Consider the following 46,913-nt stretch of genomic DNA (forward strand, 5'->3'; position numbering starts at 1 on the left):
TTGCCGCAACCCCGCGGCCGTCCCCTGAAGACCGGCGGCATCGACCCGCCCAGCCCAGTAATCCTCCGTCGCCCGCTTCAACTCGCGACGATCCCCGATACGGGGGTAACCCAAAACAGTCGTGGTGACCTTGCTCATGGCGTCCTTCCCTCGGCTCATGCCATGCCGACCCACGGCCGCGAGCGAGGACATGCGAAAGACGCATCCCAGGCCCTCCCACGAGGCCACGGATCACCGCACACCGGACGGCGCACGGGCGACTGGCAGGTCTTCGGACTCGCGGGCACCACACACAACCCCTACTGACCGTCGCTTCCCAGATGCGCACACACCCAGTGCCAATGACGGCGTTCGTTCCCACTCACCGCTGCGGGGCAGCCCCGGAATCACACCGGGTTCCCTCTTACGACTCCCGGCACCGCAACGGCGCCGGGAGAACCAACCGCGCCACGAGCATATGCCAGACACGCCCCCTCCAGCAGACCGGCCGGGCGGTCAGGGGATCCCGCCAATGGCAAGCCGGCAACACAGGCAGTCTCCTCGGCCTGCCCAATCCTGCCGAAGAGACCGCATTCCCCTGTCCGAGCGGCGCTACGCCGGAAGTGGCCACCTACTCACTGCGTCATCCACCCCGGCGGTTCAGTTGAGGTCGCCTTGCGCCACGTCTTCGCGACCTCCGCAGGGTTCTGCTGATGGAGGTTGCGGAGGAGCATTGTTGCCACGCGGACGAGATCGAGGAAATCCCGCCCTATAGGGATCCGGAGACCTTCCACAATTAATGCAAGGCCCTCCTCAAGTCGTTCTGATTCACTTATCGATTGGCCATTGACAACGCGGCCGGTGGCCAAGTCCACACGGGCAAGCATGCGCCTGACGTCCTTCGAACGCCGCCTGTCGGTGACCGGGCTCGCACTCGACGTGCGGCCGAGGGTCTGTCTCCCCTTGCGGTAAGCGGCGTGACCGGTTGCCGCGCTCCATCATCGTGGCCGCGACCGTCGACGGCCCACGCCGGTGTCGGGATGAACCGTCGATTCGACATACTCGAATTCCCGATGAGGAATCCGCCGATCAGCCAGGAAAGTCCATGAATCGAAACCCTTGACAAGATGTCTCGCATTTATCAAGGCTGTGATCAGGTACCAAATCGAAGAGGATTCGAGTTATTCGAATGGTGACGACAGAAATGGCGACGACGAGGAAGTCGTCGAGTACGACCAAGGCGTTCGAGCTGCTGTAGACGGTGGCGTCCGAGTGAACCGAACCAGCGCACATCGGCACCCGTGACGGGGGACGCGCCTCGCGCGCGGCCCCGAGGCCCGGAGCGGCACGAACGGACGCCTTGCTCAACGAAGAAGGAAGCGCAATGAGAGCAACAACTCGCAATCGCAGACGTCGCTCGGCCGTGGCGGCCCTGAGCATGGTCACCCTGGGGGCGTCTCTGCTCCTCGCCGCGACGCCGACCAGCGCGACGTCGGCCGCCGCGACGTCGGCCGCCGCGGACGGGCCCAACGCCTCGATCATCTTGGGCGAGGTCAACGAGGAGAACGGTCTCCGCCAGATCGAGGAGGGTGACGGCGCGACCGCACCCGTGACGGTCGGCGGGCGGAGCGCACGCAAGACCGTGCAGACCTCGGCACCGGCGCAGCACATGTACTTCCAGGTCGACGACGCGGTCGCCTTCGACGGCGCCTTCGTCGCGTGCCTGCAGGTCGAGTACTTCGACGAGGGCGGGGCCACGTTCCGCGTCCAGTACGACTCGACCAGCAGCGCGTACGCCGGGACGGGTTCGGTGAACCGCACCGGGTCGAACACGTGGAAGACGGCGGGCTTCGAGCTGATGGACGCCCGGTTCGCCAACCGCGAGAACGGCGGCGCCGACTTCCGCGTCGAGGCGGGCACGACCGGGGTGACCTTCCACAGCGTGAAGTTGACGATCATCCAGGAAGACGACGGCGTCACCCCGCCGTGCGCGGCCGCCGATCCCGAGCCGGAACCCACCCCCATCCGCTGGCGGCTCAAGTACGACGAGCCGTTCGACAAGAAGATCCGCACCGAGGCGAGCCCGTGGGTGCTCGACGACTACAGCGAGCCGGTCGACGACTTCAACGACGACAACGGCGACCTCTACCGCCTTCAGCTCGGTCCGAAGTTCGACGCGGCGATGGCGACCATGCGGACCTACCGGCAGGAGACCGAGTTCGGCAAGGACGGCTGGCTCACGGCGTCCCTCTCCACGCGTGAGAGCGGCGGGCGGGTCGACGACAGCTACACCGACACCGCCGAACGTCCGTCGATCAAGACGGAGAAGCTGGAGACCGCAGGCGCCGTCGCCAAGATCGCCGTGCCTCACTACACGGGTGGCGCGATCATCCGCAACACCGAGCCGCTGCCGAAGTACTACCGCATCGAGTACGACCTCAAGACGCTCGACTTCGGCGGCTTGCGTAACGGCTCGCTGTTCTACGACGGCAAGTACAACGGGTACAGCCTCGGGGAGTGCAAGACGTTCTACCCCTGGGTCGGCGACCCGAACGACATCGACCCGGCCGACCCCTGCGCCACCCGCTCCGTGCGGGAGGACAGCAACGAGGCGTACAACGCGTTCCACTTCATGTCGATCCTGGACTTCCCGGCGATGCCCCGGAACCTGGCGATGTACCACTGGCACCGCAAGGTGCTCATGGACCAGTTCAGCCCGGCCCCGTCCCGGAACACGAACGGCTACGACGTCTGCAACTCGCTGACCGGTGAGAAGTACCCCTGGGACCAGAGCAACCGCACCACGGTGAACATGCTCTACTTCACGGGTTCGCTCGGTCAGTCGCAGACGTTCGTGACGAGCTGCGACCGTCGGCCGGTTTCCGGCGTGCAGAAGTCGGCCGTGGAGCTGCAGCCCGAGCTGATGCCCCACAAGGACTACGCGTTCGCCATCGAGCGCACCGAGGCGGGTTACACGCTCGAGGTGAGCGGCGTCTTCAAGAACGTCGGCAAGCAGACCTACCGGTTCACCCGGGGCTTCATCGACGACGACGCCGGCGTGATCGGGGCGAACGTCCCGATCTTCCACTACAACGTGGACGCCGAGGAGTACAACGGCCAGTTCAACACGTCGCACACCGCGCAGGGCGCGTTCGGCTCCAAGACGTGGGACAACCAGTGGCCGGCCGGCTCGGCCTACCCCGACTACTTCGTCATCGGTGAGCCGTACACGAACGTCGGTGAGGGCCAGGCCCGCATCGACAACATCCGGCTGTACGTGCCGAAGAAGTAGGCACGGGAAGCTCGCGGTCGAACTGACGCGGCCGCGCCCCTGGGACCTCAGACCGCACCCGGGGGCGCGGCCCGCGCTCCGAATTCACGCGATCCTTCGTTTCGAGTCTTCGATCAGAGGGAACCTGCCCGGCCCACGGACGCGGACGACGCTCCCTCCCGACTTCGCATGGAAGCGTTCCAGTCATCCGCACCGGATTCGGGATTCGGGATTCGGGGAGGTGATCCCGGCCTGGCCGCATGACCGACCGCCCTCGGCGTCTTGCCGCCGTTCTCTGGGTCTGACATTTTGTTCGGCGTGTCCACCGACCTACCGACCGAAACACCGAGCGCGTTCCGGGAGCCTCCGCGGCCCCTCCCGCCCTTTCCGCCGGTTCCCGTCCGGTCGCGCCGAGCGGCCGGTCGCGTGTCCCGGACCGGCGGCTACGTCCTCGCCTCGGTCGTCCACCTTCTGGCACCGGTCTTCCTGGTCATCGGCGTGTACCTGGTCACCCGTCTGACGGTGGCCGGCATCCTGTTCGGCCTCGTGGTCCTGGACCTCGCCTGGCTGCTGCGTCCCCGCCCTGCCCCCTTCCCCGCCTCGGCCATACCCCTCACCCGCTCGGACGCTCCCCACCTGTACGCCCTCGTCGACCGCATCGGCGAGGAACTGCGGGCCCCCCGAGCGGACCTGATCGCCATCAGCGGTGCGGTCAACGCCTCGTTCCGTACCTACGGCCGGCGACGCAGCCGTCTGGTGGAGATCGGCTACCCGCTCTGGCTGATCCTCACCCCGCAGGAACGCGTCGCCCTCCTGGCTCACGAGATGGCCCACTCCAGGAACGGCGACGCCAGACACGGCCTCGTCGTCGGCGGTGCCCTGTACTCGCTCCACGAGCTCCGCGTCGTCACCGGCTTCGGGTGGCAACCCGGTGACGGCCTGTCCGCTCTCGTCACCCAGTGCCTGCTCGCGATCCTGGGCGTTCCCGTCCGCGTCTTGATCTTCCTGCTGGAACTCCTGCTGAACCGCTCCTCCCAGCACGCCGAATACCGTGCCGACGAGATGCAGGCCCAGGTGGCCGGCTCCACGGCCGCTGCCTCGCTTCTGGACGTCTTGATCACCCGGACGCAGTCGGTCGGCGGCTTCCTCACATCCAGCGCGGTGGCCGTCGGAACCGGGAACCTGTGGACGGCTCTCCGGTCCCATGTGGACGCCGTTGCCGAAACCGAGCTCGAACGACACCGCGAGTTCGCCCGCGTCGAGAAGACAGGGGTCGACACGACTCATCCGCCGACGTACCTGCGCATGCAACGTGTGCTGGCACTGCCGTACCTGGAACCGAGGGTGTCCGCCGCAAGCTCGGAGCAGATCGAGGCAGAACTCGACAAGGCGGCCGGACGCGTGGCGCGGCGTCTGAGAGAGGACGCCCAGTCCGCCCGCTATCGGTGAGCCTTACGGATGGGAATCCGCCGACCGCCGTCACGCGATCAGCCCGGGACTGTTCGCCGACAACGCGGTGGGCCGGCCCGACCAGCCTCCGCTCCGATCGTGGATGGAGCGACACCCGGCAGAACTGACAGCGAAGGGGCCGCAGGGCTGGCGCGAAGCCACGGTGGCCATGGGGCCGCGCTCGGGCTGATCATCATCGCCGCCGGGAGGCCGGGCAACCTTGGGGCGAATGTCAGCGCTTGGGAGGACAACAAACGTCACCGGATGCGTACGAACTGGGCAACCTCGGTCGTTTGGTCAACGACGCGTTGAACCGGTTACGACAGGTTGGGGACACCCGATGGTGGCGGTGAGCGTAGGCCGGCAGCTCGCGGGGCCAAGGTCACGCCCGTCGAGGACCTCGATGTCGGTGATGGTCGTCGCGCTCGGATCCAAGTTCAGCCAGATGACGTCCTCACCATTACGCTCCAATCGCACCACCCAGGATCCCGCCGAACCCGGCGGAGCGGTCAAGAGGTTGGTGCAGGTAGCGCTACAGGTGCACACGCCATGGAACAGCAGAGTTTCGACTGTGTCCGCCAGAGGATCGTCCTCGTCCTCGGCATGTAGCAGAGCGACGATATCAGCGACAAGGTCGGGAAACACGTCCACCAGGCGCGGATACCGACCAGCAGTCATAACGCGCACGATATACAAGTACGAGGCAGTCGCGGGTCAGTGGCGTTCGGTCGTGTGAGGCGGCGTTGCTGTACGGCTGAGCCGATCTCGCACTGCCAGACAGGCCGAATGTTCGTAGACCCGAGGTGATGCTCATACGTACTGGCCTGCTTCCCTTCGGCGCCCACCAGGTCCGCGCTCAGAGCGCTACAAGCAGAAGCAGGATCCACATTATGAGCGAACTGATGGGGACGACCCTGGACATGATCCAAAGCTTGGAGAGCGCTTGTTTGGGCCGAGTGTCTCGAACACGGCGATAGTAAGGAATCGTTTCGCGTGCACTCATCGCCAGGAAGAGTATGTACCGATGCTGTGTGATCGCTACATAGGTCCATGCAGCAGCAAGGACCAGCCCGAACATGGCGACGAGCGTCGCCGCGGTGGTCTCAGGCTGCGCACCCGACGAGAGGAGCGAGTATCCGACGACCAGCATGGAATGGGTTACCAGAAAGAAGTTGCCCATCTGAAGAAACATATTGTCTTCATGCAACGCATGAGACCAAAGAAGGTCGCGACTCTCGCCCTGTTCTTCTAATTCGTCATTCACCTGTCTGTCCTCTCCTGCTCGGTTCAACTCCTCATTACTCGGCTTAGTTCCAGTCGATCAAGCCACCTTTCCGAGCTACATGCTTGACCACAGCGCTGATCTTCCCGTTCGCTGTCGACCAGCCCCAGAGGGGCGGCAGGCCAGTGACGGAAGGTAAAGCTCGGCTTCGCGTGCATATGCTCCTGGCGACCTTCCTCGCCTGCTGGTTGCTCCACCTGGACAGCCGGGCGTGAAATGAAGGAGCTGGTCCGCCGGACTTTTCCGAGTTGGTGGCCGGCGGGACGATCAGGGCTCATCAGCCAACTGGTGTCCAGCACGACAGCCGTATCAAGGAAAGCGGCCAGGGTCGGCCGGGTTGTGAGGCCGGGCTCTTCGGTCGGGACGATCGCCAGCGTGGTGTCCCCGACGGGAACCGGCCGTATCGAGAGCCGCATCCCCCGGTGCTCCTCCCGCTCCGCTCGGGCCGCCCGCGTGGCGGACCTGGTGGAACGGGGCCGCGATACGGTTCGGCGGCCGGTCGGCCATGTCGTGGAATTCGGTCCGGGCGGGAAGAGTTCGCAATCGTTTCGTCACCCGGTGGATCACCGGAACGGGCTGTCCAGGTTTACAGTGCGTCCAGTCAAGGGGGCACGATGAGATTTGGGATATTAGGTCCGCTGACGGTGTGGCGAGAGGGTGAGCAGCTCGATCTCGGCACGCCCAAGGCGCGGGTGCTGCTGGCGGTTCTGCTGTGCCAGGCGGGCAATCCTGTCTCGGAAGATCAACTGGCTGCGGCACTGTGGGGGGAGACCCCTCCGAAGAGCGCCACCAAGAACATGCAGACCTATGTCCACCGGCTCCGGCGACACCTGGGCGACCCGGCTCGCGTCGTGCGGCACGGTTCCGGCTATCTGGTGCCGGTGGTCCGGGACGAGCTGGACGCGGCGCGGTTCGAGAACCTGGCCGGCTCAGGGCAGGCGGTGGAGGCCGCCGGTGAGCCGGAGGAGGCGACCCACCGCCTGCACGAGGCGCTGAGTCTCTGGCGCGGGCCCGCGTTCGCCGGCATGACCGATGTCCCGATGCTGGCCGCGGAGGCCGCGCGGCTGGACGAGGTCCGCCTGTCGGTCCTGCAGTCGCGGATCGCCGTGGACCTGAGGTTGGGACGCCACGCCGGGCTGCTGGGCGAGCTGACCGCGCTCACCGGCGAGTACCCCCTGCGGGAGCGGCTTCGCGCGCAGCTGATGCTGGCGCTGTACCGCTGTGGCCGGCGGGCGGACGCGCTCGCCGAATACGCGCGTACCCGCAGCACCCTGATCGAGGAGACCGGCCTGGATCCGGCCGAAGAGCTGCACGACATGCACCAGAGAATCCTCACTCAGGACCCCTCACTCGACCTCGCTCCTCGCGTCGTGGCGACGATCACGGGCTCACCTGTGGGGCCGGGCCCGTACAGGCCGGCCTACCGTGACACCGCCGCGCGCCTGCCGGACGAACCGGGCATCGAGCCGGGCGAGCACACGCGTGCCCTGTCCGCCGGCCGTCCCGTCCATGCCCCGGCCCCGGCGCCCGAACCTCAGGCGGCCCCCACCCCCGCCGAGTTGCCGCCGGACATCGCGGATTTCACGGGCAGGGACGGCGAGGTGGCGGACCTCACCGAGGTCCTCACCAAGCCGCGGCCGGGCACCGTCGCCATGGCCAGCATCGCGGGCCTGGGGGGCCTGGGCAAGACCACGCTCGCCGTGCACGTCGCGCACCGGATCGCGGATCGCTTTCCCGGCGGCCAGCTCTACGCGGACCTGCGCGGCGCCTCCGCCGACCCGGCCCGCCCGGAGGACGTGCTCAGCCGGTTCCTGTTCGCACTGGGCATCAGCGCCACCGGCATACCCGAATCCCTGGAGGAACGCGCGGCGTTCTACCGGAGCTGCCTGGCCGGACGCAGAATTCTCGTCCTGCTCGACAATGTCGCCGGAGAGGAGCAGGTGCGGCCGCTCCTGCCCGGGGCCCCCGGCACGGCCGTGCTCCTCACCGGACGTGTCCGGCTGGTCGGTCTCGAGGGCGCGAGCCTGCTGGAACTCGACGTCCTGCCACCGGCCCAGGCCATGGACCTGTTGAGAAGGATCGTCGGCGACGAACGCGTCCAGGACGACCCGGACGCGGCTTTGGAGATCACCCGGCTGTGCGGCCGGGTCCCGCTGGCGGTCCGCATCTCGGCGGCCAGGCTCCTCGGCAGAAGGCAGTGGAGCCTGTCCCACCTCGCCGGCGTCCTCGGGGAGGAACGGCACCGGCTGGACGAACTCGTGGCGGGCGACCTCGACATCCGCGCGGGATTCGAGATGAGCTACCGGACGCTTCCCGCCGGTGCGCAGCGGGCCTTCCGGCTGGCCGGACTGCTCGACGCGCCCGATTTCGCCCCCTGGGCGGTGGCGGCCCTCCTGGACGTGCCGGTACGGCAGGCGGAACACGAGATCGAGACCCTGATCGACGCTCATCTGCTGAACCTCACCGGGACGGACGAGACGGGCGGGCTCAGGTACCGGTTCCACGACCTGATCCGGTTGTACGCGCGTGAGCGGGCGCAACGCGAGGATTCCGAGTCCGAGCGCCGGGCCGCGCTCGGACGGGCCCTGGGTGCGTGGCTGGCGCTGGCGGAGGTCGCGGCGGAGCACGTCCAGGGCCCCTGCTACGCGCTCATGCACAGCTCCGCGCCGCGCCGGCGGCTGCCCGCGGCGGTTTCCGGCCCGCTGCTGGCCGACCCGATGGCCTGGTTCGGCGCGGAGCACGCCGCGCTGATGGCGGGGGTCGCCCAAGCGTGCGAGGCGCGCCTGACCCAGCTCGCATGGGACCTCGCGGGGTCCACCGAGACGTACCTCAACGTGCGCGGCCTGTACGACGGCTGGCAGCGCATGCACGAGCAGGCGCTCGCCCTCTGCCGTGAGACCGGCGACAAGCGCGGCGAGGCCGTGCTGATGCGCGGCCTCCTGGAGGTCACCACCTGGAGCTCGCCGGCGGGCCCCGGACCGGCGATGACACGGATGCGGGCCGGCGCTTCGCAGCTCCTCGACCTGTTCACCACGCTGGGGGATCCGGTCGGAACGGCCGACGCCCTGGCGACCCTGGCCTGGAGCATGACGGCCGACGGGAACGGTGGTGCACAGGCGCTCGCCCTGGCGGAGCGCGCTCTGCGGACGGCCGCCGACGCGGACTACCTCGGCGGCCAGGCGCGGGCCTACCACGTGATGGCGATCATCCACGGCGAGGACGACCCTCAAGGGGCGCTCACGGTCCTGGAGCAGGCGACGAAGGTCGCCGAGGCGCTCGGCAACGCCCACTACACCACGACGATCACCCAGTTCCTCGGCGCGGCGAAATCGTTCTGCGGTGACATCACGGGCGGCCAGGAGCTGCTGGAGAGCTCCTTGGAAATGGCACGGCGGTTGCACTACCGCTATCTGGAGACGTTCTCGCTGCTCTACCTCTCGAAGCTGTTCGCCGCGGTCGGGGACGAGCGGGCCAGGGCGACCGCCGAACTGACGCTCTCCCACAGCGAGGACGGCAACTTCGGCCATTATCTCGCCGACGCGCTCAGCGTTCTCGGGCAGTTGAACCTGGCCGAAGGAGACCTGCCCGCCGCCATCGCCACCCTCGAACGCTCGGTCCAGGTGTGGCGGACCCGCGGCTCGATCCCCTACCTGGCGCGGACGCTCCGCGCCCTCGGCGACGCCCACGGCGCCGCCGGCGACCACCGCACGGCCAGGGCCGTCTGGGAGGAGGCCCGTGAACTGTTCCACGGGATCTCGCACGAGGACGGCGTGAGGACATTGGATTCCCGGCTCACGTGAGGGACGGCCGGGCTCTCGGCGACACCTCGCCGTGGACGACCGCCGTCAGACGGCCGGCGGTCATGCCCGAAGGTCACCGGCGCGGTGCCGGGCCCGATACCAGGTGCTCCGGAGGGCCGAGCCGGAGGAGCCGGTCGTCACGCTCTGGACGACCGGCTCGACACCGGCCGCGGGCGGGCCCCTGATCGAGCCGGCCGGAAGTACCGGAGGGCTGGTGCTCCCCGGTGCTCCGGCCATGCCGCCGCCCCCGACCGCGGCTCTTGCCGTGCTCGGAAAAGGTCAGGCCGAGGAGTGGCTCAGCGCTTCGCGATGTTGTACTGGACGGTGTACTGCCGCGCTCCGCAGCAGCCGGGGTGACTCGGGTTGGGAGTCCGGATCCAGAGCTGCCCGAGGGTGCCGCGGCTTACTCTGATCGTCCTCATGACCGAATACGCCTTGGAGCCGCCGTCGCAGATCTTGCCGTATCTACCCCGCTGAGCCTCCCAGTCGTTCGCGTTCGCGAAGTAGAGGTCCGGGAAGATGCATCCGCCCCTGGGGAAGCCGTTCTCGCGGATCACGATGGACCGCAGCTGCGCGGACTTGGAGGACTTGTAGGCCCAGGTGGTGGTCACCTTGATCGGGTACTTCCGGCCACGGTGGTCCTTGATCGCGACATGGGTGACCACGGACTGGACCGGCTTGACTCGCTTGACGTAGCTGACTTTCTGGTCGGGCGCGGCGTGCGCGGCGGGCGCCGTGAGCAGCCCGGCGCCGAGGGTGGCGGTGAGAGCCACTCCGATCGCGGGAAGCCGGAGTCGCGTGAGGGGTCGCACTGGTTCTCCTTCGTCATGCAAGGCGTTCCCGGTCAGATGATCATCTGACCGGTCAGGAAATCCTCTTGAGGAGCGCGGTCAAGCCGAAGAGTGGGCGTCGAACCGGGAAAGGTGAAATCGGCCGCCGCGCGGGCGCGGAGCACGTGGCCCTCGCACATCCGCATCTCGGTGCCGCCCCGACGACGACGCCGGCCGAAACTCCGAGCTCTTCCGCTCGGCGGTAATTGCAATTCCTTTCCTTGTAGGCGTTTCTCGGGTTCTGCGCTGACCAAATTTTATGTGACCTCGGTATATTCGGAGAATATGGTCGGCATACGAGCGCCGGATCCCGCCGAATGCCGCGCACCTGGTGACGATGGCGCGGCTCGCCGTTCTCCTTCTCCAACGCGCCGACCCGCCCGGCCAGAGCCCGCGCGAGAGCGACAGGAGAACGGGCGCTTTCCGGGTGATGCCGGTTTCCGCTCGTCGGTAAGGTGCGGGGATGACGACGAAGGCGTACGCGGCGCTCCTGCGGGGCGTCAATGTGAGCGGCCACAAGAAGGTCCCGATGGCCGAACTACGGGCGCTGCTCACCGAGCTCGGCCACGGCGACGTACGCACCTACCTGCAGAGCGGCAATGCCGTCTTCACCAGTGCACCGGGCGACGAGAAGGCCCTCGCGGCGCAGCTGGAGGAGGCCATCGAGAAGCACTTCGGCTTCGGCGTCGGTGTCCTGGTGCGTGATCACGCGTATCTGAGGGCGGTGGCCGACACCTGCCCGTTCCCCGCGGCCTCGCTCGAAGGCAGGCAACTGCACGTCACGTACTTCTCCGGGCCGGTCACCACGTCGCACCTCGCCTCCTTCGACGCGGCGAGGTATCTCCCCGAGGAGTTCCGGCTCGGCGACCGCGCGCTCTACCTCTACGTTCCGGACGGCCTGGGCCGCTCCAAACTCGCGGAAGCCCTGGCGAGATTCGCGCCTCCCGACGGCGTCGTCGCCACCAGCCGCAATTGGAACACCGTCACCAAGCTGGTGGAGCTGACTCAGGCCCGGCCCGCCTGACCGTCGCCGTGAGTGGTGCGGCCGGGCCGGGGACGATCGCCGGGCGGTTCGCCTTTCGACGTGCGAAGAAGGCGCGTTGTCCCGGCACGACCCCTCCGGCCGTCCGCGCTACCCGGACGGCCGGCGCGGCTGTCGCCCGGCGGCCTCGAACGCGGACTTGGCCGCCACGTGACGGCCCGCGCGCCCCAGGGCCGCCGCGGTCCGGCGCGGATCGGCGAGCGGGCCGGCGGCCCACAGGTGGTGGGCGACACGCTCGGCGACGTTGTCGCAGAAGGAGCAGGAGGAGCGAGAGGAGCAGGAGAAGCAGGAGGAACCGGTGCGCTCGAGCGCGTCGGCGACACGCAGGTGCAGCCGGATCGCCCGTCCCGAAGGCATGGTCCCGGCGATCGACTCGCGGACCAGATCGTGCGGGAAACGGAAAAAGAACGGGTCCCCGGGTGCGGGTTCGAGCAGGCCTCGCGCTTCCACGGGCTCCAGGCGATCAAGGCAGTCCTGTATGTCGAGGTCCGCGACGTCGGCGAGCAGGCCGAGGTCCACGTCCCGTCCGATCAGCGCGGCGGCCTGGAGCAGGTCCCTGGCACGGTCGTCGAGTCCGCCCATCCGGTCACGGACGACGTCTCGCACGGTGGAGGGCACCCCGGCTCGCGCCACGGCGTCCCCGGTGAGCACGCCTCCGTCGGCGAGCAGCCTGGCCAGCTCCCGGACGAGGAACGCGTTGCCGGCGGTACGCGCGTGGATGCCGCGGACGGCGACCGGGTCCGGGTCCCGGCCGCTCTCCTGACGGACGAGCTCGGCCACGCCGGCCATGCCGAGAGGACCGACCCGGATGCGGTGGTGACCGGGCATCCGGCTCGCCGCGGCCAGCGTCCGCGCCAGTGCCGATCCGGGTACGGGAGCGCGGTCCCGGAGTCCCCCGATGATCGCGGTGCCGCCCGGCAGCCGGGCCGCCAGGTGACGAAACAGGTCCAGCGACGCGACGTCCGCCCACTGGAGGTCGTCGATCACGAGCACGAGTGGCCGCTGTGCGGCGACCTGACCGACGACGGCGACGGCCGCCTCGAACAGGGAGAACCGGGCGCCGCCGCCGGGCGTCACCGACTCGCGGCGGACGTCGCCGTCGGGCCCGAGGAGACGGCCGAGTTCACCGGCGAGCCATTTCTCCCGCGCCGCGTCGAGCAGCTCGTCCAGCACCCCGCCGATCACTTGCCCCCACGGCCACATGGGCGGTGTTCCCTCGCATTCCAGGCAATGCCCCCAGACGACCGCGGCGTCGCGCCGATCCGCCTCGGCGGCGAGCTCCTGCAGCAGGCGGGTCTTGCCCGTCCCCGGCTCGCCCTCCAGGATGACGAGCCCCGTACCTCCGCCGAAGGCCGGGTCGATCGCCTGCCGCAGCCCGGCCAGTTCCCCGGCCCGGCCGACCAGGACGCCCCTGGACGACGCCCCGGATTCCGTGGCGGCTCGCGACGGCGCGGGCAGGTGTGCGAGCGGCTGTTCTGCCGGCCGCTGGACGGCCACCGCCCCGGCCGCCGTCAGGTCCCGGTCCAGCACCCGCCGGTGCGCGGCGGCCAGGGCGTGGCCGGGATCCATGCCGAGGTCGGCGAGGCGGATACGGACCGCGCGGAACACCGACAACGCCTCCGCCCGCTGACCGGCGGCGCCCAGGGCGGCGATGAGGCTCGACTGCACCGGCTCGTACAGCGGCGCCATCGTGGCGGCCAGGTGCAGGGGTGGCAGCACCCGCTCCGGCCGTCCCAGCGAGACCGCGAGCTCGGCCGCCGCCGTGCACACGTCGAAGAACCGGCCGTCCAGCCTCGCGAAGATCGACGTCGCGGCCGGTCCCTGCCTCAGCCCGGCGCCCGCGGAGCCCTGCCAGAGCCCCAGCGCCTCCGCGTAACGGTCGAGGGCCGCCTCGTGGCGCTCCTTCGCCAAGGCCGTCCCGGCGGCCTCGACGAGGTCTCGGAAGACGACGAGGTCCAGCGTCCCGGCATCCGCCGTGAACAGGTACCCGTTGCCACGCCGCCGCAGGTACGAGCCGGGATCTCGCGCCGGGAGGGCGGGCTCCAGCAGCCGGCGCAACGAACCGACGTACTTGTGGATGACGTTGAGGGCGCTGGCCGGCGGATCACCGGCCCAGATGAGATCGATCAACTCGTCGGTGTCGATCGGCCGGCCTTCCCCGGCCAGGAGGAGAGCCAGGAGAAAGGCCTGCTGCGGTGGGCCGGCGTGCAGCTCGACGCCGTCCCGCCAGAGCCGTAGCGGGCCGAGAATCCGGAGGTGGAGGGAGTCGCGGGCGGCCGGTCGGTCCTCGCCGCCGCCTCCGGCGGGAAGGATCGGCACAGCCACGCGTGCACCACCTTGATCGTCGAGAAGACCTGCGAACCGTCCGAGCTTGGCCAGTAAAGCGAACGGTGAAGCCGGCAGGTAGCGTGATCCTGCTCGATCAGTGCCCATTCCCGGCCGGTGACGTCGCGCCGTCCGGGGGCGCCCGGCCCGATCCCCGCGTGGGCGGCGCCGGACGGCGCGCTCCAGGCGGGCCGCCCGCCCGGCACGGAGATGCGGTCCGCCCGCCCGGCACGGAGATCTCGCCCGAACGCCCTACCCGGCGTCCGAACGCATCCTGCGCAACGCGGCTTCCACGTCGTGCGCGTCGACGTAGGCCCTCGGCGTGACGCCGAAGCGGCCGCGGAACTCCTTGATGAAGTGGGAGACGCTCGCGTAGCCGACGTGGCGGGACACCTCGGTGACGCTCCTCCGGCCGTCGACGAGCAGTTCGCGCGCCCGGTCGAGCCTGTACTCCTTCAGGAACTGATACGGCGTACGACCTGTGACCTCGCGGAACAAGGCAGAGAACGCCGACGGGCTCAAGGCCACCTGCCTGGCCAGGTCGTTGACCGTCAGGGGTTCCGCGTAGTGCGCCCGCGCGAACGTGAGCGCGGCGGAGATCGGGTTGCGCGAGGTCTGCCTGGCCGCGATGTGCAGCAGCCGGGAGAACTGCTCCCGGCGCAACACGCGGTAGACCATCTCCTCTACGCACATCGGCGCCATCACCCGTCGGTCGGCTCCGCTGTCGAGCGACCGCAGGAACCGCAGGACCGCCGCCAGGAGCTCCGGATCGAGCGGGGAGACGACGCACCGGTCGGCCTCGCCCCGCTCCGGAACCGGATCGAATCCGCCTGACCGCGGGCCGAGCATGCCGGTGGAGACCTTCCGTACCAGCGCCGGGTCGATCTCCAGCACGAGGGACAGGAACGGCTCGTGGGGACCGGCCCGCAGGACCTCGGCCTGGAAGTGCAGGTTGCTGCTGATCACAAGATAGTTGAACGGGTCGTAGACGTAGCGCTCGCCGTCCACGATCACCGCCTTGCTGCCCTGCGCGACGATCCCCAGGGAGAGTGACTCGATCTCCTCCCAGGCGGGTGCCGTCGGTTCGGTGAAGCGGTAGAGGGTCAGGCCGGGCCAGCCGCCGTCGTTGCCCCCGATCTCGGGTGTGCGCGCGGCCAGCGCCGAGACGAGGTCCGCCGAGCTCACGCGGTGCTCAAGCTCCGAGGTCGTCATGATGAACCTCCCTGCGGCCAAGGATGCCGGTTCTCACAGCTCGCGCTCTCCGGACTCCGCCCGAGCTTCTGAAGCCGTCCTGCTGCCAGCACCCCGGACCCCCCCGTCGCACCGAACGCGTACGGCGCTCTCGATGCTCGTCGTCGCGGCGGATCGGCCTCGAGTACGCCAGGATCGACGCCGGCGCACGGCCGGGACGCGGCGCGGACGGCTGGGACCGCTGGAATCGCCTCGCCGGTCGTTCAGGCCGGTGGCCGCACCCGGGAGGGCGCGACGCGTGCGGCGTCGCTTCTCGCTGTGACACCTCACGTGCCGGGCACGCCCGCCGGACAGGTCACACGCTGATCCAGGGCTTCGAGCCGGTCGGGAACCGGCCTGTTCGCCACCATACCAACGAGAGGTCTCTCGGGCCGAGGCCGAGGGGGAGGCCGAGGGGGGCCGGGGCGGTCGTCGGCGAGCCCGAACCAGCCATGATCGAACAGAGCGCCGTGACCGGGTCGTCGAAAGCATGATCTCGCCCGAGATGCCGGGCGGGCACTCCACCGTGGGCGAAGTGCCCTGCCACAGCATGCGACCTACCAACGGCCGCCCGTGCGGAGCTGGCCACGGACCGCGCCGTCGGGGAACTGGGCGGTGTGCAGGTTGGCGTACCAGTTCCCGGGGTTGTTCTTGATGCCCCTGAGCAGGCTGCTCTTGACTCGAACGGAACCGAAGCCGGTGTTGCCGCGAATGCGGCCGTTGGACAGCAGGTCGATGACGACGGGGCCGTTCACGCCCGCCTTGCCCCTGTGGATGTGGAAGGCGGTGGGCCTGCCGGTGTTCCTCCACTGGACGAAGTAGTAGAAGCGGTCGCCGCTGATGCGGAACTTGGCGGCGGCGATGCCGTTCCGGTCGTTGACCTTCTTGCCCGGTTCGGGCACCTCGTTCCTGCCCAGGAGCCTGGCGGCGAAGTAGTACTTCCTCCACGAGGCGACCGTGCCGGCCGTGTCTGCGGCACCGGCAGCGCTGGTCGTGTGGGTGTGGGCGTGGCCGTGCCCGGCGGGGACCTCGGTCACCCCGGCGGCCGCGGGGGTGGCGATCACCGTGCCGGCGGCCACCACCGCGGCCGCTCCTGCCGCCGCCGCTCCCCCAAGCACGCGCCGCCACGCGATCCGCCCGTTGCTCGACTGCCTGCTCATGTTCATCGTGACTCTTCTTCCTCGATCTTCCCTTGTGGCACTTTCGCCACACGCAAAACAACAGGGATGACCATAGTGCGCTTTGCGCACATGAATTCACATAAAACATGTGATCAATGACACATAACGCCTCAAGGCGAAGGATCGCCAGGAAATCAGCCGCCGGCCGGCCATGTCCGCGGAATCGATGAACAAATCCAGTGGTTATTCACTCACTGTCAACAAAAGCTCGGGCGGATTGTCGAACGCGCCCGATCTCCACTTTGTGTTCAGTGATCGTCAAGTACGCACCTCGCACGTTTCGGACGTGAGCGACGAGGTGACGCGCCCGGCCGACGCCGGACCGCACGGCGGCCACCGACATCGCCGTGCGTATCACCGCTTCAGGACGCCGGGCGGTGATCACCATTGTGGAAAAGGGTTTCCGGTGAGTGCGCCCAAGGCGACTCGGCCGTTCTCCGTTTCGAGCTTTCCGGCCGCTCGCATTTCGTTCATCTCGCGACGGGGGCCGTTGTCCGGGGTGCCGAAAGGCGTCAGGTCCTCCGTCCCGGCATCGTGTCGCACACCGATCGCTAGCCGGGCGTCCCGTCGCGCTCGGTTCCCCGGGCGAGGCGCTGGGCCTGCCCGTCGTGCACGTCGCTCACCCATTCCCAGCCGGGCTTGGCCGACGGGCCGATCCGCGGGTCGTCGGGAGCACGGCCCTCACGCAGGGCGAGCACGTACGCCCGGTCCCGCTCGATCCGCGCGTGCGCCTGACCGGCCCCGCCGACCGACCCGTGGCCGGGGACGACGACGTCGACGTCGCCCGCCACGCCCTCCAGCAGTCGCAGCGCCGCGAGGTAGTCCTCGACCGGCTCGGTGCCGTCCATGTCGAGCATCGGGACCAGGACGTCGGAGAGCATGTCGCCGGCGACGAGAACCCCGCGCTCCTCGACGAACAGCGCCGCGTGGCCCGGCGCGTGCGCCTGATGCTCGATGATCCGGACCTGAGGGCCGTCCCATGGAATCCGCGCCGTCCCGGCGGGCAGGGCGGCGATGAGGCCGAGCAGGTCCAGCGGGACCCGCTCGGCGATGCCCGTCTCGAGCAGGTGGTCGGCGATGTCGGTCTTCGCGTTCGGGTGGGACAGCTGTTCCTGGACGGCGGCCGCGCAGCGGGCCGTGCCGTAACGAGGGGCCTCGCCGAGCCGGGCGTGCCAGAGCAGGTGATCCCAGTCCGGATGCGTCGAGAAGCCCGCCACAACGCTCTGACCCGACTCGGACAGGTCGTTCGCGAGGCAGGTCATCTCGTGGTCCTGCACCCCGGGGTCGATGAGCAACACGCCATCGCGGCCGTGCACGACGACGGCGTTGCTCTGACAGAACTCGCTCTCGTGGACCAGCACACCCTCAGCGACCTGCCTCAGCACGGGCGGCTCCTTCCGCTTGTGATTTGCAACCGCTCGTCGAGACCGTAGTGCCTAGTGGTGGTAAATCGCAAGCACTCTGGACGAAGCGGGTGAGCCACGGCCGGGGTGCCCGATCGGCGCCACCGTCGAGGTGTTCGCGCGGCCCGGCAGCCGGGGACTTCGCCACCGCCCACGAGCCGCGCGCCGCGCGCCGCGCGTTCGCGTCGCGCCAGCAGCCGACCGGCCCAGGCCGGGCACCCCCGGGCACCGCCGCCCCAGGCGAAGATCAGCGCGGGACGCCGGCGGGCGGGCGGAGCCCCCGGTTCCCTCGCAAAGGAGTGTTAACCTGGGGAAACGCGCGGGGCGCGAGCGGGGGTGGTGTCGATGACGAGTGCCCGGCAGCTCAAAGACAAGATCATTGAAGCCTTCAACGAGCACGATGTGGAGGGCATCGTGCGCCACTTCGCCCGGGAGGCCATCATGGTCTCCCCCATGGGGATCGTGGAGGGGCGAGAGCAGGTCAGCTGGTACTACGCGCACCTGTTCGAGGGTTTTCCGGACATGATGTTCACCGCCTGGAACAAACCCGTGCTCGACGATCCCGCGGTCACCGAGTACATGCTCACCGGCACGCACGACGGGCCCTTCCTGCTCGCCAACGGCAACGTGCTGCGGGCCACGGGCCGGCACATCGCGGTGCGCGGCGTCGCGGTGGCCAGCATCGAGAACGGGCTGATCGTCACCGACCGTGACTACTACGACCAGCTGGAGTGGTACACCCAGCTCGGCCTGCCGGTCGCGGTGAACGCTCAGCTCTGACAGGCACCGCGGTTCCGGCTCCGGGCGCGGCGCGAGCACGTCCGGGCACGCCGCACGCATAGGCCCACCGCACGCATAGGCCCACCGCACGCGTAAGCCCACCGCACGCGTAAGCCCACGGCCGGGTCGCGGGACCCGCCTCAGCTGCCGAGGACCGCGTGGACCGAGGAGACGGCGCCCGCGCCCTCTCCGACCGCGGTGGCCACCCGCTTGGTCGAACCCGAGCGGACGTCACCCACCGCGAAGACATGGCGCGCACTGGTCTGGAACGGCAGCGGCGTCCCGTGCGTCCCGTGCGTCCCCACGGGCAGGTGGCTGTCCGTGACGACGAAGCCGTGCTCGTCCTTCGCGACGTCCTTCACCCAGTCCGACTCCGGCGTGGCGCCGATGAAGCAGAACAACCCCCGGCAGTCCAGCCGATCCGACCCGCCGCCGGCGTCCGCCACGACGATCGACGTGAGGGTCTCGTCCCCGTCGAGCCGTCGCACCGTGCTTCCGGCCCGGACGTGGATCCGGGGATGGGCCAGGATCCGGTCCGCCAGGTACGCCGACATCTTCGCCCCGAGGTCGGCGGTTCGCACCACCAGGTTCACCGTGCAATCGCGAGCCGCCAGGGACAGCGCCGCCTGCCCGGCCGAGTTGGCGCCTCCGACCACCGCCACCGGCTGTGACTCGTACCTGCGGACCTCCAGCTCGGTCGCCGCGTACCGGATGCAGCCTCTCTCCTCGAACTCCGCCCACCGCGGGATGTCCAGGCGCCGGTAGCGCGCTCCGGTGGCGACGATCACCGTGGAGGTCTCGATGCGCGAGCCGTCCTTGAGCTCCACGACCGGTCGCCTCTCGTCGGACAGGTCCAGGCCGACGACCTTGCAGGGGGAGAAGATCTGGACGCCGAACTTGAGCGCCTGGATCATCGCCAGCCGGGTCAGCTCCTCACCGCCGACCCCCTGCGGGAAACCGAGATAGTTCTCGATCCGGGCGCTCTTCGCGGCCTGGCCTCCGATCCCGCAGCCGTCCAGCAGCACGGTGGCGAGGCCTTCGGACGCACCGTAGACCGCCGCGGCCAGACCGGCCGGTCCGGCGCCGACGACGACGAGATCGGGGACGCACGCCGTGGCGTGATAGGTCAGGCCGAGCGCCTCGGCGACCGTTCCCGGGGTGGCGCGGCGCAGCACCAGGCCGTTCGTCACCGCGACCGGGAGATCGTCCTCGCCGGCGCCGGCCGACCTCAGCAGAGCGCGCCCGGACAGCGACGTCGCGTCGAGCCACAGGTGCGGCAGGAGCATCTGCGTCACGTACGTGCGCAGGCAGAGCGTCTCGGCGGTGTCGGGCCGTCCGACCATTTCCAGGGCGCTGCCGGCCGTGGACCGCATGAGCTCGCGCCGTGCCCGGAACGTCTCGATCAGCACGTCGGCGATGTCGACCTGCTCGGCGAGGACACGGCGCAGGGCGTGCGCCGGGATCCGGACAACGGTCCCGGCGCTCGCGACGCGGGCCGTCAGATAGACCTGCTGGCCGGTCAGGAGGTTGAGCTCGCCGAGGAACTCACCCGGTCCGCGCCGATAGATCAGGTGTTCCGGCTCGATCGCCGTCGCGTCCCTGACGACATCCACGGTCGCCGTCCGCAGCAGGAAGAAGTCGTAGCCGGTGTCGCCCGAGGCATACAGGTTCTGCCCCTCCCGAACCTCCTCCGCCTCGCCGTACCCCGCGAGGCGGTTCGACTGCTCCTCGTTGAGGACGGTGCTTTCGCCGTCGCCGGCTTCCGTTCTCGGCATGATGGGACGCTCCTGTTGACGACGACTTCGCGACGCACGGCGGGAGGTCTTTCCACACGGTTCTCGTCACGATCTCCCCGGGACGAGCTTTCGGACGTCGGTCAGCGTGGTGCCGGCGAGGTGAGGGAGAACACCTCCGGCGAGTCGCCGGACGCCCACCGTGCGTGACAGGGGTCAGGCCGCGTTCTTACCGGCCAGGGAGATCAGCTCGTCCGCGGCGGGCCCGGAAGAGGCCGGGTTCTGCCCGGTGACGAGCAGCCCGTCGGTCACCACGTACGACTCGAAGTCGCCCGCCTTGGAGAAGTCGGCGCCCTTGGCCACCAGCTCGTCCTCCACCAGGAAGGGCACCACTTTCGTCAGGCCCATGGCCTCTTCCTCACTGTCGGTGAAGCCGGTCACCCTGCGCCCCGCGACCAGCGCGCCGCCGTCCGGCCTCCTGGCGTGACGCAGCACGCCCGGCGCGTGGCACACCAGCGCCAACGGCTTGCCCGAGGCGGCCATCCGCTCGATCAGCCTGATCGACGCCTCGTCCTCGGCCAGGTCCCACAGCGGGCCGTGCCCGCCCGGGTAGAAAACCGCGTCGAAGTCGTCGGCGGACACCGTGTCCAGCCGCACCGTCCCGTCCAGCTGGGCCTCGGCCTCGGCATCGGCCTCGAACCGGCGGGTCTGGTCGGTCCTGAACTGCTCCTCATCGCTCTTCGGGTCCAGCGGCGCCCGCCCACCCCTCGGCGAGGCCAGCGTGATCTCCCACCCGGCGTCCTTGAAGCGGTAGTACGGCGCGGCGAGCTCCTCGAGCCAGAACCCGGTCTTGCGCCCGGTGTCACCCAGCTCGTCATGGGAGGTCAGCACGATCAAAACCTTCAATGTCCCGCTCCTCGTCTCGTCCCCGGACTTCGGCGTCAGTGAAGTGCATCACCTCACCGCTCATGTCCAAACGTGGGAGATGCGCACTTGACGAACACTGAACGGACAGATGGCGCGCGGCGCCGCCATCTGACACCCACGAAGGACGATCCGGCGGGTCGACCCGCGCGATGGGCGGCGACGCGGCGACCGTCGCCGCCCGGCCGACTCTCCGGCCCGGGGGCGCGCCGGTCTTCGGACGCCGTCGCGGTGCCGGGACGGCGGGCTCACGGCCCGGGGTGAGGCAGGTCCCGGTTGGACTCTCCCCCTGTGGGAGGCTCCACGCTACTCCCAGTGGTCCCCTGCGCTTGATCGTGAAGGTGTCGGGGACGGGGACCTGTGAGGAGAGCGACGCATGACCATCGTGAAGGACGTCGAGGCCCGTGGCACGCACCACTGCGAGACGACGGCGCTGGGGGTGCTGTTACGGCATGAGGGGCTCGATCTGTCCGAGCCCATGCTGTTCGGGCTGGGCTCGGGCCTGTCCTTCGTCTACTGGGACGGCAGGGGCATGGCGTTCCCCTTCCTCGGAGGCCGCGTCAAACCCTTCGAGCTCACCAGGAACCTGGCCGCCAGGCTGGGGCTGGCGTTGACGGTCGAGGAGACCACCTCGGCGCGCAAGGCGTGGAGGAACGTGGCCGCTCCCATCGACGCCGGCCGGCCGGTCGGCCTTCAGCTCGACTGCTACCACCTGGACTACTTCCGCTCCAAGGTGCACTTCGGCGGGCATGTCGTCGCCATGTACGGCTACGACGAGCACGAGGCCCACCTCGTGGACACCGACCAGCAGGGAGGAGCGGTGCGCACCAGCCTGGCCGGCCTCGCCGTGGCGCGCGCCGCACGCGGCCCGATGACCGCCAGGAACCGGTCCTTCACCATCGCCCTGCCCGCTCACCCGATTTCCTGGCAGGACCGGCTCGTCCCCGCCATCAGGGACTGCGCCGAGGCCTTCCTCTCCCCTCCCATCGCGAACCTGGGCCACCGCGGCATCGAAAAAGCCGGCAGGCAGGTGCCCGGATGGCTGCCGCGCGCCGCCGATCCGCGGCGGGACCTGCCGCAGGCCGCTCTCCTCATGGAGAAGGGCGGCACCGGCGGCGCCCTGTTCCGCGCCCTCTACCGCGACTTCCTCGACGAGTGCACCCGGCTGATCGACGACGGTGACCTCCGCACCGGCCACAGGCTGTACGCCGAGGCCGCCGCCCTGTGGACCGACGTGTCCACCCTGATCGCGAAGGCCGGGGAGAGCGGCGACGCGGCGTACCTCGAACAGGCCGGTGTCATCCTCCACGATCTTTCGCGCGTCGAACATGACGCCATGCGGGCGCTGCGCCGGCTGTAGCGCGAAGCCGGGTGCGGCGGAGACCGGCCGGCGCACCCCGTTCCGCCACCGCCCCGTGCTCGCAGGGGGTGCCGTCCCGTGCTCACAGGGGGTGCCGTCCCGCCCGCACGGACTTCCGCCGGCCGCGGCGGGTTGTGGCTTCTGACCGGTCGTACTATATTTTGGCCATGCGGCCAGAAAATCAGCCGGACGGCCAGAAGCAGCCTTCGTTCATCCAGGAGGCCCGACGGGCGCAGATCATCGAGAGCGCCATCGAGACCCTGATGGAGCTGGGTTACGCCAACACCTCGCTGGCGCACATCGCCGAGCGCGCCGGCGTCAGCAAGGGCGTGATCTCGTACCACTTCGCCGGCAAGGACGAGCTGATGGAGCGGATCGTCGAGCACGTCTACCGCGACATCGCCCGGTTCGTCGTACCGCTGACGGAGAAGGAGACCACGGCGGCCGAGGCGCTGCGGGCGAACATCCGCGCGGTCGCCGAGTACATGCGGGGCCACCGCGCCCAGCTGCTCGCCCTCGGAGAGATCTTCAACAATTCCCGCGCCCCCGGCGGCAGGCGGCGCTACGGCGTCGCCTTCAACGAGCCGATCTACAAGGACCGGGAGACGCTGTTCCGTCTCGGCCAGCGGAACGGCGAGTTCCGCTCCTTCGACCCCCGCGTGATGTCCGTCACCGTGCAGGCCGCGATCGACGGCATGTTCGCCTACTGGGTGACCAACCCCGACCACGACCTGGAAGCGCACGCGAACGAGCTGGCGGACCTGTTCGAGCACGCCGCCCGGGCCGCACCCCCTGGATGAGCCGACCCCCTGGAGAAACGGCGAACCGATGACACAGCCCGCCAACCGGCCGACCGCGCCGACCGCGTCGCCGACCGCACCACCGACCGCCTCCCCGCGCCTCCTGTACGTCGACAACCTGCGCACCGCCCTGATGGCGCTCGTGGTGATCCACCACTCCGCGATCGCCTACAGCAACGTCCCGCGCTGGTACTACGTGGAACCGCCGACCGACCCGTCGGGAACGCTCCTGGACGTCATGCTGGTGCTCAACCAGGCGTTCTTCATGGGCGCCTTCTTCCTCGTCTCGGGACTCTTCGTGCCGGGCTCCTACGACCGCAAGGGGGCCGGGCTGTTCCTGAGGGAGCGGCTGCTGCGCCTGGGGGTCCCGCTGCTGCTCTGGCTGCTGGTGCTCCGCCCCCTGGTGACCATCGGCGGTTACGCCGCCGCCCAGGAGGGGACCGGGCTTCCCTACTGGCGGTTCTACCTGCTCTCGTTCACCCCCGGGCCGATGTGGTTCGTCGAGGTGCTGCTGGTGTTCAGCGCGCTCTACGTCCTGTGGCGGCGCCTGACCGCCGGGAAGCGGCGCGCGTCCGAGCCGGCTCCGGTCACGGGCCGGGCGCCCGGCGCCGTCGCGATCGCCGGGTTCGCCGCCGCGCTGGCCCTGGTGACCTACCTGTGGCGCATCGCGGTGCCGATGGGCGCGTCGATCCTGGGGTTGCCCACACCCGCCTACCTGCCGCAGTACGTGTCACTGTTCGTCGTCGGGCTGGTCGCGGCCCGGCGCGGCTGGCTGGAGGGCCTGTCCAGAACGGCCGGCCGGATCGGGTTCGCCACCGCGGCCGTCGCCGCGGTCGCGCTCGTCCTCCTCCTGGTCACCACCGAGGACGCGATCCTGGGTCACGCAACCCTGCCGTCCCTGCTGGCGGCGATCTGCGAGTCGGCGCTCGCCGTCGGCCTCGTCATCGGCCTTCCGGTGCTGTTCCGGGAGCGCCTCGCCCACCAGGGACGCCTCCGCCGGTTCCTGTCGGCGCACGCCTACACCGTCTACGTCATCCACCCGGTCGTGCTGGTCGCCCTGGGCTACGCCCTCCGCGACGTGCAGGCGCCCGCGGTCGCGAAGTTCGCGCTGCTCACCGCCCTCGCGCTACCGCTGTGCTGGACGACGGCGTACCTGGTACGCGCCGTTCCCGGCGCCCGGAGGGTGCTCTAGAACGTACGGGATCGCGACGGCCGGGACGGGGCAAGTCGTTTCAGCGCGACCGCTCACCGAAGGGCGCCGAACCGGTAATCGGAGAAGGAACGCGGCGAAGACCATCACCGCCCTTCGAAATCCGGGCTCCCCGGAACACGGTTTTCAATACGGCCAGGCGCGGTAAGGGCGAACCGTAAATCAAATCGGCGATCGTCACCCTGATCTCAGGTACGCGAAAACCGATCCCCGGAAGGGGACGCGAAACCGGGCCACCGTCTCCGGAGGATCGTTCACCGGACGGCGGCCCGGGAAAGCGCGCCGGCGGGGTGAGGCGGCGACGGGGCTGTCCGGCCAGGGCTCCGACTCCTGGCCGGATGCCGTATTACCGGGCTCCCGCCCCCGTGTCAACTTACCTCGATGCGCCTTTCCAATGCCCCGAACCGCCATCTTGACAAGTTTTTGACAAAACCTTCGTATTTCGATTTCCGGTGAACCGGCGACGCTTTTACGCCTGATGACAAATCCCCTCCCGGCCGTCCCGGTTTTTACTTTCGACAAAAATTGGGCGGCGATATTGAAAGTCCGGCCGCAGCGGCACACACTCGGCGTTGAGAAGGCCCACCCCCCAGCCTTTGGAGCCACAATGGACCGATCCGTAACCGGAATTCACGGGCGCGGGAAACCGATGCTGCGGCGCCTCGCCTCGGCCGTCGTCGCGATGCTCGCCGTCGCGTTCCTCTGCGTGCCGCCCGCCAGCGCCCTCGCGCTGCCGACGCCGAAGGATCTGACCGCCTACCTCGACCTCGAATGCTTCAAGACCAGCCCGTACCAGCCGCCCGCCGCCACGCTCACGCTGCGGCACCTCAACCCGGTGCTCGGCAACCTGCCGATCGAGACCGTCGTCCTCGGCCAGCGCGAGCAACTGTGCGTCCCGGTCGCCAAGAACAACCAGCTGCCGCCCTCGCCCGCGCTGAACTTCATCAGGTTCATCGACCTGGCCTGTTACAAGATCTCCGGCACCACGGTGACCACGGGCCTCGTGCTCAGCCACCTCAACCCGCTGTTCCAGGGCCTGCCGCGCACGCAGGTCTCCCTGAACACCCCGCAGCAGCTGTGCGTGCCGGTCATCAAGAACAACGTGGTCCCGCCCGCCGAGGTGCTGTCGCTCGTCCGCCACATCGACCTCAAGTGCTACGGCATCACCCCCAACACCCCGCTGAACCAGCAGCTGTCCCTGCGCCAGCTCAACCCCGTCCTGACCCCGATCATCCCCACGCACGGCGCGGTGGTCCTCAACGCCCGCCAGCTGTGCGTCCCGGTGCAGAAGGCCGGTGACGTCATCCCGGACGACGTACTCAAGATCGTCCGCTGGATCGACCTGGAGAAGTTCGACATCTCCGCCCCCGCCCTGCCCTCGGTCTCGCTGACCCTGCGGCACATCAACCCCGTTCTCGCCGGTCTCCCGCCCGAGCCGGCCGTTCTCAGCGGCGCGAGCCAGCTGGCCCTGCCGGTCGCCAAGAACGGCAACTTCCCGCCGGGCTGACCCCCTGCCCCCTGACCTCCTGACCTCCTGACCTGCGGGCCCCTTCACCGCCATCGGTGGAGGGGCTCCGCCGGTCTGTGATCGAATACGTCCCCATGGACGACATGGCGCTGGAGACGCTCGCGCGGCGGCTGACAGGGATCCCCGGGGTGGTCGCGGTCGCTCTCGGCGGCAGCCGGGCCCGTGGCACGCACCGCCCGGACTCGGACATCGACCTGGGGCTGTACTACCGGGGCGACCTGGACGTGGCGGCGCTGCGGGCACTGGCCGTACAGGAGACCGGGGAGCAGACCGAGCTGACCGCGCCGGGCGGCTGGGGCCCCTGGGTCGACGGCGGCGGCTGGCTGACCGTCGGCGGCCGGCAGGTCGACTGGATCTACCGCGACCTGGACCGGGTCCACCGGATCTGGGCCGACTGCCGGGAGGGCCGCTACGAGGTCGGGGTCCAGGCCGGGCATCCGCTGGGCTTCTACTCCCACGCCTACGCCGGCGAGGTGGCGCTGTGCCGGGTGCTGTCCGACCCCACCGGGGAGCTCGCCGACCTGCGGGAACGTACCTCCGCCTACCCCGAGGCGCTGGGCGCCGCGCTCGTGGGCGGCCTGTGGGAGGCGGACTTCTCCGTGGCACTGGCACGGTACGGGGCGGCCGGCGACGACCCCGCCTACGCGGCCGGCTGCCTGTTCCGCGCCGTCGGCGTCGCCTGCCAGGCCCTGCACGGCCACGCGGGCCGGTGGCTGGTCAACGAGAAGGGCATGGTGGCCTCCGCGGGCCGGCTGCCCCGCGCCCCCCGGGACTTCGCCGCACGGGCGCGGAGGCTGCTCGGCCACGTCGGCGAGTCGGCGCGGCGGATCGAGCAGGTCGTGGCCGACGCGGCCGTCCTGACGGACGAGGTACGGGCGGCCGTGTCGCCTGACACCCCCCGGGTCCGGTGGAGCCGGTTCGGCTGATTCCCGCACCGGCACGGCCCGGCCCGCCGGTTTCGTCGTCCACGCCGACCGGCACGTACCGGCCCGACCGGTCCAGGACGAGGGCCGGCCCGGCGGGGCGTTCCACGGGCGGCTTGGCCGTGAGCAGCCGCTGATCCCGGCGGTTTTCCCGCCCTGCCCGCGAGACCGGCCACCCGGGTCCGGCCGGGAATCGTGAACGCGGTGCCGTCGTCGAGGGCGGCGTGACCGCCGGTCATCCCTCCGGGACCACCGCCCGGCCGGTCGCCGGCCGGTCGTCGGCCGTGGCGCCGCCGGAGCCGCGTCCGGGTGTCGCGGCATCCACATCGCGACTTCCGTCAGGTCGTGTGGCGCGGCGGGGCGCCGTTGTCTCGAGTGACTATCTGTAGTCAGTCATGTAAGGCAAGGAGCGTAAGCGCGTACTTTCCTTCACGGTATTCGGGGGTCCTCAGGCATGTTGGCCATATCAGGCGCACTGCCTCGGTACTACCGGCTGCTGGGATCGCCATGGTCTCGGTGACCTGGGGCGGTGAAGCGGATCTCGTGTGACGCTTTGGCAGCGAGGAAGTCCAGCAGGCCGCCGCCCTCGACGGTCAACGCGTCGCGGTCGAGCGCGGACAGCGGTGCGAACGGGTGCACGGTCAGTGTCGCCCTGCCGTGTGCGATGGTGAATGTCCAGGTCGCCGCGGTGAAGCCGTCGAGGAGCACCAGGCGCGGGACGGGGCCGTGCGGTTCGAAGTTCTGCCGGCGAAGGCCGTCGGTGATCACCCTGGAGCGGTTGTGGTGTGACAGCAGCAGGTTGTCGAAGTCGTACAAGAACCGGGCGGGCGCACAGGCCTGCGGATCGGGCCGGGGCGCGTCGGGCAGGTCGAACAGTTCCGCGCCGTTCTCGTCGCGGAACGTGGCCAGGCGGGGCCGGAGCCGGTCGAGCACCTCCGCCAGCCGGGTCAGGCCGCACCAGGTCTGCACGTCGCGTACGGTCGCCGGGCCGAACGCGGCCAGGTAGCGCAGGACCATCTGGTCGATCGTGTGGTCGGTGCGCAGCGGCGCGCCCGCCCACAACTCGAGGGGCGCGTGGACGGTCCGGCCGCCGACGCCCCACACCCCGCGGGGCGGGGTCTGCACGACCGGCAGGAGGTTGCGCACCGCGTAGGCGAGGCTCGCCGGGGCGCGGTCCGGCCACCGCTGGGCCAGCAGCCGGCCGAGCTCGCCCGGGGTGCGGGGCCGCTCGTCGAGCAGTTCCCGGCCCGCGGTCACCACCTGGCCGGTGTCCAGCTCGTGCATCGCCCGGCCGTGGGTGTGGTTGGCGAACAGATCGCGGTCCAGCACCGGCTGCACGAGTGGGCGCAGCGCGAGCGCGTCGGCCGTGCTGACGAGGTGGATCGTCGAGCGCATGAGGGCGATCCGCACGGCCCGGCGCTGGGTGAGCAGCGCCGCCACCTCCTCGGGCCGGCACGCGGTGAGCCGGCTCCACAGTCCCACGTACCAGGTGTGCGGGGTCTGCGCCTGTAGGCCCACCAGGTGTTCGACGGCCTGCAGCGGGGTGAGGTCGGCGCGGCGCAGGAGCAGCTGCCGGTCGAGGGTGGCGCGGTTGAGGGCGCGGCGGGTCAGGGTCTGCATGGCGGTACTCCCGAGAGTTCGAAGCCGGGGGTGCGCGCGGCGAGATGCCCGCCGCGCGCACCCGCTCGGCACGGTTCAGCGCAGCCGGCGGAAGAAGCCGCGGATGTCGTCGACCAGCAGGCCGGGCGCGTCATGTGCGGCGAAGTGGCTGCCGGTGTCGTAGACGTTCCAGGACACGATGTTCTTGTGGTCGCGTTCGGCGAACGGTCGGATCGACTGGAAGTCCCAGGCGAAGTTCGCCAGCCCGAGCGGCACGGTAGTGGGTTCGGCCGGTCTGCCGGTGGCGTGGGAGTCCTCGTAGTACAGGCGTGCGGCCGAGGCGGCGGTGTTGGTGAGCCAGTAGATCATGGTGTTGGTCAGCACGTAGTCCGCGTCGAGGTTCGGGCCGAGCAATTGCGCGTTCCAGCCCAGTTGTCCCACCGGCGAGTCGGCCAGCGCGTGGGCCAGGGTCTGCGGTGCGGTGGACTGCAGCTTGTCGTAGGCGCCGCCGTTGTCCGTCCACCACTGCAGGAACCGGACCTTCTTCTGGTCCTCCTCCGACAGCCCGGCCAGCTCGGCCGGGTCGCCGGAGGGGAAGGAGAAGATCTGGGTGACGTGCACGCCCATGACGTGCTCGGGGTCGTGACGGCCCACCTCGGGCGAGATGTGTGAGCCGCAGTCGTTGCCGTGCGCGCCGTAGCGCTCGTAGCCGAGGCGGCGCATCAGCTCGGCCCACGCTCTGGCGATCCGGTACCGGTCCCAGCCCCGCTCGGTGGTGGGACCGGAGAAGCCGAACCCGGGGATGGACGGGATCACCAGGTGGAAGGCGTCGGCCGCATCGCCGCCGTGCGCTCGGGGATCGCTCAGCGGGCCGACGACATCGAGGTACTCCACGACGGTGGTCGGCCAGCCATGCGTGAGCAGCAGCGGGGTGGCGTCCGGCTCGGGTGAGCGGACGTGCAGGAAGTGCACGTTCTGCCCGTTGATGGTGGTGGTGTACTGGGGGTGGGAGTTGATTTTCGCCTCCCATGCGCGCCAGTCGTAGCCGTCGCGCCACCGCTGCGCCAGGCCCCGCACGTACTGCAGCGGCACGCCGTAGTCGTTGCCGGCCTCGGGCAGCTCGTCGCTCCAGCGGACCCGGGCCAGGCGTTCGGCCAGGTCGTCCAGGTCGGCTTGCGGGATGTCGATACGGAAATCACGGATCTCAGCCGTGTCGATCTCGGTCATGGCACCGACCCTGCCGGACCATTAGGACGGTTCCGCTCCTAATGGTCCGGCATGCTGAAGGAATGTTGGACACCTCGGCCCGCCTCCTGCGCCTGCTCTCCCACCTGCAGACCCCACGCGAGTGGACCGGTGCCGAACTCGCCGAGCGCCTCGCGGTGAGCGGGCGGACCGTACGGGCCGACGTGCAGCGCCTGCGTAACCTCGGCTACCCGGTGCTGGCCACCCGTGGTTCCGCCGGCGGCTACCGGCTCGGTGCCGGTGCCGTGCTGCCGCCGTTGCTGCTCGACGACGAGGAGGCGGTCGCCGTCACCGTCGGCCTGCGGACCGCGACCGGTGGCGCCATCGCGGGGATCGAGGAGGCGTCGTTGCGGGCGCTGGCGAAGCTGGAGCAGGTGCTGCCGTCGCGGTTGCGGCGCCGGGTCAACACCCTGCAGGCCTACACGGTGCCGGTGCCCCGCGGCGACGCCGGCCCCGGCGTGGATGCGTCGGTCCTGACCACGCTGAGCGCGCTCTGCCGCGACCGGGAACGGCTTCGCTTCGACTACCGTGACCACGCCGGCGCGGCCGCCGTGCGCACGGTCGAGCCATACCGGCTCGTCATCTGGGGCCGCCGCTGGTACCTGCTGGCCTGGGACGTCGAGCGGAGCGACTGGCGCACCTTCCGCGTCGACCGGATCCGGCCCCGCACCCCGACCGGCCCCCGTTTCACCCCACGAGACCTACCCGACGACGACGTCGCCGCCTACGTCTCCCGCCGGGTGTCCGCCGCCGCCTGGCGCTACCGGGCGAAGGTCACCGTGCACGCGCCGGCCGAGGTGATCGCCGATCGGATCGGTCCGGCGGCCGGTACGGTCGAACGCCTCGACGAACACACCTGCGTCCTGCACACCGGCGCCGACACGATCGAGACCCTCGGTGTCTATCTGGGCCTGCTCGATGCGGACTTCGACGTCACCGGGCCGCCGGAACTCCTCACGCACCTGCACCGACTCGCCCACCGATACCTCCGCGCGACCACCTCGTCCGCACCCGATGATCCGACCGGGTGAGCGCCCGTCGCCGCATGACCACAACACCGCCGGCTCCGAAAGCCATCGGGAAACCGGCCACAAGCTGACGGGGCGGCTGGTCGCCGGAGCAGGCAAGAGCGGCCCCATCTTGATCACACAGTTGGTCGCGGTCCCCGCCAGGAGGACCGCCTCCACCAAGCCCTTCAACGCACCCACGACGCATTGGAAACGCGGTTCGGGGAGTCGCTACGTGCCTGACGTGACCGACAGGAGCACAAGCCGCCGACCAGCCAGTTCGCTCAACCACCCCAGATAATTCGGGAGACGCCCGTGCGCCTCGATCCGCCCAGGTGTGAGCGGTGGGGGGCCGCGCGCCCGGAGATGGGGTTGGTATTACTATACCGGTGAGTGTTAGAGTGACTGGTATAACTATACCGACACCCTGTAGCGCGAGGTAATTTCGTGATTGAGCTGAAGACGCCTGCGGAGATCCAACGCATGCACGTGACCGGGCGTTTCGTCGCCGAGGTGCTCTCCGAGGTCGGCCGGCTCGCCGACGTGGGCGTCAACCTCCTGGACCTGGAACACTACGTGCGCGGCATGATCAAACAGTCCGGGGCCGAGTCGTGCTACTGGGACTACGCGCCCTCCTTCGGACGCGGCCCGTTCCGCAACGTCATCTGCCTGTCGGTGAACGACGCCGTCCTGCACGGCCTGCCCCACGACTACACGCTGCGTGACGGCGACGTGCTCAGCGCGGACATCGCGGTCAGCGTCGACGGCTGGGTGGCCGACTCGGCGCGCACGGTCGTCGTCGGCACCGCCGCCGAGGAGGACCTGCGGATCATCCGTGCCACCGAGGAAGCGCTGGAGGCGGCGATCGAGGTGGCGCGTCCGGGCAATCGCCTGGGTGACATCTCGGCGGCCATCGGGGCGGTGGCCGCCGACTACGGCTATCCGGTCAACACCGAGTTCGGTGGCCACGGCATCGGCCGCACCATGCACGAGGGGCCCCACGTCGCGAACAAGGGCCGGGCGGGGCGCGGCCTCGTGCTCCGGCCGGGTCTGGCGCTCGCGCTCGAACCGTGGTTCGCCCGCACGACCGACCGGATCGTCTACGACGCCGACGGCTGGACGATCCGGTCGGCCGACGGCTCACGCACGGCCCACTCCGAGCACACGGTCGCCATCACCGAGGACGCCCCCCTGGTGCTCACCCGGCGTGAATCCGAGAGCCCCGCGACGAGGGGCGGCGCCGTGGTGGGACAGGAACGGGCACGAACCGGCGGCTGGAGGGACGACCCCACCGGCCGCTAGGATCGTCCGCGTGGATCTGGCCGACACCGCCGCCCGGCTCGGGGTGCCCGTCGAGGACGTCGACCGCGTGCACCGGCTCGCCGGTGACCGGCCGTCGGCTCCGCTGCCCGCCAGGGCCGACGCGCCCGCGATCCTCGACCGGCTCGCGGTGCGGCCGGACGACGCCGCCGAGATCATGGCGGGCTGGCCCGACCCCGGCTCTCCGCTGTGGACCCCGGAGCTGCGCTGGCTGCTCGACCGCTCGATCGCCCTGGTCCGCGCCGATCTCGGGGGCCACACCTGGCTCTCGCCCGGCCCGGAGCTGCCGCGCGAGCGGGGCCCCGCCTGGCGGCATCTCTACGTGTACGCGTACCTGGCCCTGGTCGACGTCGTCATGAGATATCACCGCGACCACGGCATCGCCGATGCCGTGTCGTGGGTGACCCTCTCGGACCTGGGCCGCAACCTCGCGATCGACCGGCGGATGCGCCGCGAGGGCTGGCCGGTCATGCAGAGCTGGCTGACGCTGCACACGCGCGGCGCCGTCCACGAGCTGGGCCGGCTGCAGTACCACCGCGGCGGCACCGCCATCGACCTGCACATCCCCGAGGCGGGGCCGATGACCCCGGAGGCGGTCGCGGCGTCGCTCGACGAGGCCCGCGCGTTCTTCCCGCGCCACTTCCCCGACGAGCGCTACACGTCGTTCGCCTGCGGCTCGTGGCTGCTCGACCCGCAGCTGCTGGAGTACCTGCCCGGCGACTCCAACATCGTCCGGTTCCAGCGGAGGTTCGAGCTGGAGCCCTACCAGGAGCCGGAAGGGCTGGACGCCGACGTCGAGGTGCTGCGGTTCGTGTTCCGCACCCTGAGCACGCCGCTCGACCGGCTGCCGCGCCGCACCGCCCTCCAGCGCGCGATCGTCGACCACCTGAAGGCCGGCCGCCACTGGCGAATCCGCCGCGGCCACTTCCCGATCTAGCCCCCCGGCAAGGTGGGACATCACAGCGCCACCGCATCGCCACCGCTCCCGGCCCGTCCCGACGCCGCGGCGGGTCAGAGACAGGCACCGGGTACGGCGGCGCCGAGAACGGGGCGTTGGAGGTGTCGCGGACTGATCATGACGCCGGTGATCCGGGTGGCGAGTGCCAGGGCCGCCGGGAGGGGGTTGTCGACGCTGTCGTCGGCGGCCGGATCGATGCCCAGCTCACGGAGGTGACGGTTGAGCCGGTCGGGCTCCGCGCCCTGCCTGTCGACGGGAAGCCTCGGGTTGATGTCCGTGACGAGCCGGCCGTCGACGGCGTAGGCGACGTGGTGCTGGGCGTAGTCATGCCGGTGCACCGCCACGGCCTCTCCCCCGTCGCGCGACAGGGCACCCAAGACCTCCCGGTCCGCGCCGCGCCAGCCGCAGTCCTCGATCGCGACGGTCCAGTCCCCGATTCGCCTCACGGTGATGACCTCGGGTCCTTCCGGACAGGAGTGGTCCCCGTCTTCGATCAGCCGGATGTCCTCGTCCGCGGCGCCGAGCCGGCGCAGCACCTCGTGCTCGTCGAGCCCGCGAACGAAGACGATCGTGTAGATGACCCCGAGCCGGCCGCCCTCCTCGTTCTGCCACTCGTAGTCCTCCGGGGACGCGCCGGGGGTCCTCGCGGTGGCGTGGACCATCTCGAACGTGTCCGCCTGCTCGTAGACCTCGGGATGGGCGGCGAAGAAGGCGTCGATGATCTCCCGGGCGACCCGGCCGCGGTGGCTGACGGAGTGGCCCTGCGCCTTCGCCCATGCGCGGATGCGGAGGGAGGTGTCACGCCCGTACGTCCGGTGGGTGACGCGAAGGGGGGTGAAGTCGGCATCGGACATGATCGAAAACTACCGGCAGGCCGGATGTCCTGTCTGCCCTTCCAGGCCTCACCCCTGGTGACGCCAACCCGAGCGGGGTCCCCCTCGGGGACGTGAGCGGAGCGGAGAACCGGCTCAGGACGGCGGTGAGCTGATGCCGTGGCCGGCCGCGGTCCTGGTGAACCGGCGGGCGAGGTGTTCGAAGGCGTCGGTGAGTTCGCCGGGGCCGACGACCTCGATGTCGGCGTCGTAGCGGGCGATGGCGGCGGCGAGGCTCGGCCAGGACCAGGATCCGAGGGTGAGCCGGCAGCAGTGGGGGCCGGCCTCCTCGACGAGTCCGTCGCGGGTGTAGAGGGCCACGGTGGCGGCGGGCAGGTCGAGGACCACCGTGCCCCGGCAGGGCCAGTCGCCCAGGGCGTCGCCGGAGCCGCGGAACGTGCCGGTGACGAAGGTGGCGGCGTCTCCCCCGGGCAGTACGCGCGGGGCGAACCGGGGCCCGTTGGGGGTGCGCGGGGTGATCCGGTCGGCGCGGAAGGTGCGCCAGTCGTCGCGGTCGAGGTCCCAGGCGACGAGGTACCAGCGTCCGTCCCAGGTGATGACGTGGTGGGGTTCGACGCGGCGCGGGGGTTCGCCCGTGGCCTCGCCGCCGTAGTCGAAGCGCAGGATCTCGCGGGCGTGGACGGCGGCGCTGAGGGCCAGGAGCACGTCGCCGCCGACCGGGGTGGCCGGCCGGGTGGCGGGTCGTTCGACGGCGGTGACGCGCAGCGCGTCGACGCGACGCCGGAGCCGGGAGGGCATGACCCGCCGGACGGTGTTCAGTGCCCGTTCGGCGGGTTCGGCGAGGCCGTTGCCGGGGGTGGTGGCCGCGACCTGCAGGGCGACGGTGAGGGCGATGGCCTGTTCGTCGTCGAACAGCAGCGGGGGTAGCTCGGTGCCGGCACCGAGCCGGTAGCCGCCGTCGGGACCTTTGACGGCGGCGATGGGGTAGCCGAGCTCGCGGAGCCGGTCGACGTCGCGGCGCACGGTGCGCAGGCTGACGTCCAGGCGATCGGCCAGCACCGTGCCGGACCAGTCCCGGCGGGTCTGCAGCAGCGACAGCAGGGCCAGCAGCCGGGCGGAGGTTTTCGGCATGACCTGATTCTGCCCGTAGTAGGTGCCACATCCTGTCACCTACCCCTGCGAGTCTCTGTCTCGAGCCGGTGAGCCACCGCACCCGGACGGTCCCCTTCGACACCGACGAGGTCGGCACCGATTCGGCCGTCCGGCACCCTCTCCCCCGGCTCCCTCAAACGAGACCTACCACCTCATATCGGGCGTACCGCGCCCGGAAAACCGACAGGAGTCACCAGCATGGCCATCTCCACCACCACCCACCTGAACTTCCGCGGCGACGCCCGCGCGGCGCTGGAGTTCTACCAGACCGTGTTCGGCGGCCACCTCACCGCCGTCTCCTACGGAGACTTCGGTATGCCGAAGGAACTGCCCGACGCCGACAAGATCGTCTTCGGCCAGGTCACGGCCGACAACGGCTTCAGCGTCATGGCCTACGACGTGCCCGGCGGGGCGCCGGCCGCCGCCGCGCCCGCCGCCACCACTCGCGAGCACGGCATGACGCTGACCGGAGAGCGGTTCTTCGTGTCCGTCCGCGGCGAAACCCCCGAGGAGGTCGGCGCGCTGTGGGACAGGCTCGCCGACGGCGCCGACCTCATCGAGAAGTACGGCCCGTCGCGGTGGGCCCCGGGCTTCGGGATGCTGACCGACCGCTTCGGTGTCACCTGGATCCTCGACGTCGCCGCCCCGCACGCCGGCTGACCGCCAACGCACCGCACGCGAGCAGGCTGGCCTGCGCCGCCGCGCCGGCGACCGGGCCGCCTGACGTGCCTGTCCACGACCGGGGTGATCACGGTCGTGGGCACGGCGGCGGCGCATGATCGGTCAGAAGATCCGGCCGGTGCCCGCGAGGAGGCCGAAACCGGCGGCCGACACGGCACGACGGCGGCGGTCGCGCCGGCGGTGTCGGCGCCACCGGCCCAGGTGCGAGGTACGGGTGGCACCGGGAATCGGCACGATCCACGGTTTCCGCGCCCGCAGCCCATGTTTTTGCGGCTGCTGACCGGGCCGTACAGGTGTCCCGGCGTCGTCTGACATCCCAGGTCGGACATTCGGCACCTTCCTATCGTCGGCGATATGGGCGTGACCTCATGAGACCCGTATCGCCCATCGGGCAGGGAGCCCCTGCCGAAAGGGGTGACGGCAGAGACCTCGTGCCGGGTTTGAGCTTGATATTTCATGTCTCCGCAGCTGTCGGGGGGTGGCAGGAACACGCCGGGCACGGGCCGTGCCGGTGCGGACGCACCCGGTCCCGGTCGCAGCGGTTCCGGTCGCAGCGGTTCCGGTCGCAGCGGTTCCGGTCTCAGCGGTTTCTCGGTCCGTGCCCGTCGAGTCCGGTGACCTCGGGAAGTTCTCGCCCGGCACCGCGGTCGGTGGTGCCCGCACCTCCGATCCCGCGGTGCGTGTGAGCGCGCGGCCGGCCCGAAGAGCGGGACTTCGCCCCATCACCCTCACGCCCGGCGGAGACGGACGGGCGACAGGTCCGGATCCCCCCCGCCCCCGCCGCGTGCGAACCTTTCCTCCGAAGGGCGCGTCTCACTCTTGTGGGAATGTTGTTTCGCGGCACCGCCGCAGCCATCGCCTTCTTCGTCGCCGCCGGGCCGGCCGCCGGACCGGCCGCCGCCCACGCCGTGGCACCGGCCGGTCCGTGGAGCGTCGTCCACGACCACCGCGGCGACTCCTACGACGCGGTGACGGTGACGCCGGGTGGGGCGGTCTGGGTCGCCGGGACGAGACGCCCGGATCGCGGATCGGGTCGCACCGAGCCGATCCTGCTCAAGGGCGGCCGGTCCACCTTCAAGCGGGTCACCGGGCCGGGCTTCCGGGTGAAGCGGCTGACGTCGGCGTCCGACACCAGGGTCTGGGCGTTCGGCGCGTCGCGGTACGCCCGGTGGGACGGCAGGCGCTGGCAGGTCAAGCCATGGCGCCATGGCCGGGTGGATCGGGCGTACTCCATCGGCGAGAACCTGTGGGTCATCGAGAACTCGAACACGTTCTCCGCCGCCGGTGGCACCCGGTGGAAGGCGCGGTCCACACTGCGGCGCCTGACCGGGGCGGTGTGGCGCAAGGTCGACACACCGATCGTGGTCAGAGGACTCGACGGCAAGTGGGCGGCGGGCTCGGCGCGGGGCAGGGCGGCCCTGGCCCGCTGGAACGGCGCGGCCTGGCGCGCGGTCGCGCTTCCCGCGATTCCGTCCGCACGCCCGGGCCAGATCTCGGAGCTGACGGATGTCGCGGTCGACGGCGAGACCGGCCGGGTGATGGCCGTCGGCTGGGTCGCCTGGCCGTGCGGCGGCGCGAAGCGCTCCTTCTGCGGTGAGACCCTGCTGCTGTCGGGCTACCTGGGCGGCTTCGACTTCGAGGTCCGCGGCGAACCGGGCATCCAGCCGCGCGCCCAGGCCGAGCCCGACGGCAGGGGCGGGGCCTGGGTCGTCTACGACGCGAAGGGCGGAGGCAGCGGGTTTCTGCACATCGGCGCCGACGGTGTCGAACCGGGCGCCTTCCCGGCTCCGCCGAACCGGAAGGCGTTCGTCCGTGACCTCGCCACCCGGCCGGGGAGCCGTTCCACCTGGGCGGTCGGCGCGGCGTCCTCCGGCGGCATCGGTCTGATCTGGGCCCACGGCCGCTGAGCCGGCCGCGGTGATCCGCCCCCCCGGCACCGAGCACACGGCACGAGATCGGCACCGGGGGCGCGGTCACGTCGAGACGACCGTCAGACGGCCGTGCGCGACCACTGCTGGTTGGTGCCGGTGTTGCACGGATACTGCTTGAGGATCACGCCGTCCGCGGTCGACGCGGACGGTACGTCCACGCATTTGCCGCTGTGTCGTGCCCGGAGCTGGAAGTAGCCGCCGTTGGCGACCATCTGGAACTGCTGGTTGGTGCCGATGCCACAGGTGTACTGGACGATCTCGGCGCCGTCGGCGGTCGAGGCGCTCACCACATCGAGACACTTTCCGCTGTGGCGGCTGACGATGCGCCAGTAGCCATCGCCGATGTCCAGGAAGTGCCACTGCTGCCACGCGTTACCGCCGTAGGTGTACTGGCCGACGCGCGCACCGTTGGCGGTGTTCGGCTGCTGGACGTCCATGGCCTTGCCGCTGTGGCGCACGTTGATCCTGTACGCCTGCGGAGGGGGGGAGTCGTTGACGGCGTCGCCCCAGCCATACCGGACCCGGTTGGCGCCGTAGCCGTTGCGGGTGGTCAGGTTGAGGGCGGTGCCGCTGCCACCCAGGGAGAACATCGAGTACCAGTCGTAGCCGATGGTGCCCGTCTTGCCGCCGATGGCGGGCCAGTAGGTGCCGCCCATCTGGTTGTCCCGCATGACCTGGGCCACGGCGCGGAGGTAGCGCACGAAGTTGTCGGTGCTGTTCGGGTCGCCGTAGTTGAGGCCGGTGGACATCGGCGCGCCGTACTCGGTCGCGACCGCGCGTGAGGCGCAGTTGCCCAGACGCGTCTGGATGTGGCTTCGGAAGGCGTCGTAGGTCATCGCGCCGTAGAAGAAGGCGTAGTAGTGGAAGGACAGCAGTGTCGAGTTGAAGCGGCTGTCGTTGCAGATGTCCCGCAGGTCCTGGCTGAAGCCGGTGCCGCCGATGAGCACCCGGCCGGGCACCGCCGAGGTGTGATAGCCGAGCCAGTTCGCCGCGACGTTGCGCCATTCCGCCGACGAGTAGCCGTGCGGCTCGTTCATCGGCTCGAAGTAGACGTTGCTGTTCGAGCCGTACGTGTTGGTCACGCTGGACCACATCGTGTTCCAGGCGGCGAGGTTCGTGATCCTGCCGCCGGAGGCGGCGCCGTCCTCCCAGTAGGCCAGGATGACCTTGAATCCGCGTTCGGTGGCGGCGTCGATGGCGCCGCGGTAGGCGTTCCACCAGTTCGTGTTCGCCACGGTGTGAGTGTTGATGGGCAACCTGACGGTGTTGACCCCCATGAGGTATTCCATGCTGTCGTAGAGCGAGTTGGCCTTGGCCCGCACCGTCGCGTTGCTGTCGGACTGACTCAGGCCCTGTACGACGAGCGTGCCAGTGCTGAAGTTGTCACCCAGCACCGCCCAGTTCATGCCTCGGAACTGCCTGGTGTCGGCATTGGCCGACGGCACGGAGACGACGAGGCTCGCCACTGTGGTGAGCACGGTCACCACAATGGCGACCAGTGACCGGCGTAACGACCGGGTGCTTCTCGACGGTCCTGATGGGTGACCATCAGACGCCATGATCAGTGCCATGAAATGTCCAATCACTAGATTCGAATTCCTGGGGCAAACCCTCGGCCGGCGCGTCGACGGAGATGTGAATGGCTGTTAGCGCTAACATTTATGCATGGGCCTCGTCCTTGTGAGCTTGGCAATGGGGCGATCGGTTTCCGATGAAGGGCCGACGATCGGGTCACATTCGTGTTTCTGTCACGTTTCCGCAAAGTGTTTAGGGTTCAAAGGCGGGATGTCAACATCTCGCTACAAGAAACCTGTCTCCGCGCTGTCGACATTCTGGGGCGGCGGCGATGGCGTGTAACGCCGACCTCCGGCCGCGGACGGTCGTATCGCCTGTTCAACCCTCCTCGGGGCTCGGCGGCCGGTGGCGCGGGCTGTCGCGCGGGCTGTCGCGCGGGCTGTCGCGCGGGCTGTCGCGCGGGCTGTCGCGCGGGCTGTCGCGCCGGCCTTCCGGCCACGGGCCGGAAGGTCTGGCGCGGTCGATGACGACGGGTGCCGACCGCACTCATGTGAACGCACGCACCGGTGTGATGTCGCGGTCACGGACCGGTCGAAGAACGTCATCCCGGGCGCCCTCAAGATGGGCGCCCTGCCGCGCGCGCAGCAGGGCGCCCACGGCAACGGCCGGGGCCGCCACACCGTCCACGCCGGCCCGATCCGCCTCCCGGCAAAGAAGAGGTGCGTCGTCCGGGAGGCGATGTCGCCAAGGCGGAGCGGCCGGACCTACTGCGACTGGACCCGCTTCTCGTGCCAGGTGTAGTAGAGGTAGGTGCTGCCGGGCCCGGTCATCGTGCCGTAGACCTGCCAGAAGCTGTTCGGGGCGAGCGAGAAGCGGAAGACCTTGTCACCGGGCCTGTCGTCCACGAAGGCGGTCTGTGTGCCGTTGTTCCAGATCCGCACTTCGATCGTGAACGTCGAGGTGTCCGGGATGTCGAGGCAGATCTCGTAGTCGTACGCGAGCGAGCCTCCGATGTTGTAGCTGCGCCCGTCGATGGCCCCTCGCTCCATGTTGGAGGGGATATAGCTGTTGTACGCCCGCGTGTACCCGCCGGTGGAACAGTCGACCGCGGAGGTGGCCGCGGACGCGGGATTGATGCCGGTGAGCATGGCGCCGATGACGCCGATGAGAACGAAGATGGTGCGCTTCATGCCTCTCCTCATCCGTGCAAGTGAGCCTCCGACCAACTAGTTGAAGGCTGAACTGATTCTGATGAGGTCGCCGTGGCCGGACAAGGCCGGGCGAGGATTCCCGTGGACCCGGGTCAAACAGGCCACGTTGAGCTGCACCGATGAATCGGTCTTATTTCCTTCGGCTGAAATTAGGTGAAAACCGCATGCCAGGGGGTCCGGAGATGGCCGTCGCCTCCCCCACGTCCGGCGGTTACGGTCGCCCGCCGGAAACCGATAGGCCCGCTTCGACGGCGGTGACGCGGGCGCCGGTGTGGATCTCGGCGCCCCCGCGGCCGAGATCGCGGGCGTGGCGGGCCAGATAGTCCACGACCTCGTCGCGGTGCGGGTAGCGATCACCGTCGCCGCCGAAAGGAAGGCCGGGCAAGGAGCTGTAGCGGGCGGGTGAGAACAGGGTGAGGCTGTCGTAGTGGTGCCCCCAGGAGCTGACAGTGGGCGAGGTCGCCGGACGAATGGCGCTCGCACAGTCGGCCACCTCCACCCATCTGGCGACGTTGCGCGACGGCGGGGTGCTGCGCGCCCGGCGGGAGTGGAAGACGGTCTACTACCGGGCCGACCCCGCCCGGATCGGCCAGGCACTGAGCGATCTGCAGACCAGCCTGCAGGCCTGCTGCCCGCCCGACATCCGCACCCCGGGCACCACCTGCGGGTGAACCTCCCTCGCCGGTCGACCCGCGCCACCCGATCTGCTGATTTGACAATTCTCTAATCAGCGAGGCACTCTCTTTACTACTTAGATGCTTTTCTAAACAGGGGGTGTGTGGTGCGCGTCCGGTTTCGCCGGTTGTGCTCCCCCGCCCTGCTCCACCGCTGAAATCCAGCGATCACATGTCGTACGAATGGCAGGAGAGGCCCTCATGAGTGACGGATGCTGCGGCACCACCACCACTTCCACCACCGCCGCTGTGGAGATCGAGCACGTCGTGGCGCACGCCGCGCACGCCGCGCCCGGCGCACCCGGCGCCCTGCCGGTCGTGGTCATCGGCGCCGGCCCGGTCGGCCTGGCCGCCGCCGCGCACCTGGCGGCGCGCGGCCTGGACTTCGTTGTGCTGGAGGCGGGGCAGCAGGTCGGCGCGTCGGTCGCGCAGTGGGCTCACGTGCGCGTCTTCAGCCCGTGGCGCTACAACATCGACGGCGCCGCCCGCCGGCTGCTGGAGGCCGACGGCTGGAGCGCCCCGGATTCGGACTGGCTGCCCACCGGCGCCGAGCTGATCGCCGACTACCTCGCTCCGCTGGCGAAGCTGTTCGGCGACAAGGTCCGCCTCGGCGCGAAGGTGACCGCGATCAGCCGCCTGGGTTTCGACCGGGTCCGCAGCACCGGCCGGGACGACGTCCCCTTCCTGCTACGGCTGTCCGATGGCGAGGAGCTGCGGGCCAAGGCCGTCATCGACGCCTCCGGCACCTACACCACCCCCAGCGTGCTGGGCGCGAGCGGCCTGCCCGCCTGTGGCGAGCACGAGGCGGCCGCGCGTATCGACCACGCGCTGCCCGACGTGCTGGGCGAGGCCCGCGACACCTACCAGGGCAAGCACACCCTGGTCGTCGGGGCGGGCCACTCGGCGGCCACCACGCTGCTGGCCCTGGCCGAGCTGGAGGACACCCCCATCACCTGGGCGATTCGCGCCACCAACGCCGACCGCACCTACGGCGGCGGTGAGGCCGACGCCCTTCCGGCGCGCGGGGCGCTGGGCACCCGGCTGCGGGCGCACGTCGATTCGGGCCGCATCACCCTGGTCACCGGCTTCCACACCCATTCGATCACCGAGAACGACGGCCAGGTGACGGTGACCAGCCGCGACCCCTCCGGCGCCGAGCAGTCGGTCACCGTCGACCGTATCGTGGCCGCCACCGGATACCGCCCCGACCACTCCATCGCCGCCGAGCTGCGCCTGGACCTGGACGCGATCCTCGGCTCCACCCGCGCCCTGGCCCCGCTGATCGACCCCAACCAGCACTCGTGTGGCACCGTGCCCGCGCACGGCGTCGACGAGCTGGCCCACCCGGAGTCCGGCTACTACGCGGTCGGCGTCAAGAGCTACGGCCGCGCCCCGACGTTCCTGATGGCCACCGGCTACGAGCAGGTCCGTTCCGTCGTCGCCGCGCTGGCCGGCGACTGGGAGGCCGCCCGCGACGTGCAGCTGGACCTGCCGGAGACCGGCGTGTGCTCCTCGGGACTGGCCGAGGCGCAAGAGCGTAGGGTCGGCCTGGCCACCGGGATCAGCGGCGGCCTGCTGGCCACCCCGCTCCCGCTGGTCACCGTCGGCGGCGGCGATGTCGACGGTGGCGGCTGCTGCGGCTGACCACCGGCCGTCGACCAGCGCCGAAGCCGCACCGACAAGGAGCCTCAGATGTCTGAGGGATACCCCACCGCCGCCCAGAGGGAAGTCCTGCGCCTGATCTGCGAGCACGGGCCGATCGACACCCACCGGCTGGGTGAGCGCCTGGTCGCCGCCCGCGGTCCGAGCGGCAACCCCAACCTCGCCCCGGCGATCGCCCGGACGGCCGGACCCTTGGCCTGGCGGCTGCACGTCCAGGGGTTCATCGCCGAAGACCCATCACCTGGCCGCTGGATGACCACGGCGGATGGACGCCGGCTGATCGGCTGCGCCGGGACGCGCGGGTGAGCTCCGCCGCTGAACCCGCCGCTGAACCCGCCACTGAGGCCGCCGCCCCCGCTCCCGGGGGCGGCGGCCGGCCGCGTTCGGGGCGCGGCCGGCGGATCGTCGCCGCCCTGGCCGTCACCCAGACCATCGGCTACGGCGTGCTCTACTACGCCTTCTCGGTCTTCCTCACTCCCATGGCCGCCGACCTGCACGCCGACGCCGCCCAGATCGCGGCCGCGCTGACCGGCTCGATCCTGATCGCCGCGTTGTGCGCCCCGCTGGTCGGCCGCCTGCTGGACGCCCGCGGCGGCCGGGGCCTGATGACCGCCGGGTCGGTCATCGGCACCCTCGCCGTCCTGGCCTGGTCGCGGGTAGAGAACTTGGCCCAGTTGTATGCGGTCTTCGCCGCGATCGGCATCGCCTCGGCGATGGTGCTGTACGAAAGCGCCTTCGCCGTCATCGTCAGCTGGTTCGACGGTGCCGGCAACGGCCGGGCCAATGCCCTGCTCGCGCTCACCGTCGTCGCCGGGTTCGCCTCCACCATCTTCCTGCCGCTGACCGGCCTGCTGGTCGACGCCTACGGCTGGCGCACCGCCCTGGTGGTCCTGGCCGTGATCTACGGCGCGGCGGCGATCCCGCTGCACGCGCTCGTCGTGCGCCGCCCCGCCCGCGCCGCTCGCCAGGCGGCCACGACCCACGAGCGGGCCCGGATCGTCAAGGCCGCCACCCGGGCGCGGCCGTTCTGGCTGCTGGTGGTCGCCTTCACCGCCAACGGCGGCGCGGCGGCGGTGATGTCCGTCCTGCTCATTACCTACCTCATCCACCTGGGGCACTCACCTGTTCTGGCCGCCACGCTGGCCGGGCTGTTGGGGGTGTTGTCGGTGACCGGCCGCCTGCTCACCAGCGGCCTGCAACGCCGCCTGCCCGCCGCTCTCATCGCCGCCGCGATCTTCGCCCTGCAGGGCGTCTCCGCCGCGCTCCTTCCGCTGGCCGGGCGCACGGTGCCGGGCGCTGTCGGCTGCGTGGTGGGGTTCGGGCTCGGCTTCGGCATCGCCTCCATCACCCTGCCGCACCTGCTCCTGCGGCGTTACGGCAGCAGCGCCTACGCCTCACTGTCGGGCCGCGTCGCCGCCTTCTCCGTCGCCGACAAAGCGCTGGCCCCGCTGGGGGCGGTCGCGCTGGCCCAAGCGGCCGGCTACACGTGGGTGATGGCGGCCGTGGCGGTGGCCTGCGCCGTCGCCGCGTTCGCGCTGGTCGCCTACCACCGCGTATGATTTAGACGAATGTCGAAGCAGGGGAGTTGCCGTATGACCGCCACCACCGCCCAGTGCTGCGCGCCGATCGCCCGCGAGCCACTGTCGGAGGATGACGCGGCCGACCTGGCGGTGATGCTCAAAGCCGTCGCCGACCCGGTCCGGCTGCGCCTGCTGTCGATGATCGGCTCGCACGCGGGCGGCGAGGCGTGCGTGTGCGACCTGACCCCCGCCTTCGACCTGAGCGGCCCCACCATCTCCCACCACCTCAAAGTGCTGCGGATGGCCGGGCTGATCGATTCCGAGCGCCGCGGCACCTGGGTCTACTACTGGATCGTCCCGGCCGCCGTGGCGCGGCTGGGTGCGCTGTTCACCCCGCTGGCCGAGTCCACGAGCGTGTGACCGGCCCGAGGGCGCTGCCCCCTCGTCGCGGCCGGTCGATGTCGCGGTGATCGGCGGCGGGCAGGCGGGGCCGGCGGTTCGCCGCACGGCGCGCACCACGGTGGCCGAGGTGATGGGGCAGCCGGTGCTTTAGTCCTCATCGGCCAGCGGAACGGTGTTCACTGCCGGCGGGGCGACACTCTTTGTCAGCCACCCCTCCAGTAGGGGCGGCGATGTCGCAGCCGCCACAATGATTAGATTTCCATCTAACTTGACGCTTATCTAAACAGTGTGGAATGGTAGATCTACTTAGACATTCATCTAATTCATGGGGTGGGGTGGCCACGTCTGGCCCCGCGCCGAAGGGAGCCTGCGATGGCCGACAGCGTCAGCGGCGGATTCATCGGAAACCTCGACGAGGCGTTCGCCCCGCCCGCGGCGGGAGGATGCTGTGGCGGCCCCGCCGCACCCGAGACAACCACGGCGGCCCAAACAGCGGCGACCTCCTGCTGCGGCAGCCCCGCGGCGGCGAGCCAGGCGGCCGAGGCCGGGTGCTGCGGCCAGGCACCGGCGAGCCCGCAGGCCACCGGCAGCGCCGCCACCGGGTGCTGCGGATGATCTCCCGGTCATCGGCGCCCACCCCGGTTCAGCCGGATCCGACCGTCCGGGAGCGGGGTCTGACAAAGGCCTTGGAGCGGCTTTCGGCCGACAGGATGCTGGCCACCGTCCGCGAGCTGGCCGCTGACGGCTATGCGGGCCGGCGGGTGGGCACCCCCGGTGGCCGGGCCGCCGCCTCCTGGCTCGCCGAGCAGCTGGGCGGGCTGGGCGCCCAGGTGCGGCTCGATGCGTTCGACGTCGCCGAGGTGCGGGAGCTGTATCGCACGCCGGTACTGGGCTGGAGCACCGATGCGACGGTCCGGCAGTTGGAGCATCGCCGTGATTTCGTCGAGCATCTGGCCTCGGCCGAGGTGCCCGAGCCACGCTCGGCGCCACTGGCAGGGGCGGAGACGGCCGATCTGGGCGGCCGCTGGGTCCTGGCCTCAGCCGAGGACTGGACCCAGGCCTGCGGGCGCGCCGAAGCCGGCGGCGCGCTCGGCGTGCTGATGGCCCGGGGCACCGACGCCGAGGGGTGGATGCCCAAGATGATCGCCGGACCCACCCGGCGCGCGGTGGCGGTCATCGGGCTGCGCCCCGACCTGCACCGGCACCTGGCCGACGCCCTCAGCGCGGGGCAGGTGACCGTGACGGCGTCGATGCCGCTGCGGTCGGTCGGCGTCCAAGGGGTTAACGTCCACGGCCACCTGCCGATCGGGTGGGACGCCGCGGAGGAGGCGACGGCGCGGGGCCCGGAAGGTGGCCCGCGGGTGCTGCTGAGCGCGCACTTCGACGGGGTGGGCGACGACCCGGATCGCCGCCTGCCCGCCGCGGCCGACAACGCCTCCGGGGTCGCGGCGGTGCTGGAGGCCGCCCGCGTCCTGCGCGCTTCGTTGAGAGCGCCGGTGGATCTGTCGGTGTCCTTCCTGGACGCCGAGGAGACCGGCGCGTGGGGTTCGGCCCACCACGCCCCCGTTGTGGCGCCGGGCACCCAGGTCATCAACCTGGACGGAGCCGCGCAGCTGCACCAGGCGGCCGCGGTCGAGGCGGGCGGCCCGGCTCATGGGTTGCTGGCCACCCTGGACCAGGCCGGGCGCCGCACCGGGGTGGCGTTGCGGGCCGGGGCGATGGCCTCGGACAACCGCCGCTACGCCGCGACCGGGCTGGCCGCGATCGGCATCGGGATGGGCATGCCCGGCTACCAGACCCCCGCCGAAACCCCCGAGCGCGTCGAGCCGGACACGCTGCTGGCCGCCGCGCGATTGCTGGTGGCCACCGTGTGGCTGCTGGCCGGATCGCCGCAGGCCTGAGGCAGGCACCGGCCCGGCCACCCCGCCTGGCCGGAGTGGGGGCGGCGGGCGGTGCTTACCTGGCGTCGAGCTCGGCGATCAGTTTCTCGATGCGGGCGCGGATCTCGTCGCGGATCGGCCGGACGGCCTCGATGCCCTGGCCGGCCGGGTCGTCACATGAGGGCGAAGTAGGCCGGCAGCGGCAGCGCGATCCGTGCCACGTCCCCGGGCTGGGAGGTGATCGTCTCGCCCTGCAGGGCGAACAGGATGACG

Annotated in this window: 39 protein-coding genes, 1 pseudogene and 1 riboswitch (1 of these 41 running past the window's edge); of the genes and pseudogenes, 22 read left to right on the forward strand and 18 right to left on the reverse strand. The window is 70.4% G+C overall.

Annotation, left to right across the window (positions count from 1 at the left end; genetic code table 11):
- On the reverse strand, positions 1 to 138 hold the 5' end (the start) of the coding sequence (locus AC5L38_RS34800) for a hypothetical protein (RefSeq protein ID WP_495247050.1). Its footprint begins 213 nt before the window's first position; the window shows 138 of its 351 coding nt (coding positions 1–138); its start codon is at positions 136 to 138; its stop codon lies beyond the left edge, outside the window.
- A 107-nt stretch (positions 139 to 245) separates the two neighbouring features.
- Positions 246 to 458: riboswitch (cobalamin riboswitch) on the reverse strand.
- A 905-nt stretch (positions 459 to 1,363) separates the two neighbouring features.
- Between AC5L38_RS34800 and AC5L38_RS34805 the strand changes: the two genes are divergently transcribed.
- Complete coding sequence (locus AC5L38_RS34805; protein WP_495247051.1) at positions 1,364 to 3,271, forward strand: hypothetical protein; 1,908 nt, start codon at positions 1,364 to 1,366, stop codon at positions 3,269 to 3,271.
- A 405-nt stretch (positions 3,272 to 3,676) separates the two neighbouring features.
- Complete coding sequence (locus AC5L38_RS34810; protein WP_495247052.1) at positions 3,677 to 4,699, forward strand: M48 family metallopeptidase; 1,023 nt, start codon at positions 3,677 to 3,679, stop codon at positions 4,697 to 4,699.
- Between the two features lie 297 nt (positions 4,700 to 4,996).
- Here the strand turns inward: AC5L38_RS34810 and AC5L38_RS34815 are convergent, their stop codons facing one another.
- Together AC5L38_RS34815 and AC5L38_RS34820 are read right to left on the reverse strand one after the other, a co-directional pair.
- Entirely contained in the window at positions 4,997 to 5,377 is a 381-nt protein-coding gene (locus AC5L38_RS34815) for a hypothetical protein (protein ID WP_495247054.1), read from the reverse strand.
- A 178-nt stretch (positions 5,378 to 5,555) separates the two neighbouring features.
- A complete protein-coding gene (locus AC5L38_RS34820; RefSeq protein WP_495247055.1) occupies positions 5,556 to 5,963 on the reverse strand; it encodes a RipA family octameric membrane protein in 408 nt (135 codons plus the stop codon).
- 632 nt (positions 5,964 to 6,595) lie between these two features.
- On the opposite strand from AC5L38_RS34820, the gene AC5L38_RS34825 reads away from it, so the two are divergent.
- A complete protein-coding gene (locus tag AC5L38_RS34825; RefSeq protein WP_495247056.1) occupies positions 6,596 to 9,781 on the forward strand; it encodes an AfsR/SARP family transcriptional regulator in 3,186 nt (1,061 codons plus the stop codon).
- A gap of 296 nt (positions 9,782 to 10,077) precedes the next feature.
- On the opposite strand, the gene AC5L38_RS34830 is transcribed toward AC5L38_RS34825, so the two are convergent.
- Positions 10,078 to 10,593 (reverse strand): hypothetical protein, encoded by a 516-nt coding sequence (locus AC5L38_RS34830; protein WP_495247057.1) that lies wholly within the window; start codon positions 10,591 to 10,593, stop codon positions 10,078 to 10,080.
- 481 nt (positions 10,594 to 11,074) lie between these two features.
- On the opposite strand from AC5L38_RS34830, the gene AC5L38_RS34835 reads away from it, so the two are divergent.
- Positions 11,075 to 11,635, forward strand: a complete 561-nt coding sequence (locus AC5L38_RS34835; RefSeq protein WP_495247058.1) for a DUF1697 domain-containing protein — start codon at positions 11,075 to 11,077, stop codon at positions 11,633 to 11,635.
- Between the two features lie 108 nt (positions 11,636 to 11,743).
- On the opposite strand, the gene AC5L38_RS34840 is transcribed toward AC5L38_RS34835, so the two are convergent.
- The 4 genes from AC5L38_RS34840 to AC5L38_RS34855 all read right to left on the reverse strand — a co-directional run bounded on the left by AC5L38_RS34840 (position 11,744) and on the right by AC5L38_RS34855 (position 17,774).
- Entirely contained in the window at positions 11,744 to 13,978 is a 2,235-nt protein-coding gene (locus tag AC5L38_RS34840) for an AAA family ATPase (protein ID WP_495247059.1), read from the reverse strand.
- Positions 13,979 to 14,230: 252 nt separating this feature from the next.
- Complete coding sequence (locus tag AC5L38_RS34845; protein ID WP_495247060.1) at positions 14,231 to 15,190, reverse strand: AraC family transcriptional regulator; 960 nt, start codon at positions 15,188 to 15,190, stop codon at positions 14,231 to 14,233.
- 575 nt (positions 15,191 to 15,765) lie between these two features.
- Positions 15,766 to 16,374: a CHRD domain-containing protein gene (locus AC5L38_RS34850; protein ID WP_495247061.1), complete on the reverse strand. Its 609-nt coding sequence runs from the start codon at positions 16,372 to 16,374 to the stop codon at positions 15,766 to 15,768.
- A gap of 566 nt (positions 16,375 to 16,940) precedes the next feature.
- The gene (locus tag AC5L38_RS34855; protein ID WP_495247062.1) at positions 16,941 to 17,774 is read right to left on the reverse strand and encodes an MBL fold metallo-hydrolase; all 834 of its coding nucleotides are present in this window, start codon (positions 17,772 to 17,774) and stop codon (positions 16,941 to 16,943) included.
- A 363-nt stretch (positions 17,775 to 18,137) separates the two neighbouring features.
- Here AC5L38_RS34855 and AC5L38_RS34860 point away from each other — a divergent pair, with 363 nt between their 5' ends.
- The gene (locus tag AC5L38_RS34860; protein WP_495247063.1) at positions 18,138 to 18,572 is read left to right on the forward strand and encodes an ester cyclase; all 435 of its coding nucleotides are present in this window, start codon (positions 18,138 to 18,140) and stop codon (positions 18,570 to 18,572) included.
- A gap of 140 nt (positions 18,573 to 18,712) precedes the next feature.
- Here AC5L38_RS34860 and AC5L38_RS34865 read toward each other — a convergent pair whose 3' ends face one another.
- The gene (locus tag AC5L38_RS34865) at positions 18,713 to 20,347 is read right to left on the reverse strand and encodes an FAD-dependent oxidoreductase (protein WP_495247064.1); all 1,635 of its coding nucleotides are present in this window, start codon (positions 20,345 to 20,347) and stop codon (positions 18,713 to 18,715) included.
- Positions 20,348 to 20,521: 174 nt separating this feature from the next.
- A complete protein-coding gene (locus AC5L38_RS34870) occupies positions 20,522 to 21,211 on the reverse strand; it encodes a type 1 glutamine amidotransferase domain-containing protein (RefSeq protein WP_495247065.1) in 690 nt (229 codons plus the stop codon).
- A gap of 394 nt (positions 21,212 to 21,605) precedes the next feature.
- Here AC5L38_RS34870 and AC5L38_RS34875 point away from each other — a divergent pair, with 394 nt between their 5' ends.
- The 5 genes from AC5L38_RS34875 (at position 21,606) to AC5L38_RS34895 (ending at position 27,053) form a co-directional block, all read left to right on the forward strand.
- The gene (locus tag AC5L38_RS34875; protein WP_495247066.1) at positions 21,606 to 22,589 is read left to right on the forward strand and encodes a BtrH N-terminal domain-containing protein; all 984 of its coding nucleotides are present in this window, start codon (positions 21,606 to 21,608) and stop codon (positions 22,587 to 22,589) included.
- Positions 22,590 to 22,756: 167 nt separating this feature from the next.
- Positions 22,757 to 23,389 (forward strand): TetR/AcrR family transcriptional regulator, encoded by a 633-nt coding sequence (locus AC5L38_RS34880; protein ID WP_495247067.1) that lies wholly within the window; start codon positions 22,757 to 22,759, stop codon positions 23,387 to 23,389.
- Positions 23,390 to 23,417: 28 nt separating this feature from the next.
- Positions 23,418 to 24,581, forward strand: coding sequence for an acyltransferase family protein (locus AC5L38_RS34885; RefSeq protein WP_495247068.1), 1,164 nt, complete (start codon positions 23,418 to 23,420; stop codon positions 24,579 to 24,581).
- A gap of 667 nt (positions 24,582 to 25,248) precedes the next feature.
- A complete protein-coding gene (locus AC5L38_RS34890) occupies positions 25,249 to 26,106 on the forward strand; it encodes a hypothetical protein (RefSeq protein WP_495247069.1) in 858 nt (285 codons plus the stop codon).
- A 77-nt stretch (positions 26,107 to 26,183) separates the two neighbouring features.
- A complete protein-coding gene (locus tag AC5L38_RS34895) occupies positions 26,184 to 27,053 on the forward strand; it encodes a nucleotidyltransferase domain-containing protein (protein WP_495247070.1) in 870 nt (289 codons plus the stop codon).
- A 483-nt stretch (positions 27,054 to 27,536) separates the two neighbouring features.
- On the opposite strand, the gene AC5L38_RS34900 is transcribed toward AC5L38_RS34895, so the two are convergent.
- Together AC5L38_RS34900 and AC5L38_RS34905 are read right to left on the reverse strand one after the other, a co-directional pair.
- Entirely contained in the window at positions 27,537 to 28,670 is a 1,134-nt protein-coding gene (locus tag AC5L38_RS34900; protein WP_495247071.1) for a winged helix DNA-binding domain-containing protein, read from the reverse strand.
- A 75-nt stretch (positions 28,671 to 28,745) separates the two neighbouring features.
- Positions 28,746 to 29,876 (reverse strand): epoxide hydrolase family protein, encoded by a 1,131-nt coding sequence (locus tag AC5L38_RS34905; protein ID WP_495247072.1) that lies wholly within the window; start codon positions 29,874 to 29,876, stop codon positions 28,746 to 28,748.
- A gap of 62 nt (positions 29,877 to 29,938) precedes the next feature.
- Between AC5L38_RS34905 and AC5L38_RS34910 the strand changes: the two genes are divergently transcribed.
- The 3 genes from AC5L38_RS34910 (at position 29,939) to AC5L38_RS34920 (ending at position 33,158) form a co-directional block, all read left to right on the forward strand.
- On the forward strand, positions 29,939 to 30,925 hold the full coding sequence (locus AC5L38_RS34910) for a helix-turn-helix transcriptional regulator (protein ID WP_495247073.1): 987 nt from the start codon (positions 29,939 to 29,941) through the stop codon (positions 30,923 to 30,925).
- Positions 30,926 to 31,348: 423 nt separating this feature from the next.
- Complete coding sequence (gene map, locus AC5L38_RS34915; RefSeq protein WP_495247074.1) at positions 31,349 to 32,203, forward strand: type I methionyl aminopeptidase; 855 nt, start codon at positions 31,349 to 31,351, stop codon at positions 32,201 to 32,203.
- 10 nt (positions 32,204 to 32,213) lie between these two features.
- The gene (locus AC5L38_RS34920) at positions 32,214 to 33,158 is read left to right on the forward strand and encodes an acyltransferase domain-containing protein (protein WP_495247075.1); all 945 of its coding nucleotides are present in this window, start codon (positions 32,214 to 32,216) and stop codon (positions 33,156 to 33,158) included.
- A 74-nt stretch (positions 33,159 to 33,232) separates the two neighbouring features.
- Here AC5L38_RS34920 and AC5L38_RS34925 read toward each other — a convergent pair whose 3' ends face one another.
- On the reverse strand, positions 33,233 to 34,033 hold the full coding sequence (locus AC5L38_RS34925) for a DUF6461 domain-containing protein (protein ID WP_495247076.1): 801 nt from the start codon (positions 34,031 to 34,033) through the stop codon (positions 33,233 to 33,235).
- A 114-nt stretch (positions 34,034 to 34,147) separates the two neighbouring features.
- On the reverse strand, positions 34,148 to 35,143 hold the full coding sequence (locus AC5L38_RS34930; protein WP_495247077.1) for a helix-turn-helix transcriptional regulator: 996 nt from the start codon (positions 35,141 to 35,143) through the stop codon (positions 34,148 to 34,150).
- A gap of 219 nt (positions 35,144 to 35,362) precedes the next feature.
- On the opposite strand from AC5L38_RS34930, the gene AC5L38_RS34935 reads away from it, so the two are divergent.
- Positions 35,363 to 35,824: a VOC family protein gene (locus AC5L38_RS34935; protein ID WP_495247078.1), complete on the forward strand. Its 462-nt coding sequence runs from the start codon at positions 35,363 to 35,365 to the stop codon at positions 35,822 to 35,824.
- Positions 35,825 to 36,672: 848 nt separating this feature from the next.
- A complete protein-coding gene (locus tag AC5L38_RS34940; RefSeq protein ID WP_495247079.1) occupies positions 36,673 to 37,752 on the forward strand; it encodes a hypothetical protein in 1,080 nt (359 codons plus the stop codon).
- A gap of 83 nt (positions 37,753 to 37,835) precedes the next feature.
- On the opposite strand, the gene AC5L38_RS34945 is transcribed toward AC5L38_RS34940, so the two are convergent.
- The 3 genes from AC5L38_RS34945 to AC5L38_RS34955 form a co-directional block, all read right to left on the reverse strand.
- Entirely contained in the window at positions 37,836 to 39,254 is a 1,419-nt protein-coding gene (locus tag AC5L38_RS34945) for an RICIN domain-containing protein (RefSeq protein WP_495247080.1), read from the reverse strand.
- 801 nt (positions 39,255 to 40,055) lie between these two features.
- Complete coding sequence (locus AC5L38_RS34950) at positions 40,056 to 40,481, reverse strand: hypothetical protein (protein ID WP_495247081.1); 426 nt, start codon at positions 40,479 to 40,481, stop codon at positions 40,056 to 40,058.
- 232 nt (positions 40,482 to 40,713) lie between these two features.
- On the reverse strand, positions 40,714 to 40,995 hold the full coding sequence (locus tag AC5L38_RS34955) for a hypothetical protein (RefSeq protein ID WP_495247082.1): 282 nt from the start codon (positions 40,993 to 40,995) through the stop codon (positions 40,714 to 40,716).
- Here AC5L38_RS34955 and AC5L38_RS34960 point away from each other — a divergent pair.
- The 7 genes from AC5L38_RS34960 to AC5L38_RS34990 all read left to right on the forward strand — a co-directional run bounded on the left by AC5L38_RS34960 (position 40,973) and on the right by AC5L38_RS34990 (position 46,661).
- The gene (locus AC5L38_RS34960) at positions 40,973 to 41,173 is read left to right on the forward strand and encodes an ArsR/SmtB family transcription factor (RefSeq protein WP_495247083.1); all 201 of its coding nucleotides are present in this window, start codon (positions 40,973 to 40,975) and stop codon (positions 41,171 to 41,173) included. The genes AC5L38_RS34955 and AC5L38_RS34960 overlap by 23 nt on opposite strands.
- A gap of 204 nt (positions 41,174 to 41,377) precedes the next feature.
- On the forward strand, positions 41,378 to 42,820 hold the full coding sequence (locus tag AC5L38_RS34965; RefSeq protein ID WP_495247084.1) for an FAD-dependent oxidoreductase: 1,443 nt from the start codon (positions 41,378 to 41,380) through the stop codon (positions 42,818 to 42,820).
- A 48-nt stretch (positions 42,821 to 42,868) separates the two neighbouring features.
- Positions 42,869 to 43,144 carry a hypothetical protein gene (locus tag AC5L38_RS34970; protein WP_495247085.1) on the forward strand — a complete coding sequence of 92 codons (276 nt, stop codon included), beginning with the start codon at positions 42,869 to 42,871 and terminating at the stop codon, positions 43,142 to 43,144.
- Entirely contained in the window at positions 43,141 to 44,397 is a 1,257-nt protein-coding gene (locus tag AC5L38_RS34975; protein WP_495247086.1) for an MFS transporter, read from the forward strand. The genes AC5L38_RS34970 and AC5L38_RS34975 overlap by 4 nt, the downstream gene beginning before the upstream one ends.
- Before the next feature lie 33 nt (positions 44,398 to 44,430).
- Positions 44,431 to 44,778 carry a metalloregulator ArsR/SmtB family transcription factor gene (locus AC5L38_RS34980; RefSeq protein ID WP_355631328.1) on the forward strand — a complete coding sequence of 116 codons (348 nt, stop codon included), beginning with the start codon at positions 44,431 to 44,433 and terminating at the stop codon, positions 44,776 to 44,778.
- A 354-nt stretch (positions 44,779 to 45,132) separates the two neighbouring features.
- Complete coding sequence (locus AC5L38_RS34985; RefSeq protein WP_495247087.1) at positions 45,133 to 45,375, forward strand: hypothetical protein; 243 nt, start codon at positions 45,133 to 45,135, stop codon at positions 45,373 to 45,375.
- A gap of 71 nt (positions 45,376 to 45,446) precedes the next feature.
- Positions 45,447 to 46,661: a M28 family metallopeptidase gene (locus tag AC5L38_RS34990; protein ID WP_495247088.1), complete on the forward strand. Its 1,215-nt coding sequence runs from the start codon at positions 45,447 to 45,449 to the stop codon at positions 46,659 to 46,661.
- Positions 46,662 to 46,716: 55 nt separating this feature from the next.
- Here the strand turns inward: AC5L38_RS34990 and AC5L38_RS34995 are convergent.
- Positions 46,717 to 46,812: pseudogene (locus AC5L38_RS34995) on the reverse strand (phosphotyrosine protein phosphatase); the annotation flags it as partial.
- Positions 46,813 to 46,913 lie beyond the last annotated feature (101 nt).

It is taken from the genome of Streptosporangium nanhuense (genome assembly GCF_059358815.1).

Coding starts and splice junctions, on each gene's coding strand:
- AC5L38_RS34805 (WP_495247051.1), top strand. CDS start 1,364: ATGAGAGCAACAACTCGCAATCGCAGACGTCGCTCGGCCGTGGCGGCC.
- AC5L38_RS34815 (WP_495247054.1), bottom strand. CDS start 5,377: ATGACTGCTGGTCGGTATCCGCGCCTGGTGGACGTGTTTCCCGACCTT.
- AC5L38_RS34825 (WP_495247056.1), top strand. CDS start 6,596: ATGAGATTTGGGATATTAGGTCCGCTGACGGTGTGGCGAGAGGGTGAG.
- AC5L38_RS34835 (WP_495247058.1), top strand. CDS start 11,075: ATGACGACGAAGGCGTACGCGGCGCTCCTGCGGGGCGTCAATGTGAGC.
- AC5L38_RS34845 (WP_495247060.1), bottom strand. CDS start 15,190: ATGACGACCTCGGAGCTTGAGCACCGCGTGAGCTCGGCGGACCTCGTC.
- AC5L38_RS34850 (WP_495247061.1), bottom strand. CDS start 16,374: ATGAACATGAGCAGGCAGTCGAGCAACGGGCGGATCGCGTGGCGGCGC.
- AC5L38_RS34860 (WP_495247063.1), top strand. CDS start 18,138: ATGACGAGTGCCCGGCAGCTCAAAGACAAGATCATTGAAGCCTTCAAC.
- AC5L38_RS34865 (WP_495247064.1), bottom strand. CDS start 20,347: ATGCCGAGAACGGAAGCCGGCGACGGCGAAAGCACCGTCCTCAACGAG.
- AC5L38_RS34875 (WP_495247066.1), top strand. CDS start 21,606: ATGACCATCGTGAAGGACGTCGAGGCCCGTGGCACGCACCACTGCGAG.
- AC5L38_RS34880 (WP_495247067.1), top strand. CDS start 22,757: ATGCGGCCAGAAAATCAGCCGGACGGCCAGAAGCAGCCTTCGTTCATC.
- AC5L38_RS34885 (WP_495247068.1), top strand. CDS start 23,418: ATGACACAGCCCGCCAACCGGCCGACCGCGCCGACCGCGTCGCCGACC.
- AC5L38_RS34890 (WP_495247069.1), top strand. CDS start 25,249: ATGCTGCGGCGCCTCGCCTCGGCCGTCGTCGCGATGCTCGCCGTCGCG.
- AC5L38_RS34900 (WP_495247071.1), bottom strand. CDS start 28,670: ATGCAGACCCTGACCCGCCGCGCCCTCAACCGCGCCACCCTCGACCGG.
- AC5L38_RS34905 (WP_495247072.1), bottom strand. CDS start 29,876: ATGACCGAGATCGACACGGCTGAGATCCGTGATTTCCGTATCGACATC.
- AC5L38_RS34910 (WP_495247073.1), top strand. CDS start 29,939: ATGTTGGACACCTCGGCCCGCCTCCTGCGCCTGCTCTCCCACCTGCAG.
- AC5L38_RS34925 (WP_495247076.1), bottom strand. CDS start 34,033: ATGTCCGATGCCGACTTCACCCCCCTTCGCGTCACCCACCGGACGTAC.
- AC5L38_RS34930 (WP_495247077.1), bottom strand. CDS start 35,143: ATGCCGAAAACCTCCGCCCGGCTGCTGGCCCTGCTGTCGCTGCTGCAG.
- AC5L38_RS34935 (WP_495247078.1), top strand. CDS start 35,363: ATGGCCATCTCCACCACCACCCACCTGAACTTCCGCGGCGACGCCCGC.
- AC5L38_RS34940 (WP_495247079.1), top strand. CDS start 36,673: ATGTTGTTTCGCGGCACCGCCGCAGCCATCGCCTTCTTCGTCGCCGCC.
- AC5L38_RS34950 (WP_495247081.1), bottom strand. CDS start 40,481: ATGAAGCGCACCATCTTCGTTCTCATCGGCGTCATCGGCGCCATGCTC.
- AC5L38_RS34960 (WP_495247083.1), top strand. CDS start 40,973: ATGGCGCTCGCACAGTCGGCCACCTCCACCCATCTGGCGACGTTGCGC.
- AC5L38_RS34965 (WP_495247084.1), top strand. CDS start 41,378: ATGAGTGACGGATGCTGCGGCACCACCACCACTTCCACCACCGCCGCT.
- AC5L38_RS34970 (WP_495247085.1), top strand. CDS start 42,869: ATGTCTGAGGGATACCCCACCGCCGCCCAGAGGGAAGTCCTGCGCCTG.
- AC5L38_RS34980 (WP_355631328.1), top strand. CDS start 44,431: ATGACCGCCACCACCGCCCAGTGCTGCGCGCCGATCGCCCGCGAGCCA.
- AC5L38_RS34985 (WP_495247087.1), top strand. CDS start 45,133: ATGGCCGACAGCGTCAGCGGCGGATTCATCGGAAACCTCGACGAGGCG.